53 protein-coding genes and 1 pseudogene (1 of these 54 only partly in view) are annotated in these 56,148 nt (G+C 63.6%); 26 read left to right on the forward strand and 28 right to left on the reverse strand.

Features of this window, described 5'->3' with window-relative positions:
- Positions 1 to 63: 63 nt before the first annotated feature.
- From OA56_RS09625 to OA56_RS09705, 17 genes are all read right to left on the reverse strand, one after another.
- Complete coding sequence (locus OA56_RS09625) at positions 64 to 1,761, reverse strand: RNA-binding domain-containing protein (RefSeq protein WP_461584970.1); 1,698 nt, start codon at positions 1,759 to 1,761, stop codon at positions 64 to 66.
- 51 nt (positions 1,762 to 1,812) lie between these two features.
- On the reverse strand, positions 1,813 to 3,360 hold the full coding sequence (locus OA56_RS09630; RefSeq protein WP_461584972.1) for a class I SAM-dependent DNA methyltransferase: 1,548 nt from the start codon (positions 3,358 to 3,360) through the stop codon (positions 1,813 to 1,815).
- Positions 3,361 to 3,393: 33 nt separating this feature from the next.
- Complete coding sequence (gene msrA / locus OA56_RS09635; protein WP_461584974.1) at positions 3,394 to 4,323, reverse strand: peptide-methionine (S)-S-oxide reductase MsrA; 930 nt, start codon at positions 4,321 to 4,323, stop codon at positions 3,394 to 3,396.
- Positions 4,320 to 5,717, reverse strand: coding sequence for an amino acid permease (locus OA56_RS09640; RefSeq protein ID WP_461584977.1), 1,398 nt, complete (start codon positions 5,715 to 5,717; stop codon positions 4,320 to 4,322). Before OA56_RS09640 ends, msrA begins: the two co-directional genes overlap by 4 nt.
- A gap of 92 nt (positions 5,718 to 5,809) precedes the next feature.
- Positions 5,810 to 6,229 (reverse strand): SufE family protein, encoded by a 420-nt coding sequence (locus tag OA56_RS09645; RefSeq protein ID WP_461584979.1) that lies wholly within the window; start codon positions 6,227 to 6,229, stop codon positions 5,810 to 5,812.
- A complete protein-coding gene (gene sufT, locus OA56_RS09650; protein ID WP_461584982.1) occupies positions 6,226 to 6,756 on the reverse strand; it encodes a putative Fe-S cluster assembly protein SufT in 531 nt (176 codons plus the stop codon). Before sufT ends, OA56_RS09645 begins: the two co-directional genes overlap by 4 nt.
- On the reverse strand, positions 6,753 to 8,033 hold the full coding sequence (locus tag OA56_RS09655) for an aminotransferase class V-fold PLP-dependent enzyme (RefSeq protein ID WP_461584984.1): 1,281 nt from the start codon (positions 8,031 to 8,033) through the stop codon (positions 6,753 to 6,755). Before OA56_RS09655 ends, sufT begins: the two co-directional genes overlap by 4 nt.
- Positions 7,990 to 9,198 carry a SufD family Fe-S cluster assembly protein gene (locus OA56_RS09660; RefSeq protein ID WP_461584987.1) on the reverse strand — a complete coding sequence of 403 codons (1,209 nt, stop codon included), beginning with the start codon at positions 9,196 to 9,198 and terminating at the stop codon, positions 7,990 to 7,992. Before OA56_RS09660 ends, OA56_RS09655 begins: the two co-directional genes overlap by 44 nt.
- Entirely contained in the window at positions 9,195 to 9,947 is a 753-nt protein-coding gene (gene sufC, locus OA56_RS09665; protein ID WP_055422983.1) for a Fe-S cluster assembly ATPase SufC, read from the reverse strand. The genes OA56_RS09660 and sufC overlap by 4 nt, the downstream gene beginning before the upstream one ends.
- Positions 9,947 to 11,374 carry a Fe-S cluster assembly protein SufB gene (sufB, locus tag OA56_RS09670; RefSeq protein WP_055422929.1) on the reverse strand — a complete coding sequence of 476 codons (1,428 nt, stop codon included), beginning with the start codon at positions 11,372 to 11,374 and terminating at the stop codon, positions 9,947 to 9,949. The genes sufC and sufB overlap by 1 nt, the downstream gene beginning before the upstream one ends.
- Positions 11,375 to 11,463: 89 nt before the next feature.
- Positions 11,464 to 11,736, reverse strand: a complete 273-nt coding sequence (gene minE, locus OA56_RS09675; RefSeq protein ID WP_055422928.1) for a cell division topological specificity factor MinE — start codon at positions 11,734 to 11,736, stop codon at positions 11,464 to 11,466.
- A complete protein-coding gene (minD, locus tag OA56_RS09680) occupies positions 11,736 to 12,548 on the reverse strand; it encodes a septum site-determining protein MinD (RefSeq protein ID WP_055422927.1) in 813 nt (270 codons plus the stop codon). The genes minE and minD overlap by 1 nt, the downstream gene beginning before the upstream one ends.
- Before the next feature lie 12 nt (positions 12,549 to 12,560).
- Entirely contained in the window at positions 12,561 to 13,316 is a 756-nt protein-coding gene (gene minC / locus OA56_RS09685) for a septum site-determining protein MinC (protein WP_055422926.1), read from the reverse strand.
- A 20-nt stretch (positions 13,317 to 13,336) separates the two neighbouring features.
- The gene (hslO, locus tag OA56_RS09690) at positions 13,337 to 14,212 is read right to left on the reverse strand and encodes an Hsp33 family molecular chaperone HslO (RefSeq protein ID WP_461584989.1); all 876 of its coding nucleotides are present in this window, start codon (positions 14,210 to 14,212) and stop codon (positions 13,337 to 13,339) included.
- Positions 14,213 to 14,221: 9 nt separating this feature from the next.
- Complete coding sequence (locus tag OA56_RS09695; RefSeq protein ID WP_461584991.1) at positions 14,222 to 16,540, reverse strand: Tex family protein; 2,319 nt, start codon at positions 16,538 to 16,540, stop codon at positions 14,222 to 14,224.
- 53 nt (positions 16,541 to 16,593) lie between these two features.
- Entirely contained in the window at positions 16,594 to 17,448 is an 855-nt protein-coding gene (locus OA56_RS09700) for a D-hexose-6-phosphate mutarotase (protein ID WP_055422923.1), read from the reverse strand.
- 2 nt (positions 17,449 to 17,450) lie between these two features.
- On the reverse strand, positions 17,451 to 20,144 hold the full coding sequence (locus tag OA56_RS09705; RefSeq protein ID WP_461584993.1) for a bifunctional acetate--CoA ligase family protein/GNAT family N-acetyltransferase: 2,694 nt from the start codon (positions 20,142 to 20,144) through the stop codon (positions 17,451 to 17,453).
- Between the two features lie 127 nt (positions 20,145 to 20,271).
- Here OA56_RS09705 and OA56_RS09710 point away from each other — a divergent pair, with 127 nt between their 5' ends.
- A complete protein-coding gene (locus OA56_RS09710) occupies positions 20,272 to 21,729 on the forward strand; it encodes an NAD-dependent succinate-semialdehyde dehydrogenase (RefSeq protein WP_461584995.1) in 1,458 nt (485 codons plus the stop codon).
- 7 nt (positions 21,730 to 21,736) lie between these two features.
- Here the strand turns inward: OA56_RS09710 and OA56_RS09715 are convergent, their stop codons facing one another.
- The 8 genes from OA56_RS09715 to gluQRS all read right to left on the reverse strand — a co-directional run bounded on the left by OA56_RS09715 (position 21,737) and on the right by gluQRS (position 32,216).
- On the reverse strand, positions 21,737 to 22,657 hold the full coding sequence (locus OA56_RS09715) for a DMT family transporter (RefSeq protein ID WP_141055371.1): 921 nt from the start codon (positions 22,655 to 22,657) through the stop codon (positions 21,737 to 21,739).
- The gene (locus tag OA56_RS09720; protein ID WP_141055374.1) at positions 22,654 to 23,364 is read right to left on the reverse strand and encodes an ABC transporter ATP-binding protein; all 711 of its coding nucleotides are present in this window, start codon (positions 23,362 to 23,364) and stop codon (positions 22,654 to 22,656) included. Before OA56_RS09720 ends, OA56_RS09715 begins: the two co-directional genes overlap by 4 nt.
- Positions 23,357 to 24,169, reverse strand: coding sequence for an ABC transporter ATP-binding protein (locus OA56_RS09725; RefSeq protein ID WP_461584997.1), 813 nt, complete (start codon positions 24,167 to 24,169; stop codon positions 23,357 to 23,359). The genes OA56_RS09720 and OA56_RS09725 overlap by 8 nt, the downstream gene beginning before the upstream one ends.
- On the reverse strand, positions 24,166 to 25,452 hold the full coding sequence (livM, locus tag OA56_RS09730) for a high-affinity branched-chain amino acid ABC transporter permease LivM (protein WP_461584998.1): 1,287 nt from the start codon (positions 25,450 to 25,452) through the stop codon (positions 24,166 to 24,168). The genes OA56_RS09725 and livM overlap by 4 nt, the downstream gene beginning before the upstream one ends.
- Complete coding sequence (locus OA56_RS09735; protein ID WP_055422916.1) at positions 25,452 to 26,366, reverse strand: ABC transporter permease subunit; 915 nt, start codon at positions 26,364 to 26,366, stop codon at positions 25,452 to 25,454. Before OA56_RS09735 ends, livM begins: the two co-directional genes overlap by 1 nt.
- A gap of 30 nt (positions 26,367 to 26,396) precedes the next feature.
- Positions 26,397 to 27,488: a branched-chain amino acid ABC transporter substrate-binding protein gene (locus OA56_RS09740; RefSeq protein WP_461585001.1), complete on the reverse strand. Its 1,092-nt coding sequence runs from the start codon at positions 27,486 to 27,488 to the stop codon at positions 26,397 to 26,399.
- Between the two features lie 99 nt (positions 27,489 to 27,587).
- Positions 27,588 to 31,226, reverse strand: a complete 3,639-nt coding sequence (putA, locus tag OA56_RS09745; RefSeq protein WP_461585003.1) for a bifunctional proline dehydrogenase/L-glutamate gamma-semialdehyde dehydrogenase PutA — start codon at positions 31,224 to 31,226, stop codon at positions 27,588 to 27,590.
- A 30-nt stretch (positions 31,227 to 31,256) separates the two neighbouring features.
- Positions 31,257 to 32,216, reverse strand: coding sequence for a tRNA glutamyl-Q(34) synthetase GluQRS (gluQRS, locus tag OA56_RS09750; protein ID WP_198288972.1), 960 nt, complete (start codon positions 32,214 to 32,216; stop codon positions 31,257 to 31,259).
- A 38-nt stretch (positions 32,217 to 32,254) separates the two neighbouring features.
- Here gluQRS and OA56_RS09755 point away from each other — a divergent pair, with 38 nt between their 5' ends.
- Entirely contained in the window at positions 32,255 to 33,190 is a 936-nt protein-coding gene (locus tag OA56_RS09755) for an alpha/beta fold hydrolase (RefSeq protein ID WP_461585006.1), read from the forward strand.
- Positions 33,191 to 33,203: 13 nt separating this feature from the next.
- On the opposite strand, the gene OA56_RS09760 is transcribed toward OA56_RS09755, so the two are convergent.
- Positions 33,204 to 33,785: an RT0821/Lpp0805 family surface protein gene (locus OA56_RS09760; protein ID WP_055422913.1), complete on the reverse strand. Its 582-nt coding sequence runs from the start codon at positions 33,783 to 33,785 to the stop codon at positions 33,204 to 33,206.
- A gap of 64 nt (positions 33,786 to 33,849) precedes the next feature.
- Positions 33,850 to 35,505: pseudogene (locus OA56_RS09765) on the reverse strand (sigma 54-interacting transcriptional regulator).
- A 328-nt stretch (positions 35,506 to 35,833) separates the two neighbouring features.
- On the opposite strand from OA56_RS09765, the gene OA56_RS09770 reads away from it, so the two are divergent.
- The 6 genes from OA56_RS09770 (at position 35,834) to OA56_RS09795 (ending at position 40,491) form a co-directional block, all read left to right on the forward strand.
- Entirely contained in the window at positions 35,834 to 36,091 is a 258-nt protein-coding gene (locus tag OA56_RS09770; protein WP_055422911.1) for a phenol hydroxylase subunit, read from the forward strand.
- A 33-nt stretch (positions 36,092 to 36,124) separates the two neighbouring features.
- Positions 36,125 to 37,120, forward strand: coding sequence for an aromatic/alkene monooxygenase hydroxylase subunit beta (locus OA56_RS09775; protein ID WP_461585009.1), 996 nt, complete (start codon positions 36,125 to 36,127; stop codon positions 37,118 to 37,120).
- 12 nt (positions 37,121 to 37,132) lie between these two features.
- Positions 37,133 to 37,402 carry an MmoB/DmpM family protein gene (locus tag OA56_RS09780; protein ID WP_461585010.1) on the forward strand — a complete coding sequence of 90 codons (270 nt, stop codon included), beginning with the start codon at positions 37,133 to 37,135 and terminating at the stop codon, positions 37,400 to 37,402.
- 21 nt (positions 37,403 to 37,423) lie between these two features.
- Positions 37,424 to 38,977: an aromatic/alkene/methane monooxygenase hydroxylase/oxygenase subunit alpha gene (locus OA56_RS09785; protein ID WP_461585012.1), complete on the forward strand. Its 1,554-nt coding sequence runs from the start codon at positions 37,424 to 37,426 to the stop codon at positions 38,975 to 38,977.
- A gap of 70 nt (positions 38,978 to 39,047) precedes the next feature.
- A complete protein-coding gene (locus OA56_RS09790) occupies positions 39,048 to 39,407 on the forward strand; it encodes a phenol hydroxylase subunit P4 (RefSeq protein ID WP_461585013.1) in 360 nt (119 codons plus the stop codon).
- A 28-nt stretch (positions 39,408 to 39,435) separates the two neighbouring features.
- Positions 39,436 to 40,491, forward strand: a complete 1,056-nt coding sequence (locus tag OA56_RS09795; RefSeq protein ID WP_461585014.1) for a 2Fe-2S iron-sulfur cluster-binding protein — start codon at positions 39,436 to 39,438, stop codon at positions 40,489 to 40,491.
- A 25-nt stretch (positions 40,492 to 40,516) separates the two neighbouring features.
- On the opposite strand, the gene OA56_RS09800 is transcribed toward OA56_RS09795, so the two are convergent.
- Entirely contained in the window at positions 40,517 to 41,218 is a 702-nt protein-coding gene (locus tag OA56_RS09800) for an FCD domain-containing protein (protein ID WP_141055412.1), read from the reverse strand.
- 121 nt (positions 41,219 to 41,339) lie between these two features.
- Between OA56_RS09800 and OA56_RS09805 the strand changes: the two genes are divergently transcribed.
- From OA56_RS09805 to OA56_RS09890, 18 genes are all read left to right on the forward strand, one after another.
- The gene (locus OA56_RS09805; protein WP_055422904.1) at positions 41,340 to 41,774 is read left to right on the forward strand and encodes a GlcG/HbpS family heme-binding protein; all 435 of its coding nucleotides are present in this window, start codon (positions 41,340 to 41,342) and stop codon (positions 41,772 to 41,774) included.
- Between the two features lie 42 nt (positions 41,775 to 41,816).
- Positions 41,817 to 42,248, forward strand: a complete 432-nt coding sequence (locus OA56_RS09810; RefSeq protein WP_461585052.1) for a 2Fe-2S iron-sulfur cluster-binding protein — start codon at positions 41,817 to 41,819, stop codon at positions 42,246 to 42,248.
- The gene (locus OA56_RS09815; protein WP_461585018.1) at positions 42,236 to 43,180 is read left to right on the forward strand and encodes a catechol 2,3-dioxygenase; all 945 of its coding nucleotides are present in this window, start codon (positions 42,236 to 42,238) and stop codon (positions 43,178 to 43,180) included. Before OA56_RS09810 ends, OA56_RS09815 begins: the two co-directional genes overlap by 13 nt.
- 68 nt (positions 43,181 to 43,248) lie before the next feature.
- Complete coding sequence (locus OA56_RS09820) at positions 43,249 to 44,703, forward strand: 2-hydroxymuconic semialdehyde dehydrogenase (RefSeq protein WP_141056712.1); 1,455 nt, start codon at positions 43,249 to 43,251, stop codon at positions 44,701 to 44,703.
- A gap of 13 nt (positions 44,704 to 44,716) precedes the next feature.
- The gene (locus OA56_RS09825; protein WP_141056713.1) at positions 44,717 to 45,580 is read left to right on the forward strand and encodes an alpha/beta fold hydrolase; all 864 of its coding nucleotides are present in this window, start codon (positions 44,717 to 44,719) and stop codon (positions 45,578 to 45,580) included.
- A complete protein-coding gene (gene dmpE, locus OA56_RS09830; RefSeq protein ID WP_461585054.1) occupies positions 45,580 to 46,362 on the forward strand; it encodes a 2-oxopent-4-enoate hydratase in 783 nt (260 codons plus the stop codon). Before OA56_RS09825 ends, dmpE begins: the two co-directional genes overlap by 1 nt.
- A gap of 21 nt (positions 46,363 to 46,383) precedes the next feature.
- Positions 46,384 to 47,310, forward strand: a complete 927-nt coding sequence (locus OA56_RS09835) for an acetaldehyde dehydrogenase (acetylating) (RefSeq protein ID WP_461585023.1) — start codon at positions 46,384 to 46,386, stop codon at positions 47,308 to 47,310.
- A gap of 12 nt (positions 47,311 to 47,322) precedes the next feature.
- On the forward strand, positions 47,323 to 48,354 hold the full coding sequence (gene dmpG / locus OA56_RS09840; protein ID WP_461585025.1) for a 4-hydroxy-2-oxovalerate aldolase: 1,032 nt from the start codon (positions 47,323 to 47,325) through the stop codon (positions 48,352 to 48,354).
- Entirely contained in the window at positions 48,351 to 49,139 is a 789-nt protein-coding gene (gene dmpH / locus OA56_RS09845; RefSeq protein WP_461585028.1) for a 2-oxo-3-hexenedioate decarboxylase, read from the forward strand. The genes dmpG and dmpH overlap by 4 nt, the downstream gene beginning before the upstream one ends.
- Before the next feature lie 12 nt (positions 49,140 to 49,151).
- Positions 49,152 to 49,343 (forward strand): 4-oxalocrotonate tautomerase, encoded by a 192-nt coding sequence (locus tag OA56_RS09850; RefSeq protein ID WP_461585029.1) that lies wholly within the window; start codon positions 49,152 to 49,154, stop codon positions 49,341 to 49,343.
- Between the two features lie 125 nt (positions 49,344 to 49,468).
- Positions 49,469 to 50,578 carry an amidase gene (locus OA56_RS09855; RefSeq protein ID WP_461585031.1) on the forward strand — a complete coding sequence of 370 codons (1,110 nt, stop codon included), beginning with the start codon at positions 49,469 to 49,471 and terminating at the stop codon, positions 50,576 to 50,578.
- A gap of 24 nt (positions 50,579 to 50,602) precedes the next feature.
- Positions 50,603 to 51,769, forward strand: coding sequence for an acyl-CoA dehydrogenase family protein (locus OA56_RS09860; protein ID WP_461585032.1), 1,167 nt, complete (start codon positions 50,603 to 50,605; stop codon positions 51,767 to 51,769).
- Between the two features lie 15 nt (positions 51,770 to 51,784).
- Entirely contained in the window at positions 51,785 to 52,144 is a 360-nt protein-coding gene (locus OA56_RS09865) for an IacB protein (protein WP_461585034.1), read from the forward strand.
- A 17-nt stretch (positions 52,145 to 52,161) separates the two neighbouring features.
- The gene (locus OA56_RS09870) at positions 52,162 to 52,692 is read left to right on the forward strand and encodes a nuclear transport factor 2 family protein (RefSeq protein ID WP_461585036.1); all 531 of its coding nucleotides are present in this window, start codon (positions 52,162 to 52,164) and stop codon (positions 52,690 to 52,692) included.
- A gap of 51 nt (positions 52,693 to 52,743) precedes the next feature.
- Positions 52,744 to 54,027: an aromatic ring-hydroxylating oxygenase subunit alpha gene (locus tag OA56_RS09875; protein ID WP_461585056.1), complete on the forward strand. Its 1,284-nt coding sequence runs from the start codon at positions 52,744 to 52,746 to the stop codon at positions 54,025 to 54,027.
- Positions 54,028 to 54,090: 63 nt separating this feature from the next.
- On the forward strand, positions 54,091 to 54,567 hold the full coding sequence (locus OA56_RS09880) for an aromatic-ring-hydroxylating dioxygenase subunit beta (protein ID WP_461585038.1): 477 nt from the start codon (positions 54,091 to 54,093) through the stop codon (positions 54,565 to 54,567).
- A gap of 10 nt (positions 54,568 to 54,577) precedes the next feature.
- Positions 54,578 to 55,318: an SDR family NAD(P)-dependent oxidoreductase gene (locus OA56_RS09885; protein ID WP_461585040.1), complete on the forward strand. Its 741-nt coding sequence runs from the start codon at positions 54,578 to 54,580 to the stop codon at positions 55,316 to 55,318.
- 29 nt (positions 55,319 to 55,347) lie between these two features.
- Positions 55,348 to 56,148, forward strand: partial view of a PDR/VanB family oxidoreductase gene (locus tag OA56_RS09890; protein WP_461585042.1) — the 5' portion only. Its footprint extends 159 nt past the window's final position; the window shows 801 of its 960 coding nt (coding positions 1-801); it begins with the start codon at positions 55,348 to 55,350; its stop codon lies off the right edge, out of view.

Raw genomic sequence — 56,148 nt, forward strand, 5'->3', positions numbered from 1 at the left:
AAAACCGGAACTTTTCATAAAAGTGCCACGTAATCGTCCGGGACCTGACACTTATGAGCGCGCTCATATCTTTTGTCCCCGCTCATACCAGGCGCCCTTGCGCGCACCATGGCGCACCAGGCGGCCCTCGTCCACGAGCCGGGACAGCAGCCGTGTGGCCTGGTAGGGGCCGATGCGGCATAGCTCCGCGACTTCCCGGCGTGTGATCCGCCCGTGTTTTTCCACGTATTGCAACACCATTTGCTCCTGCTGCAACGGCTCGAATCCGCGCTGCCGGACGTAGCCCGCTTTGTCGCCCAGCAGCCTATAGACGGCGGCGGCCAGATGCCAGGTGCGACCTTTCTTCTGTCCGCGCTCTTCGACGAGGCCCGTTTCCACCAGAGTGTGCAAGGTGGAGCGGGTTTGCGCTTCGGATTTCTGCAGCAGGTGTGCGGCATCACCGGTCGTGAGGCTGCGCTCCTGCCACAAGGCGTTGAGGATCAGCAGCTCGTCCAAACCCAAGACACGTCCGCTTTGACCTTCCGTGACGAGCAGACGCACGAAATCGAGATTGGCCTCGCCGCCGGGGATGACGAGGGTGACCCCCGTTGCATCGCTGCGTGCGTAAGACGGCGCCGGGCGACCGTTGCGCAACTGCTCGTAGAAGATGGTATCGATGCCGCGCGCGGTGCGTTCGACGATGCCGGCGCGCTTGAATGCATCGGCGAGCAGAGGGTTCCTTGGGCGAGGGGCGGTGACGAGCAGGTTGTCGAGGCGCACGCCTTCGGGAAAGCCGCCGGGATTGCTGATTTCGATCCGGTCCGGGTGCCATTGGAAATGCACCGCCCCCAGACGCAGATAGTCGCGGTGGATGAGGGCGTTGGCTACCGCCTCGCGCAGGGCACGCTCGGGGTAATCCGGCACGCCTACGCGCAGCAGGCCGACCATCAGCTCCTGCTCGCGGTTGCGGGCGCGGATGCGAGCCTCGATTTCCTCCATGATCCTCAGCAGCGGCCAGCGGAAGAAGTCGTTGACCTCCACGTCGAGTCCGCGCAGCACCTGAAAAGCCGCTTCGTGGGCGGGCACAAAACGGCGCAGGGCGTCTTCCTTGCCAAAGAGCAGCAGAGCGGCCAGGCGCACGCCGCGCACGCTGCCGTTGGCTTCGACCACGCCGAGTGCCTTGGCAAGGTCCAGATCCGGAAGGTCGAGCAGGCTTTCGTCACTGCGGCCGCGCCGCTCACGTACGCTGCGGCGGAAGCGCTCGAACTCCAACGGGTCGAGGTCCTGCCAACGGGCTTCAGCGATAATCTGCGCCGAGGGATCCAGCAACCCTCGACCGGCTTGCAGGGACTGCACGTCATGGGCATCCATCGGCATGCAGGCGGGTTTCCCGTCACCGCCTGTTGTTCGGCGTAAAAAGACGCCGTCCGCGCTGGCTATGGGGTGCTGCTGCGGTGGAATTTCAATCACGAGTACAAAGCGGCCATCGAGTTCGACCGACTCAACCCGCACCGCTACCGAAGGGCGGGTCTGGTTGGCGATCAGGGCAGCCAGCTTGTTTCGGTCGGTGGTGTCGCCGTGTCGCGGGCGTGCACCGGTGATACGTCCATCGTCTTCGACGCCAATCAACAGATATCCCGGTTCATGTCCGCTGCGATTGGCCAGGCACACGACGGCTTTCACGAGGTCGCGATCGTTGAGCGGTGTCCGTTCCTCGCCCTTGAACTCGACCGCGAGGGTTTCGCCTGCGGCGATCATCTGCAAGAGCTCATCGGCTGTCATATCGCGCTCCACTTGGGGGGCACACAAAGGCAGCTATGTTCAACGCAGCGTTCAAAACCCCAGCTCCCGCAGATTCGCTTCGATCGCTGCATCCAGCCGCGCTGCTTCTTCGCGCTGGGCGCGCCATTGCGCCGACAGCCGTGCCATCTTCTCGGCGAAAGGTTCGCCGTCGTCCTTCTGTGCCGCCGCGCCGACGTAGCGGCCGGGGGTGAGGACGTGGCCGTGCTTGCGGATGTCGTCGAGCGTGGCGGATTTGCAGAAGCCCGGCACGTCCTGATATGCGCCCGCTTCTTTTTCGCCGCGCCAGGCGTGGTAGGTGCGAGCGATCTTCTGGATTTCTTCGTCGGTGAGCTCGCGCCGGGTGCGGTCGACCAACACGCCCATGCTGCGTGCGTCGATGAAGAGCACTTGTCCGCGCCGGTCGCGCAATCCTTTACCGGGGTTCTTGTTGCGGGCGAGGAACCACAGGCAGGCGGGAATCTGGGTGGAGTAGAAAAGCTGTCCAGGGAGCGCCACCATGCAGTCCACCACGTCGGCTTCGATCATGGCGCGGCGGATCTCGCCTTCGCCGGACTGGTTGGAACTCATCGAGCCGTTGGCGAGCACCACGCCCGCCACGCCGTTGGGGGCGAGGTGCCAGTGAATGTGCTGCAACCAGGCGAAGTTGGCGTTGCCCACGGGCGGGGCGCCGAACGTCCAGCGCACGTCCTCGCGCAGGCGCTCGCCGCCCCAGTCGGAGACGTTGAAAGGCGGGTTGGCGAGGATGTAGTCGAAGCGCAGATCGGGGAATTCGTCCTTGTGGAAACTTCCCTCGTTGTTCCAGCGGATGTCGGCGTCGATGCCGCGTACGGCGAGGTTCATCTTGGCAAGGCGCCAGGTGGTGTAGTTGCTCTCCTGGCCGTAGATGGCGATGTCGCCGATGCGCCCGCCGTGCTCGGCCACGAACTTTTCCGACTGCACGAACATGCCGCCCGAGCCGCAGCAGGGGTCATAGACGCGTCCGCGGTAGGGTTCGAGCATCTCCACCAGCACGCGCACCACCGAGCGGGGCGTGTAGAACTCGCCGCCGCGCTTGCCTTCGGCACCGGCGAACTGGCCGAGGAAGTATTCGTACACGCGGCCGAGCACGTCCTTGGCCCGGTTGGCTTCTTCGCCCAGGCCGATGTTGGAGAGCAGGTCGATGAGCTCGCCGAGCATCACCTTGTTGAGCGCCGGGCGGGCGTAGTCCTTGGGCAGCACGCCTTTGAGGGACTCGTTGTCCTTCTCGATGGCGCGCATGGCTTCGTCGATGAGGCTGCCGATTTCCGGGCGCTTGGCGTTGGCCTGCAGATGCGACCAACGCGCTGGCGGGGGCACCCAGAAGATGTTGTCGGCCAGATACTCGTCGCGGTCTTCGGCGGCCAGCGGGTCGTCGGCGAGGAGCGCCCGATGTTTGGCTTCGAACGCGTCCGAGATGTACTTGAGGAAAATGAGCCCCAGCACGACGTGCTTGTAGTCGCTGGGTTCCATGTTGCCGCGCAGCTTGTCGGCGGCCTTGAAGAGTTCAGCCTCGAATCCGAGGTTCGCGCCGTTGTCCGGGGGTGTGCGTTTTTTGGCCATGGCGTGCTCTGGGCGTTTTGCCGCGAGGGGCGATCAAGGATGCGTGTCGGGAATGAATCGCAGGACTTCGCCGTTGATGCAGTAGCGCAGGCCGGTGGGCGCAGGGCCGTCGTCGAAGACGTGCCCCAGGTGGATGCCCGTGCTGGCGCTGCGCACTTCGGTACGGATCATGCCGTGCGAGCGGTCTTCGTGTAGCGTCACCGCGCCGGGGAGGGCTTCATGGAAGCTCGGCCAGCCGCAGGGGCTGTCGAACTTCGCCTCCGAGCGGAAAAGCGGTGCGTTGCTCAGGCGATCGACATAGACGCCAGGGCGCCGCTCGTCGAGGTGGGGGCCGGTGAAGGGGCGTTCCGTGCCTTGCTCGCAGGCGATCCAGCGCGCGAGCGGCGGCAGGTGGCGCTCGGCGAGCGTGCGCCAAAAGGAATGCGGCATGCGCACGCCCGTGCCTCCCAGGCCGCAGTACCCGTTCGGGTGCTTCAGCAGGTAGTGCTGATGGTATTCCTCGGCCGGCGTGTAGGAAACGAGCGGGGCGATTTCGGTGACGATCGGCCCGTAGCCGGCGGCCGAGAGCGCCCGTTGATAGGCGTCGCGCGTGGCGAGCGCCGCTTCTCTTTGTTCCGGCGTGGTGGTGTAGATCGCGCTGCGGTAGTTGCTGCCGAAGTCGTTTCCTTGTCGGTCGAGCTGGGTGGGATCGTGGTTTTCCCAAAACCAGGCGAGCACGGCTTCCGTGAGCACGAGTTCGGGGTCGTAGACGACCTTGACGACTTCGGCGTGATTACGCCCGTTGACCGATCCCAGGCGGAGAAGACGCTCGAAGTCGAGCACTTCGTCGTAAGTGGGATCGGGAAAGCTGCCGCCTGCGTAGCCCACTTCGGTTTCCAGCACGCCTGGCAGCGCGGCCATGCGCTTTTGCGCGCCCCAGAAACATCCCATGCCGAGGACGAGGGTTTCTCGCCGATCACTCATACAGCCTCCTTGGTCCGCACTTGCAGCCGCAGCCGGTAGCAGAGCCACATGAACCCCACCCAGATGGGCAGGGCGATGACGGAAGCGCGCGTGCCGGGGTTGTCGAGCATCAGAAAGAGCAGGAAGGCGACGAAGGCGAGGCAGAGGTAGTTGGCGAGCGGGCTCCAGAAGGCCTTGAAAGCAGGGGTGACGTGGCGCTGCTGCAGGACGCGGCGGAATTTGAGGTGGGTGAGGCTGATCATGGTCCAGTTGATCACCAGGGCGGCCACCACCAGCGACATCAAGAGTTCCAGGGCGCTTTGCGGCAGGAGGTAATTGACCGCCACGCAGAAGAAGGTGATGAGCGCGGAGATGCCCACCGCCAGGACCGGTACGCCGTAGCGATTGATCTTCATGAGGGCTCGGGGGGCGTCGCCTTGTTCGGCCAGGCCGTAGAGCATGCGGCTGTTGCAATAGACGCCGCTGTTGTAGACCGACAGGGCTGCCGTGAGCACGACGAGGTTGAGCAGGTGTGCCGCCGTGTCGCTGCCGATGAGCGAGAAGATGCGCACGAAGGGGCTGGCACTGTAGGGGTCGCCGGCGGCGCTGAGCGAGGCCACCAGCTGGTCCCACGGATAGAGGGAGAGCAGCACGGCGATCGCGCCGATGTAGAAGATGAGGATGCGGTAGACCACCTGATTGATGGCCTTGGGGATGACGCGGCGCGGGTCGGAGGCTTCGGCAGCGGTGATGCCGACGAGTTCGAGGCCGCCAAAGGAGAACATGATGATCGGCAGGGTAACCACCAGGCTGCCGAAGCCGTGGGGGAAGAATCCGCCGTGGCGCCAGAGGTTGGTGACGCTCGCCTGCTCGCCGCCCCGGCCGCTCATGAGCAGGTAGAGGCCGAGCACGATCATGCCGACGATGGCGGCCACCTTGATGATGGAGAACCAGAATTCGGCTTCGCCAAAAGCGCGCACGTTGGCGAGGTTGATCAGGTTGATGAGGAGGAAGAACGCCAGAACGGTGATCCAGGTGGGGATCTCCGGCCACCAGAACTGGACGTATTTGCCGATCGCCGTCAGCTCGGCCATGCCGACGAGCACGTAGAGCACCCAGTAGTTCCAGCCGGAGAGAAAGCCGGCGAAGCGGCCCCAGTAGGTGTGGGCGAAGTGGCTAAAGGAGCCGGCCACGGGTTCTTCGACGATCATCTCGCCGAGCTGGCGCATGATGAGGAAGGCGATGAGGCCACCGATGGCATAGCCGAGCAGCATCGACGGTCCGGCCGTGGCGAGCACACCGGCCGAGCCGAGGAAGAGCCCGGTGCCGATGGCGCCGCCCAGGGCGATGAGCTGGATGTGACGGTTTTTTAGGCCGCGGCGCAGCGGGGCCTCGTGGAGGGTGGAATCGGTCATGGTCGACTTTCAGGATCGTGGCAATGGGCGCAATCTTACACGCGTCTTGGGACGGCGCGCCGATCGGTCGAGTTCCTGGAGTCTAGGGGGGATCAGCGGTTTGCGTCGGCGATCGCAGCGCGGGCGCATTCGCGGATCCGCTCGATCATCGCCCGTAGTCCGTTGCCACGCGTGGGGGATAGGTGAGCGAGCAAGCCCAGACGCTCGAAAAGCGCGAGGGTGTCGAGTTCCAAGGCTTCCCGCGGCGTTTTGCCCTCGTAGGTGGCGAGTACGATGGCGGCGAGCCCCCGTACGATGAGCGCGTCGCTGTCGATCGCCAGGCGCAAGCGGCCGTTTTCGAGACGGCAGACGAGCCAGACGAGGCTTTGGCAGCCGCGCACGAGGTTGGCGTCGGTACGCTCGGATTCCGGGAAAGGGGGCAGCGAGCGCCCCAGCTCGATGAGGTAGTCGTAGCGGCCGTCCCAGTCGTCGAAGAGGGCGAAATTCTCCTCGATCTCGGCGAGCGTCGTCATAGCAGCCCCAGTTCGAGCCGTGCGGTTTCGGAGAGCCGATCGGAGGTCCAGGGAGGGTCGAAGACGACGTTGACCGTTGCCTCTTTTACCTCGGGAATTTGCTCTACGCGTTGTTTGACTTCCTCGCTGAGTACGGGGCCGAGCGAGCAGCCGGGGGCGGTGAGGGTCATGTCGATCTCGACCCGGGCGCCATCTTCGTTCTCTTCAATGTCGAGGCGGTAGATGAGGCCCAGGTCGACGATGTTGACCGGAATTTCAGGATCGTAGATCTGGCGCAGCACTTCGAGGATGCGCTCGCGCAGGTCGCCTTCGGTGGGAATCGGCGAGGGGGCGTAAGGGTCGAGCCCGAAGGCGTCGGCATCTTCGCCGGCCACGCGCACGAGGCGCCCGTCGTAGAGCACGGTGAGGCTGGTGCCCAGCGTCTGCGTCAGGCGCACTTCGCTGCCTTGGGGGATGGTGACGGGTTCCCCCGAGGGGACGACGATACCGTAGACGTCGCGCCGGGCGGTGACCGTTTGGGCGTTCATGGGGCAGGGGCTCCCAGACGTTCGAGGGCGCGGGAGAGCGCCGACAGGGTTTGGTCGATGTCTGCTTCGTTGTTGTAGAAGGCGATCGAGGCGCGCACGGTGCCGGGCAGTCCGTAGCGGGCGATCAGCGGCATGGTGCAGTGGTGCCCGACGCGCACCGCGATGCCTTGCGTGTCGAGCAGGGTCCCGAGGTCGGCCGGGTGGGTGCCGGCGACGTGGAAGGAGGCGATGGGGGCCTTCTCTTCCGGCGGAAGGTCGGCGAGGAGCCTCAGCCCGTCGATCGCCACCAGGCCGTCCCTCAGCCTGCGGTAGAGGTGGGCTTCCCAGGCGGCCAGTTGTGCCCGATCGAATTGGCGTAGGTAGTCGATCGCGGCACCCAAGGCGATGGCTTCGGCGATGGGCGGGGTGCCGGCCTCGAACTTGTAGGGAAGTTCGTTGGGTTCGAAGCCGTGCTCGTCGACCCAGGCGATCATCTCGCCGCCGCCTTGCCATGGGGGCATGGCTTCGAGCACTTCCTGACGCCCCCAGAGCACCCCGATGCCGGTGGGACCGAGCATTTTGTGGCCGGAGAAGGCGTAGAAATCGCAACCCAGCGCTTGCACGTCCACGGGAAAATGCCCCACCGCCTGAGCGCCGTCGATGAGCACGGTCGCCCCCACGGCCTTGGCTTCGGCGATGAGCTCGGCCACGGGATTGATGGTGCCCAGGGTATTCGAGACGTGGGCGAGCGCCACCAGTCGGGGTCGCCGCTCGAGCAACTGGCGGTAGCGTTCCCGGTCGAGCGTTCCGTCGTCCCGTACCGGCACGAGGGCGAGTTCGGCGCCGGTGCGCCGGGCGAGCATCTGCCAGGGGACGAGGTTGGCGTGGTGCTCCATCTGGGTGGCGACGAGGAGATCTCCCGCCTTGACGAAGGCATTGCCCCAGGCTTGGGCCACGAGGTTGATCGCTTCCGTGGTGCCGCGCGTCCAGAGGACTTCTTTTTCGCTCGCGGCGTGGATCCAGCGGGCGACGGTGGTGCGGGCGGTCTCGAAACAGTCGGTGGCTTCCGTGCTCAAGGCGTGCGCGCCGCGGTGCACGTTGGCGTTGCGGTTCTCGTAAAACTCGGTGAGCGCCTCGATTACCTGCCGTGGCTTCTGGGCGGTGGCGGCGTTGTCGAGGTAGATGAGGGGCTTGCCGTAGACCCGTCGGTGCAGGATGGGAAAGTCTTCGCGCCAGCGCTCGACGGTGGCCGCCTCAGGCAGCGGCGTCGTCAGGGAGGGGGAGACGGGATTGGACATGGCGGAGGACCTCTGCAAGGGTGAAACGCTGCAGGACCGGAGCGAGGAAAGCGTCGATGAGCAGTTGCCGCGCTTCGACTTCGGGAATTCCCCGGCTGCGCAGGTAGAAGAGCGCTTCGTCGTCGAGCCGGCCAAGCGTGGCGCCGTGGCCGCAGGCGACGTCGTCGGCGTAGATCTCGAGCTCGGGTTTGACGTCGGCGGCGGCGCCGTCGGCCAGGAGCAGGTGATCGAGCCGCATGGCGGCATCGGTGCGCTGGCCGGCGGGTTCGATGAGGATGCGGCCGATCACGGCGGAGTGCGCTTCTGCCGGCACCAGACCGCGCCAGCGCACGTCGGTGGCGGCGCCGGGGGCGGCGTGGCGGATGCGCAGGGCAACGTCGGTGGAGCCTGGAGGCGCCCCGTAGGTGATGCCGGACAGCCGCAGGGCAGAGGATTCGCCCAGCGTGACGTCCCATTCGAGGCGCTGATAGCTGCGGGCGGAGGCGAAGGCCTGCACGTCGAGGCGGGCACGCGCGCCGAGTTCGGCGCGGACGCGGTGCAGCAGGGCTTCGCCCTCGTCGGCCGTGAAGACGCCGTGGGTGAGTTCGGCGTCCTCGCCGAGCCAGAGCGTCACGGCGCCGTTTTTCGTGGAGGGGCCGAAGGAGGCGAAGGTCTCCACGATCGCGCCGTGCGCGCCTGCAGCGACTTCGACGAGCAGGAGGGGCTGGGCCCATCCGGCGCCGTGGCGGTAGCGGATCTGCAGGGGAGCGTCGGCCGTTTCCTCGAGTTCGAGGAGCAGCACCGCATCGGCCTCGACCAGGTTGCGTACCGAGAAGTAATCCTCGCCCGGCTCCAACCGCTCGCGCCAGCGTGCGCGGGTGGCTTCGTCCAGCTCGGACCAGGGGCGCAGGCGCCAGGCGCGGGTGTGCGCGGCCACGGGCCGACCCTGGTCGAAGTATATCCATTCGCCGGCGAGCGGCTCGGGCGAGGGGAAGGGGAAGTCGAGGCCGCGGCCGGCGCGCTCGGGGGCGAAACAGGCGGAAAGCCGCGAGTAGCGCCAGAATTCGTTCTTGCGCGAGGGGGGTGTGAGCGAGGCGAGCCGCTCGGCGAGCTGCTCGTGCCAGGCGCGCGTTGCTGCGTCTTCCGCCCAGCCGCAGCGGTGGCAGACGGCGAGTGCGGTATTCATGCGACCGACCCCTCGAGCACGGCGGCATAGCCGCCCGCTTCGATCTGGTGGGCGAGCTCGGCTGCGCCCGAACGGGCGATGCGTCCGCCGTGCAGCACGTGCACCCGGTCGGGGCGGACGTATTCGAGGATGCGGGGATAATGGGTGATGATGAGGAAGGCGCGATCGGGGCGGCGCAGGCGATTGACGCCGGCGGCCACGAGCTTGAGCGCGTCCACGTCCAGGCCCGAATCGGGTTCGTCGAGAATGACGAAGCGCGGTTCGAGCAGCAGCATCTGCAGGATTTCGTTGCGTTTTTTCTCGCCGCCGGAGAAGCCTTCATTGACGCCGCGCTTGAGGAAGTCAGCCGGTAAGCCCAGCACTTGCGCCGCTTCGCGCGCGGCGCGCAGCAGGGCGGCGCTGTCGAGTGGCGCTTCGCCCCGGGCCTTGCGCAGGCAGTCGAGCGCGGTGCGCAGGAATTGCAGGTTGCTCACGCCGGGGATTTCCACCGGATGCTGGAAGGAGAGAAAAAGCCCCGCCTGGGCACGCGCTTCCGGCTCCATCGTGAGCAGGTCTTGGTCATCGAGGAGCGCTTTGCCTTCCAGGACTTCGTAGCCTTCGCGGCCGGCCAGGACGTTGGCGAGCGTGCTCTTGCCCGCGCCGTTGGGGCCCATGAGGGCATGGACTTCGCCTGCGGCGATGTCCAGATCGAGCCCGTCGAGGATGCGCCGACCTTCGACGGCGACGGTGAGGTTGCGTATCGTGAGCATCATCCGACCGATCCTTCTAGACTGACTTCGAGGAGTTTGCCGGCCTCGACGGCGAATTCGAGCGGCAGTTTCTGGAACACGTCCTTGCAGAACCCCCCCACGATGAGGGCGACGGCGCGCTCGGGGTCGATGCCGCGCTGGCGGCAATAAAAGAGCTGTTCTTCGCTCACGCGCGAGGTGCTGGCTTCGTGTTCCACGATGGCGCGCGGATTGCGGCTCTCGATGTAGGGGAAGGTGTGCGCGCCGCAGTGCGGGCCGATGAGCAGCGAATCGCACTGGGTGTAGTTGCGCGCCCCGCTCGCGCCGGGGTTGATGCGCACCAGCCCCCGGTAGGCGTTCTGGCTGTGGCCGGCGGCGATGCCCTTGGAGACGATGGTGCTGCGGGTGTTGCGCCCCAGGTGGATCATCTTGGTGCCGGTGTCGGCCTGCTGCCGGCCGCGCGTGAGCGCCACCGAGTAGAATTCGCCCACGCTGTCGTCACCCTTGAGGATCACGCTGGGATATTTCCAGGTGATGGCCGAGCCGGTCTCGACCTGGGTCCAGGAGATCTTGGCGCCGCGCCCGGCGCACAGCCCTCGCTTGGTGACGAAGTTGTAGACGCCGCCGCGCCCTTCTTCGTCGCCGGGGTACCAGTTCTGCACCGTGCTGTAGCGAATCTCGGCCCCTTCGAGGGCGATGAGTTCGACCACCGCGGCGTGCAGCTGGTGCTCGTCGCGCATGGGGGCGGTGCAGCCCTCGAGGTAGGAGACGTAGCTGCCTTCGTCGGCGATGATGAGCGTGCGCTCGAACTGCCCGGTGCGGGCGGTGTTGATGCGGAAGTAGGTGGAGAGTTCGAGCGGACAGCGCACGCCCTTGGGGATATAGACGAAGGAGCCGTCGCTGAAGACGGCGGAATTGAGCGCGGCGAAGAAGTTGTCTCCCGGCGGCACGACGCTGCCGAGATACTTCTGCACGAGTTCGGGATATTTTTGCACCGCCTCCGAGATGGGGCAGAAGATGACCCCGGCTTCGGAGAGCTTGTCCTTGAAGGTGGTGAGCACCGAGACCGAATCGAAGACAGCGTCGACCGCCACTCCGGCGAGCGCGGCGCGCTCGTGCACCGGCACGCCGAGCTTTTCATAGGTCTCGAGGAGCTTGGGATCGATCTCGGTCTCGCTGCGGCGCTTGGGCGCAGCGTAGTAGATGAGCCCTTGATAGTCGATGGGCTCGTAGCGCACGTGGGCCCAGTGCGGCTCCTTCATCGTCTGCCAGCGACGGAATGCGTCGAGCCGCCATTGGCGCAGGAATTCGGGCTCGTTCTTCTTGGCCGAGATATATTCGATCACTTTTTCATCGAGGCCGGGCGGTAGCGTCTCGGTCTCGATGTCGGTGACGAAGCCGGCCTCGTAGGCTTGGCTGAGGGCGGTGTCGAGTTCGGTGGTGGACATGCGGCTCACTCCCCCGGAAGTCCGTGGATTTGTTGACCATTATACTAGGTTTTTGCAGGGAGAGCGCCTATGCTCTCCCTAGCCTGGCTCTATTGGGGGAGGGGAGGAGAGGTTTCGTTGAGGACGATGTTGACTTCGAGGATCTCGAGGTTGTCTTGCCGCTCGAGCTGGACCTTGATGTCTTCGGGGGCGATCTTCACGTACTTCGAGATGACGTCGAGCAGTTCTTTTTGCAAAGCGGGAAGGAAGTCGGGCGAGGACTTGCCGTCGACGTGCTCGCGCGCGATGATGAGCTGCAGGCGTTCCTTGGCGATCGCCGCGGTCTTTTTCTTTTCCCCGAAGAGGCGCGTGAGCAGCGACATCAGGTGCTCCCGAAGAGGCGTTTGATGAGGCTGGGTTTCTCGTAGGAGACGAAACGCAGCGGTTTGTCCTCGCCGAGAAAACGGGCGACGACGTCGGCGTAGGCTTCGGCCACGTCCGTGCCTTTGAGGTGGATGGCCGGAACCCCCTGGTTGGAGGCGTGCAGCACGGCGTCGGATTCGGGGATGACGCCGATGAGGGGCACGCGCAGGAGTTCTTGGATGTCCTTGTAGGAGAGCATCTCGCCTTCTTCGACGCGCTTGGCGCTGTAGCGCGTGACCAGCAGATGCTCCTTGACCGGTTCGCGCCCTTCGATCGCGCGACGGGACTTGGATTGCAGGATGCCGAGGATGCGGTCGGAGTCGCGCACCGAGGAGACTTCGGGGTTGGTGACGACGATGGCTTCGTCGGCAAAGAGCAGCGCCATGAGGGCGCCGCGCTCGATCCCGGCGGGCGAATCGCACACGACGTAGTCGAAGCCCATCGCTTCGAGCTCGCGCATCACCTTTTCCACGCCTTCTTCGGTGAGGGCTTCCTTGTCCTTGGTCTGGGAGGCGGGCAGGATGTGCAGGGTGTCGACGTGCTTGTCTTTGATGAGCGCCTGGGTGAGCTTGGCCTCGCCCTGGAGGACGTTGACGAAATCGTAGACGACGCGGCGTTCGCAGCCCATGATGAGGTCGAGGTTGCGCAGGCCGACGTCGAAGTCGACGACGGCGGTCTTGAAGCCGCGAAGCGCCAGGCCCGAGGCGAAAGCGGCGCTGGTGGTGGTCTTGCCCACCCCTCCTTTGCCGGAAGTGACGACGACGATGCGCACGTGGTAAGCCTCTCAAATGGTTTCGATGGGTTCGATGAGCAGGTGGCTTTGCCCTTGAATGACTTGCAATTTTACCTGCACGGGGCGGTTTGCGATAGAGGCGGGAAGACCGTTTTCGAACGTCTGGTACACCCCGGCGATGGAAACGAGCTCGGGGCCGAAGTGGGTGGCGACGATGCGGGCTTCCAGGTTGCCGCCGGCTCCGGCGAGCACCCGTCCGCGCAGGGGGCCCCAGCAGTGGATGCTGCCGGCGGCGATGATCTCGGCGCCGGGGTTGGAACCGGCCATGAGCACCACGTCGCCTTCCGGAGCGTAGATCTGCTGGCCGGCGCGCACCGGGCGATCGATGAATTTGGTGGAGGCGGCGCGCGCCGTACCGGTCTGCGGGGAGGCGGGAGCTTGCGCCGAGGTTGGGGCGGCAGGCGGGGGCTCGGTTGGCCGGGCGGCCTCGAGCCGCAGCGCGGCCTCGTCGAGGTTGGCCAAATGCAGGCGCTTCAAGGCGGCATCGAACGATTCGGGCACCCCGCGCACGCCGATGGGTTGCAGCCCGAGGCGGCGGAAGAAGGCCACGAGGCCGCTCCAGTCGACCTGTTCGGGCCAGTCGCGCACTTCCGAGAAGTCGAGCACGGCGGGTTCGCCGCCGAAGTAGCTTTCCGTGCCGGCGAAACGTTTGTGCAGCACGTCGGCGAGCCGTGCGGGACTCACGAGCGGCGAGCGCACGACGATGCCCTCGAAGCGCCCGCTCTCGAATCGTACTTCTTCACTCATGATCGAAATGGCCTTTGCGGTCAGTGGCGGGTGGCGGGTGCGCTGCCGTCGTCCTCGGTGAAGATGCGGGGAAGATCGTCGCGGCTGAACCGGTATTCGAGGCCGCCGAGCTCGTCGCGCACGACGATCTCTCCGTCGCGCGCGAGTTGCGCTTCGATCTCGTCCCGGCCGAGGAGCCGCAGCATCTGGATGACGGCGGCTTCGTTGGGCTTGACCTCGTGGGTGATGCCGAGCGCCGTGAAGAGGCGCACCGTCTCTTCGGGGAAGAGGCGGGAGAGGAGCTCGGGGGCGTCGAGCGCGAGCAGTTCGGGCTCGGTGACGGTATCGGCAAGGCGGGTGAGGCGGTTCCAGCCGTCGGGGTCTTTTTCGTCGGCGGAAGGGAGCTTTTGCAGCAGGAGCCCTGCGGCGGCGTGCGCGTCGGCGGCAAGCCACAGGCGTGCCGGCTGCTGCTCGGACTGGGCGAGGAAGGCTTCGAGCGTATCGCTCAGGGTTTGGCCACTCCAGGGAACGATGCTCACGTAGGGTTCCTTGGAGACGGGGAGGTCGAGCACCATCTGCAGCTGGGCTTCGCCCAGGAGCTCGCGCGCGCTGGCATCGGGCCGGGGTGCCCGCTCGCCCTCGTAGCGGGCGAAGGCGCGCAGGTTGCGTTCGGGGCTGAGGTCGACCACGAGCAGGCTCACGGGCCCTTCTCCCTGAGCCTGGAAGGTGACGCGGGTGGGATCCTTGAGCCGGGCGGCGATCATGGCGGCGAAAGCGGCGAGTTCGCCGAGCAGGCGCTGCACCGCGGGGGGATCGTTGCGGCGCGCGGCGATGCCTTGCCAGGATTGGACCAGGCGCACGTGGGCGCCGCGGATGTCGGCGTTGTCGATGAGGAAGGGCTGGACGGCGTCGTGCATGGGGGGACCTCAGCGCTCCAGGGCGCGGGCGAGCGCCTGGGCGAGTGCGCTCTCGGGGGCAGGGGATTCGCGCCGGCCGGGCTTGGTGGGTTTGGCCGCCTTGGCGGGGCGGCGTGCTTCCTTGGCGGCGGGTTCGGCGCGCGGCTGGGCCGTCGGGGCCGCTTCGGTACGTTCCTTTTTCAGCGACAGGGCGATGCGGCGCCGTTCGAGGTCGACTTCGAGCACGCGCACGCGCACGATCTGGCCCGGTTTGACGACTTCATGCGGATCGCGCACGAATCGGTCGGAGAGTTCGGAGACGTGGGCGAGGCCGTCCTGGTGGACACCGATGTCGATGAAGGCGCCGAAATTGGTGACGTTGGTGACCACGCCTTCGAGCCATTGGCCGGGGCGGAGGTCTTCGAGCGATTCGATCCCTTCGGCGAAGCGTGCGGTGCGAAATTCCGGCCGCGGGTCGCGCCCCGGCTTGACGAGCTCGGCGAGGATGTCGCGCACGGTGGGCAGCCCAAAGCGCTCGTCGGTGAATTCGGCCGGGTCGAGCGTTTCGATGAGGGCGCGCTGGCCGAGGACTTCGCGTACGTCCTTGCCGATGCGCTGGAGGATCCTGCGCACCACGGGGTAGGCTTCCGGGTGTACGGCCGAGGCGTCCAGCGGGTCGTCCCCTTCGGGGATGCGCAGGAACCCGGCGGCCTGCTCGAAGGTGCGCGGGCCGATGCGCGGGACTTCGCGCAGTTGCTCGCGCCGGCGAAAGCCGCCGTGGCGCTGGCGCCAGGCGACGATCTCTTCGGCGATGCTGCGGTTGAGCCCCGAGACGCGGGCGAGCAGCGCGGGGCTGGCGGTGTTGAGGTCGACGCCGACGGCGTTGACGCAATCCTCGACCACGGCGTCCAGCGTGCGCGACAGTTGCGTCGCGTCGAGGTCGTGCTGGTACTGGCCGATGCCGATCGACTTGGGATCGATCTTGACGAGTTCGGCGAGCGGATCCTGCAGGCGGCGGGCGATGGAGACGGCGCCGCGCAGGGAGACGTCGAGCTCGGGGAGTTCCTGCGCGGCGAGCTCGGAGGCGGAGTAGACCGAGGCGCCGGCTTCCGAGACGACCACTTTCTGCGCCCGCAGTTCGGGGTGGCGCGCGAGGCACTCGGCGACGAGGCGCTCGGTCTCGCGGCTGGCAGTGCCGTTGCCGATGGCGATGAGTTCGACGCCGTGCTGGGCGATGAGGGCGGCGAGCGCGGCGATGGTCGGCTCGTAGTGGCGTCGCGGCTCGAAGGGGTAGAGGGTGTCGGTGGCGATCACGCGGCCGGTGGCGTCGACCACGGCGACCTTGATGCCGGTGCGGATGCCCGGGTCGATGCCCATGGTCACGCGGGCGCCGGCCGGTGCGGCGAGCAGCAGCTCCTTGAGGTTGCGCCCGAAGACGCGGATTGCTTCCTCGCCGGCGCGCTCGCGCATGCGGTTGAGGGCATCGAGCTCGAGGTGGACCGAGAGCTTGGTCGCCCAGGCCCAGCGGGCGGTGTCGAGCCGCCAGCGGTCGGCGGGGCGCCCCTGGTCGGCCAGGCCGTAGCGGCGCGCCAGGACGGTGAGCGCCGGGTGGGGGCTGCCTTCTTCGTGCGGAACATCGACGCTGAGCCGCAGCACGCCTTCGTTGCGCCCGCGCAGCAGGGCGAGTGCCCGGTGCGAGGGGATGGCGGCGATCGGTTCGTGGTGGTCGAACCAGTCGCGGAACTTGGCGCCTTCCGATTCCTTGCCTTCGACGACGCGACTATGAACATGGGCCTCACGCTCGAAGAGGGCGCGCAGCTCGGCGAGCAGATCGGCGTCTTCGGCGTAGCGCTCGGCAAGGATCTGGCGCGCGCCTTCGAGCACGGCCTTGACGTCGGCAAAACCCGCCTCCGGGTTGAGGTAGGTGGCGGCGAGCGATTCCGGTTCGGCGAGCGGGTCGTTGGCGAGCGCGTCGGCGAGCGGCTCGAGCCCCGCCTCGCGGGCGATCATGGCTTTGGTGCGCCGCTTGGGGCGATAAGGGAGGTAGAGGTCTTCGAGCGCCTGTTTGGTGTCGGCGGCGCGCAGTTTTTCTTCGAGCTCGGCGCTGAGTTTGCCCTGTTCGGCGATGGAGGAAAGGATCGCTTCGCGGCGCGCTTCGAGCTCGCGCAGGTAGCCCAGGCGCTCTTCGAGCCGGCGCAATTGGGTGTCGTCGAGCCCGCCGGTGAGCTCTTTGCGGTAGCGGGCGATGAAGGGGACGGTGGCTCCGGCATCGAGCAGCGCCACGGCGGCCATCACCTGGCGCGGCGCGACGCCCAGTTCCTGGGCGATTCGGGTTTCGATCGTCGACATCGGCTATCGTCTTGGCGGGAAAAGGCGGATTGTGGCTGTCGGCGCGGCGGCGGTCAACGTTCGGGCAGCATGAGCGCCTGGCGTCCGGCCCATTCTTCGTCGGCTCGAAGCGACACGGGAACGCTCGCCTGCGCCGCTTCGATGCACACGAAATGGCGCCAGGCACCGGCAGGGAGGTCGGCTGGGCCGTGTTCGCCCGGGTTCCAGAGCACGGTCTCGCCGAAACCCGCCTGCGCGATCTCGGTGCGCAGGGTGGGCGTGGCAAGCGTGAGCACGCGCTCGCCGCCGCGATAGAGCCGATCGAGCGGCGGTTCCAGCCGTGTGACGTTTTCCGGCTCGGCGTGCCACCGGCTGGGATCGGCCGGATCAGTGTATTCGCTGCCCCCCAGCCCTTGCAGGGCGCTGCGCTCGATCTCGGGCACGGCAAGGTAGGTGTGCAGCGCCGCGGTGAATGCGAAAGGCGCAGTGCCGGTGTTGCGCACGGCGAGTTCCACGTCCAAGCGCCGCTCGGAGAGGAGCACGGTGACTTCGGCGAGGAAGTCGTGGGGGAAGGCGGTGCGCGCACCGGGTTCGAGTAGGGAAGGATCGAGCTGCAGGGTCACGAGCACGTAGTCTTCGCCCTGGCGCGTCTCGTCGATGCGCCAGGTGTGCGTGCGGGCGAAACCGTGGCGCGCTCCGGGGCCGAGGGTACCGAACTGGGGAAAGACGATGGGGATGCCGCCGCGAATGGGCTGTGCGCCGCCGAGGGCGGCGGATTCGCTGAGATAGAGGCGTTCCTGGCCGTCTTCGGGGATCCAGGAAAGCACCTGGGCACCAAACGGGGTGAGGGTGGCGCGGGCTTCGCCCAAATGGAGGGTGAGGGCCGGTAGTTCGCCGAGGCGGTGGGTATCGATGCGGGTGGCGGACATGTTCAGGAACCTTGCAGCGGCAGGATGCCTTTCTTGATGGTACGGTCTTCGGGATCGTCGGTGAGGGTAAAGCCGAGGCTTTGCACGAAGCGCAGCATGCGCTCGTTGTTGGCGAGGAAAATCCCGGTCATGTATTTCAGGCCGCGGGCGCGCGCCGTCTCGATGAGCACCTGCATGAGGCGGCGCGCCAGGCCCCGGCCTTGCCATTCGTCGTCGACGACGATGGCGAACTCGCAGGATTCGCCGTCCGGGTTGACGGCGTAGCGGGCTACGCCCAGCTCGATCTCCTTGCCGTCCTTGTCGGTGGTGACGGCGATGAAGGCCATCTCTCGATCATAGTCGATCTGTGTGAGCCGCGCGAGCATGGGCGGAGGCAGCTCGTTGAGGGTGGTCATGAAGCGGAAGTACTTGGTCTCGGGCGAGAGGCGGCGCACGAACTCGGCCTCGAGCTCGGCGTCTTCGGGGCGGATGGGGCGGATGGTGATCTCGGTGCCGTCGCCCAGGGTCCAGGTCTGGATGAGGTGGGAAGGGTAAGGGTGGATCGCCATGTGGTCGTAGCGATCCGCCGACGGGTTGACCGGCTGGATGGTGATCTTGGCATCCAGCGCGATGGCATCCTGGCTATCGACCACCAGCGGATTGATGCTGAGATAGTCGATCCAGGGAAGTTCGCACACCATCTCGGAGACGCGCAGCAGCACCTGTTCGAGCTTGTCGAAGGCGATGGCCGGCATGTTCCGGTATTCTTGCAGCATGGGGTGGACGCGGCTGTTGCGCACGAGATCCTGGGCGAGGAAGCCGTTCAAGGGCGGCAAGGCCACGCTCATGTCCTCTTCCATGCCCACGCGCTTGCCCCCTTCTCCGAAGAGGATCACCGGGCCGAAGACGGGGTCGCGGCGCACGCGGATGGCCAGTTCCCGTCCGTGGCGCTTGATGACCATGGGTTCGATGGCCACGCCGTTGATCACTGCATCGGGCACGTTCTTCTTGACTTCGGCGATGATCTCCTGATAGGCGGTGCGCACCGCGGCCAGGGAGCCGAGGTTCAGGCGCACGCCGCCCGAGTCGGCCTTGTCGATCACCGAGGGGGAATCGATCTTCATCGCCACGGGCAAGCCCAGCTCCTCGGCGAGCACCATGGCTTCGGTGACGCTGCGCGCGACCACCGTCTGGGCGATGGGGATGTGGAAGGCGGCGAGAATGGCCTTGGATTCCATTTCGTTGAGGCGATTGCGCCGCTCGGAGAGCGCCGTCTCGATGACGAGCTGGGCGTTTTCCACCCGCGGCGGTTCGTGGTGCGACAGGGGGGCCGGCGTCTGGGCGAGGAGCTTCTGGTTGCGGTAGTAGGAAGAGACGTGCGAGAAGAGCTCGACCGCGGGCTCGGGCGCCTCGAACGTGGGGATGCCGGCGGCGATGAATTTCTGCCGCGCCTCTTCGACGAGCTCCTGCCCCAGCCAGCAGGTGACGACGGGCTTTTCGGCGTGTTTTTCTTCCTCGATGATGGCTTCGGCCACGGCGGTGGGGTCGGTCATGGCCTGCGGCGTGAGGATGACGAGCACCCCGTCGACTTCGGGCGATTCGAGCACGATCTGGAAGGTCTTGCGGTAGCGCTCGGCGTCGGCATCGCCCAGGATGTCGAGGGGGTTGCCGTGCGACCAGGATTCGGGCAGGAAGGCGCTGAGCCGCCCGAGGGTGTCGTCGCTGAGTTCGGCCAGAGGGATTTTGAGGTCGGCCGCACGGTCGGCCGCCATCGCCCCTAGTCCGCCGCCGTTGGTGATGATGGCCAGCCGATTGCCGCGTGGGCGTAGGCGGGCGAAGAGCGCCGTGGCGGCGGCGTAGAGCTGGCTGATGTTGTAGATGCGGATGACGCCCGAGCGGCGCAGCGCGGCGTCGAACACGGCGTCGTTACCCGGCTGGTTACCGCTGTGCACGAGGATGGCGCGCATCACTTCCGGTCGACGCCCGGCCTTGAGCACCAGGACGGGTTTGACCCGGGCGGCGGCGCGCAGCGCGCTCATGAAGCGGCGCGCGTTGCGGATGCCCTCGATGTAGAGGATGATGGATTCGGTGCGGTGGTCGGTGGCAAGGAAGTCGAGCACGTCACCGAAGTCGATGTCGGCCGACACGCCCAGCGAGACGACGGCGGAAAAACCCACGCCGTTGGGCTTGGCCCAGTCGAGCACGGCGGCGCACAGCGCGCCCGATTGCGACACGAGCCCGATGGAGCCCTTGATGGCGGAGGCGTGGGCGAAGGTGGCGTTGAGCCCGATGCTGGGGCGCACGAGCCCGAGGCAGTTGGGCCCGAGCACGCGCATCTTGTAGCGCCGGGCGATCTCGATGATCTGGCGCTCGAGATAGCTGCCGCGTGGGCCGGATTCGGAGAAACCGGAGCTGAGCACGACGATGGCCTTGACTCCGGCGCGGCCGCAGGCCTCGACGATGCCGGGGGCCCGTTCGGGCCGGGTGCAGATGACCGCCAGGTCGAGCCGGTGCGGCACGTCTTCGACCGACTTGTAGCAGGGCAGGTCGAAGAGCGTTTCGTGGTTGGGGTTGATCAGGAAGAGCCGCCCATGGAAGCCGGCCTCCAGCATGTTGCGGGTGACGGTCTGCCCGAGCGAACCCGGGCGGTCGGAGGCGCCGATGATGCCGACGGAACGCGGTTCGAGCAGCGGCTGGAGATAATGGGTCTCTTTCATGACGTCGGGCCCCGAGCGATGAGGCCATAAGTTTATCGCACCCCAGCGCAGCGCGGGCATGGTGCGCGGCGCTCGGGGGTAGAATCGTCGGGCGGCTGTGCGCGCGATGAGAGGAAAGGAGCGAAGGATGTCGCTGGAGGCGGTGCGGGCAAAGGGTTTGCTGGTCGATCGGGCCTGGATCGGAGGGCAATGGTGCGAGGCCGATTCGGGAAGGCGCTTTCCCGTCTTCGATCCGGCAAGCGGCGAGCGCCTGGCCGAAGTGCCGGACATGGGAGAGGCCGAGACCCGGCGGGCGATCGCGGCGGCTGCGGCGGCGTTCGATTCCTGGCGCCGGAGCCTGCCTCAGGAGCGGGCGGTGGTGCTGTCGCGCTGGGCGGCTCTGATGCGCTCTTCGCTCGAGGAGCTCGCCACGCTGGTGATGCACGAGCAGGGGAAACCGCTCGCGCAGGCGCGCGGCGAAGTGGCGCACGCGGCGGCTTTCGTCGAGTGGTTCGCCGAAGAAGGGAAGCGCATCTACGGCGAGATCATGCCGACCAATCGGGCCGACCGGCGTTTCCTCGTGCTGCGTCAGCCGGTGGGCGTGTGCGCGGCGATCACGCCGTGGAATTTTCCTGCCTCGATGATCACGCGCAAGGTGGCGCCGGCGCTGGCGGTGGGCTGCACCGTGGTGGTGAAGCCGGCCGAGCAGACGCCGCTCACGGCCCTGGCGCTCGCGCGGCTCGCCGAGCAGGCGGGCATGCCGCCCGGGGTGCTCGATGTCGTCACCGGCGCCGATCCAGCGCCGATCGGCCTGGCGCTCACGTCCGATCCTCGCGTGCGCAAGATTTCTTTCACCGGCTCGACCGAGGTCGGGCGGCTGCTGATGGCGCAAAGCGCTGCCACGCTCAAGCGCCTGTCGCTGGAGCTGGGAGGGGACGCTCCCTTTCTCGTGTTCGACGACGCGGATGTGGAGGCCGCGGTGCAGGGGGCGATCGCCTCGAAATACCGCAATTCGGGGCAGACCTGCGTGTGCGCCAACCGCATCCTGGTGCAGGCGGGGATCTACGAAGCGTTCGTGCGCCGCTACGTCGAGGAGGTAGAGAAGCTCGCCGTCGGGCCGGGATGGCAGCCGGGGGTGACGGTGGGGCCGCTCATCGACGAGGCGGCGCTCGACAAGGTGGAGGCTTTGGTGGCCGACGCGCGCGAAAAAGGGGCGCGGCTCTTGTGCGGCGGTCGGCGCGCGCAGGGGCTTTTTTACACGCCGACGGCGCTCGAGGGGATCACGCCCGACATGCGCATCGCGCACGAGGAGATCTTCGGGCCGGTGGCGCCGCTCTACCGCTTCGAGACGGAGGAAGAAGGCATCGCCTTGGCGAACGCCAGCGACTACGGTCTGGCGGGGTATCTGTACGCGCGCGACGTGGGTCGCATCCTGCGCGTGGCCGAGGCGCTCGAAGTGGGCGTGGTCGGGGTCAATACCGGCTCGACCTCGAACGAGGCGGCGCCTTTCGGCGGCATCAAGCAGTCCGGCTTCGGGCGCGAGGGCTCGAAGTACGGCGTGGAGGAGTATCTGGAGTTGAAGTCGGTATGCCTGGCGGGGCTGTAGCCCCGTTTCACCCTTGCTGGGCGGCGAGCGCCCGGGCGGCGGTGCGCTGGTTCTCGCCCAGCGCCGCCAGGCCGATGCCCAGGAGCAGCAGCACGAAACCGAGCGCCTGCAGGCCGCCGAGCCGCTCGCCGAACACGAGCCAGGCGAGCAGGCTGCTGCCCACCGGCTCGCCCAGGGTGACGATGGCCACGAAAGCGGCCGAGACGTGGCGCAGCGACCAGTTGTAGGCCGTGTGCCCCACCACCTGCGGCAAGAGGGCGAGCAGCAGCAATGCCTGCCAGCCTGCAGAAGACCACCCCGAAAGCGGCGTGCCGCTGAGCAGGCAGGCGAGCATGAGGAGCGCCGCGGCGCTGGTGTAGACGCTGAAGACGTAGGCCGGTAGCGTGAGCCGAGCCCGCAGCCGGTGGCCCACAAGCAGATAGGCCGAGAAACACCAGGCGCCGGCGAGCGCGAGGAAGTTGCCCCAGAGGGAATCGGCGCCGCCCGTGTGCCGGTCGCTCCAGAAGATGGCTAGGCTGCCGGCGAGTGCGAGCGCCATGCCGGAAAGCAGCGTGCGGTTGAAGCGCTCGCGCAGGAAGAGGAAGCCGACGAGGGCGATCCAGATGGGGTTGGTGGTGACCAGCACCGTGCTCGAGGCGACCGAGGTGAGGGCGAGCGAGCGGATCCACAGCGCGAAGTGCAGGGCGAGGAAGGCGCCGGCGAGTAGCGCAAGCCCGAGCTGCCGCAGGGTCATGGCGCGCAGCGAGGCCCGGTCGAAGAGCAGGGCTGCGGGTGCCACGGCGAGCGCGGCGAAGGTGAGGCGCCATGCGGCCACGGCGAGCGACTCCACCCCCTCGCCCTGGGCGATGCGCGCGCAGATCGCCCCGGCGGCGATCGACAGCATTCCGCCCACGGCAACGAGATAGGCGAGTGCCCGGCGTTCTTTCATGAGACGGCGTCGAGGTAGGCGGCGCGCACCTGGGGGTCGGCGAGCAGTGCCGCGCCGCTGCCCTCGAGCACGATGCGCCCGTTTTGCAGGACGTAGCCGCGGTGCGCGATTTTCAACGCCTGCCGGGCATTTTGTTCTACCAGCAGGATGGTGAGTCCGTGTTCGCGGTTGAGCGCGACGATGGTGCGAAAAATGGTGCGGATGACGAGCGGCGCGAGCCCAAGGGAGGGTTCGTCGAGCAGCAGCAGGCGCGGTTCGCTCATCAGCGCCCGGCCGATGGCCAGCATTTGCTGTTCGCCCCCGGAAAGGGTACCGGCACGCTGGGTACGGCGCGTCTCGAGTACGGGAAAGAGCGAGAAGACCCGCTGCAGGTTTTCTTCGACGTGCGCTCCCTCGAGCGGCGTCGCGCCCAGCAGCAGATTCTCGTAGACGCTCATCTTGGCGAAGACGCGCCGCCCCTCGGGAACGAGCGCAATGCCGCGGCGCGCGATGCGGTGCGGCGGTAGCGCCGTGATGTCCTCGCCCTCGAGCAGGATGCGGCCGCTGCTCGCGCGCGGCGTGCCGAAGAGGGTCGTCATCAGGGTGGATTTGCCGGCGCCGTTCGCGCCGATGAGCGTGACGATCTCGCCGGCGCGCACCACCAGATCGACTTCCACGAGCGCCTGGATGGGGCCGTAGTGGGCGCTGACGCGCTGCAGTTCAAGCATCGGCGACCTCTTCGTCCTCTTCGCCCAGATAGGCGCGGATCACTTCGGGGTCGCGGCGCATTGCCTCGGGCGGCCCTTCGGCGATCTTGCGCCCGAAGTTCATCACCACCACGTGGTCGGACACGTTCATCACCACGCTCATGTCGTGCTCGATGAAGAGCAGCGTCAGGCCGTGTTCGTCGCGCAGCGCCGTGAGGAGTACGTTGAGCTCGGCCGATTCGCGCGGATTGAGTCCGGCGGCCGGTTCGTCCAGGCACAACAGGCGCGGGCGGGCGCACAGGGCGCGGGCGATTTCCACGCGGCGCTGGGTGCCGTAGGGCAAGGCACCCGCCGGTGTATCGGCAACGGCGGTGAGCCCCAGCTCGGCGAGCCAGCGCCGGGCGAATTCGAGCGCCTCGCGTTCGGCGCGCCGATAACCCGGCGTGTGCAGCAGGCCGGCCAGGGCGAAGCGCGACGCGCGTGCGAGCGCCTGATGCTGGGCCACGAGCAGATTTTCCAGCACCGTCATGCCGCCGAAGAGGCGGATGTTCTGGAACGTGCGCACGATGCGCGCCTCGCGGGCGATACGGTGACCCTTGAGGCGGGTGAGGTCGCGCTCGCTACCATCGTCCTCATGCAGCAGGATGCGACCGGCGCTGGGGCGATAGAAACCGGTGAGGCAGTTGAAGAGCGTGGTCTTGCCCGCGCCGTTGGGGCCGATGACGGCGGTGATCGCCCCCCGTGGCACCTGCAGCGAGAGTCCGTCGATGGCAGTGATGCCGCCGAAGCGCATCACGAGGCGATCCACCGTGAGGAGCGGTGTCATGGTGCGGCGCTCCGCTCGGGATTCAGCCGCACGGTGGGTTCGCGCCGCGCGAGCAGCCCCGTGGGTTTGACCGCCATGATGGTGACCATGGCCGCGCCGAAGACGAGCATGCGATAGTCGGCGAACTGGCGGCCCACTTCCGGCAGCACGACCAGCACCGCCGCGGCGAGCACCACGCCGAGCTGCGATCCCATGCCGCCCAGCACGACGATGGCCAGAATCGTGGCCGATTCGCTGAAAGTGAAACTTTCCGGCGAGATGAACCCCTGCCGGGCGGCGAAGAACACGCCGGCAAAGCCCGCGAGCATCGCCCCGGTGGCGAAGGCCGAGAGCTTGACGGTGGTGGTGTTGAGTCCCAGGGCCTTGCAGGCGATCTCGTCTTCGCGCAGCGCTTCCCATGCCCGCCCCGTAGGCAGCACGCGCAGGCGGCTGATGAGGGCGTGCGTGAGCAGCGCCAGCACCACGATGAGATAGTAGAGAAAAATGAAGCGGTGCATGGGCGAGAATTCCAGCCCAAAGAATTCATGGAAGGTTCGCCCCTCGGCGCTGCGCGCGAACGCCAAGCCGAAGAAACTCGGGCGGGGAATGCCGCCGATGCCGTTGGGTCCGCCGGAAAACGAGGTCCAATTGAGCAGCACGATGCGGATGATCTCGCCGAAGCCCAGGGTGACGATGGCGAGGTAGTCGCCGCGAAGCCGCAGCACCGGATAGCCGAGCAGGATGCCGAAGAGCGCCGCCAGGGCGCCCGCCGCCGGCAGCGCCTCCCAGAAGCTCCAGCCGAACTGGGTCGATAGCAGCGCATAGGTGTAGGCACCCACGGCGTAGAACGCGACGTAGCCCAGATCGAGCAGCCCGGCGAGACCCACCACCACGTTGAGCCCCCAGCCGAGCATCACGTAGATGCCCAGCGTCGTGGCCGTGTCGATCACATAGCGGTTGTCGGCGAAGAAGACCGGCAGCAGGAGCGCCGCCGCCAGCAGGCTCGTGCCGGCGGCACGGCGCAGCACGGCGTCCCCGCTCGAGAAGACGGCGCGCTTGCGGGCCGGTCTGCGGCTGCGCCAGGCATCGAGCGCCGCCCGCAGCACCAGCCGCCCGAAGAAGAGTGCCGCGAGCGTCGCCCCCCACGCCCCCCAGCGGGTGCGCACGGTGAGCGCACCTCCCTCTTCGACGGTGACGAGCCCGATGAAAGGCAAGGCGAGCAGCCCGCCGAGTACCGTGACGGCGAGCGCGTCGCGCAGGCGCAGGGCAAGCGGCGAAGACGCAGAGATCACGGCGGCGGTCATCACACTTTCTCCACGTCGGGTTTGCCCAGCAGCCCCGTGGGACGAAAGAGCAGCACCAGCACGAGGATGGAGAAGGTGGCTACGTCTTTGTACTCCGGCGAGAGGTAGGCCGACCAGAACGCCTCGACGAGGCCGATGAGGAGGCCGCCCAGCATGGCGCCGGGAATGGAGCCGATGCCGCCGAGCACTGCGGCGGTGAAGGCCTTGATGCCGGCGATGAAGCCGATAGAGAAGTCGATCACGCCGTACTGCAGCACCGCCATCATTCCCGCTACGGCCGCCAGCGCCGCACCGAGGATGAAGGTGAGCGAAATGGTGCGATCGACGTCGATGCCCAGCAAGGCGGCCATTTTGGGATCCTGCTCACAGGCGCGCTGCTGGCGGCCGAAGGAGGTGCGTGTGATCATCCAGGCAAACCCGGCCATGACGATCAGCGTGACGACGACCACGGTGAGCTGTGCCCAGCCGAAGGTGACGCGGAAGTCGTCGGCCGACCACAGCGTCACCCCTCCCTGCCACAGCGGCGGCACGGCCTTGATGCGCGCGCCCTGCGTGAGCTGGACGTAGTTCTGCAGGAAGATGGACATGCCGATGGCCGAAATCAGCGGAGCGAGGCGCGGCGCCCCGCGCAGCGGCCGGTAGCCGATGCGCTCGACCGCCCATCCGTAGAGGGCGGTGAAAGCGACCGACACGAAGAGCATGGCGAGCAGCACGAGCGGCGTCGGCCCGATCCCCAACGCGGTGCACAGCACGTAGGTGAGCACCGAGAGGAAGGCGCCGATCATGTAGATCTCGCCATGGGCGAAGTTGATCATGCCGATGATGCCATACACCATCGTGTAACCGATGGCGATGAGGCCGTACATCGCCCCCAGGGTCAGCCCGTTGATGAGCTGTTGCAGCGCGTAGCCCAAAAGCGTCTCTCCCTCGTGCGTCCGCCTACCTTACTCGGCGTAGTCGTAGCGCCCGCCGGTCCACTTGTAGATGGCGAAGGCCGGTTTCTTCAGGTCGCCTTTCTCGTCGAATTCGAGCGTGCCGATGGCCGTGTCGAATTTCCCTTTGCGCAGTACCGGCTCGAGCTTGGTGCGCTCGACCCCGCCGGCCTGCGTCACGGCCTGCTCGAAGAGCTGCAGGGCGGCGTAGGCATAGAGCACGTACCCCTCGGGTTCGATCTTGGCGGCGCGGAAGCGCTCGACGATGGGCGCGGCCTGCGGATTCTTGCGCGGATCGGGCGTGAAGGTGAAGTAGACGCGATCGGCGAGCTTGCCGGCGGCGGTGACGAGTTCGGAGTTGGTCATGGTATCTCCGCCCACGACGACGAGCGGCAGACCCACCTGATCGGCCTGACGCAGTAGCAGCGCGACCTCGGTGTGATAGCCGCCGTAGGCGAGCACGTCGATGCCGGCGTTCTTCAGCCGGGTGACGATGCCGGAATAGTCTTTCTCACCGGCGGTGATGGATTCACGCAACGCCGGCTCCTTGCCGGCGGCTTTCATCGCCTTGGCGATCTCGTCGGCGAGCCCCTTGCCGTAGGCGCTCTTGTCGTCGAGCACGGCGACTTTCTTGTCTTTGAACTTGCTGGCGATCCATTGCCCGATCACCGAGCCTTGCTGGTCATCTCGCCCCATGATGCGGAAGAGGTTCTTCAGGCCGCGTTCGGTTACCTGAGGGTTGGTCGACACGGTGGCCATGAGGATGTCGGCATCGTTGTAGATGTCGGAGGCCGGGATGGTGGAGCTGGAGCACCAGTGGCCATGCACGAACTGCACTTTCTTGTTCACGAGCGCATTGGCCACGGCCACGGCCTGTTTGGGATCGCAGGCATCGTCGCCGTATTCGAGCTTGATCTTCTGCCCCAGCACGCCGCCTTTGGCGTTGATGTCGGCGGCGGCCGCTTCCGCCCCTTTCTTGATCTGGTCGCCGGCGGAGGCGTATTGGCCGGTGAAGGGGCCGGCCACGCCCACCAGCCAGTCGGCATGGGCAAGGAGCGGTGCGGCAAGGCCGGCGGCGAGGACGAAGGTACGCAAGGGGGTCATGGAGGTCTCCTTTTTTCTCGGTGTGGCAAAGGACGGGGCGAGGACGCGGCGCATAGCATAGCGCGCGCCGCGGTGCTCGCCTATTGGGGTTTTCCCGCCTCAGTCCTCCAGCGTCATGAGGCTCGCGTTCCCGCCCACGGCGGCCGTGTTGATGCTGAGGCTGCGCTCATGGATCAGCCGCTCGGGGCGGTAGGGCGGAGTGAGCAGCGGCACGATCGGCCCGGGACGCTCGGCAAGCCGCCTGCGCCACAGGGCGGCGAGCGCGGCGTCGCCCTCGAAGAGCAGCAAATCGATGGGTTCGGCGAGCAGGTCTTCGCTCAGGCGGCAGCGGGCTTGCAGGGAAGCCGGCAGGTCGTGCCGGATGCGCTCGGTCTGCGGGTTTGCGGGCAGCACGAGCGGGGCGCCGTTGGCGAACGCCGTCACGATCTGGCCGGCGTAGCCCTCGGGCGTGGTGGCGAAGCCGCCGATGAGATGGCGCGGCAGGAAGCGCAGGCGATTCTCCTCTCCCGTTGGACCGGGCAAGAGCAATTCCTTGCCGACGAGCGAGCGTCCGCGCCAGGCTTCCAGCGTTTCGAGGAGCCGCTGCCTCGTTTCGGTGCCGAAGAGCGCTTCGCCACGGGCTTCCAGCCAGTCGCGCAGCGGGCCCAAGTCTGGAGGTTCGTGCAGGAGCCGGGCCTGGGGAAAGCGCGGCTCCGGGGCGCGCGCGAGCAGCCGCAGCAGGTAGAGCGGCCCGCCGGCCTTGGGGCCGGTGCCCGAGAGCCCCTCGCCGCCGAAAGGCTGCACGCCCACTGCGGCACCGATGATGGTGCGATTGACGTAGAGGTTGCCGACGTGGGCGCGCCGGGCGACGAATTCCACGGTGCCGTCGATGCGGCTGTGGATGCCCATCGTCAACCCATAGCCCGTGGCGGAGATCTCGTCGAGCAGGGCGTCGAGTGCTTCGGCGCGAAAGCGCTTCACGTGCAGGATGGGGCCGAAGCGCTCGCCGCCGATCGCTTCGATGCGGTCGATTTCGATCACCGTGGGGGCGACGAAGGTGCCGGCAGCGCAGGCGGACGGCGGCTCCAGCCTGTGCACGCGGTAGCCGGCGCGGGCCATGCGCTCGACGTGCGCTTCGAGCGCGGCGCGGGCTTCGTCGTCGATCACCGGCCCGACGTCGGTACGCAGGTCCCGCGGGTCGCCCAAGCGCAGCTCGCGCAGAGCCCCGAGCAGCATGGTCAGGGTCTTGTCGGCGATTTCTTCCTGCAGGCAGAGCACGCGCAGCGCCGAGCAGCGCTGCCCGGCCGAGTCGAAAGCGGAGGTGATCGCGTCGGCCACTACCTGCTCGGTGAGCGCGCTCGAGTCGACGATCATCGCATTGAGCCCGCCGGTCTCGGCGATCAGCGGCACTTCTTCCTCGCGTGCGGCGAGCGTGCGCTGGATGGCACGCGCCACGGCGGTGGAACCGGTAAACATCACGCCGCGGATGCGCGGGTCGGCCACCAGGCGCGCGCCCACCGTCTCGCCGCGCCCGGGCAGCAGCTGCAGCGCTTCGCCGGGGATGCCCGCTTCGTGCAGCAGCCGCACGGCCTCGAAGGCGGTGAGCGGCGTCTGCTCGGCGGGTTTGGCGAGCACGGCGTTGCCCGCCGCGAGCGCCGCGGCGATCTGGCCGACGAAGATCGACAAGGGGAAGTTCCAGGGGCTGATGCACACCACCGGGCCCAAGGGGCGCAGGTTCGGCTCTTCGTCGGCAAGGCTGCGGATCTCGGCGGCGTAGTAGCGGCAGAAGTCGACCGCCTCGCGGATTTCGCCCACGGCGTCGGCCCAGGTCTTGCCGGCTTCACGCACGATGAGCGCCAAGAGCGCGTCGGTGTGGGCTTCGAGCGTATCGGCCGCCGCCTCGAGTCGTCGGGCACGCTCCGGCGGGGGAGTCGCACCCCAGCGGGCCCGAACGGCGACCTCCAAGGCCGATTCGATCGTCGATTCGTCAGCCTCGATCGCCTCGCCGAGTATGTCTTCGGCATCGGCCGGATTGCGGCAGGGCAGCTCGAGGGCTCCTTGGCGCACGGTTCCCCCCACGAGCGGAGCGGCCGTGCGCCGGATCGTGTCCTCGGCGGCGATGCGGGCCGCGAGCCGGCGCTGGGTGGGGCGATCGGCGAGGTCCAGCCCCAGCGAATTGCGCCGCAGCGGCGCAAAGAGTTCGGGCGGCACGGGGATGTTGGGGTGCGGCGCGCCGCCGAGCGTCCGGGCGCGTGCCACCGGGTCGGCGAGCAGCGTTTCCAGCGGCACGTCGGCGGCGATGCGGTTGACGAAACTGGTGTTGGCGCCGTTTTCCAGCAGGCGGCGCACGAGATAGGGCAGCAGCGTCTCGTGGCTGCCCACTGGGGCGTAGATGCGCACCTGGCGGTGACGCTCGGGGTGGCCGACGATCGATTCGTAGAGCGGTTCACCCATGCCGTGCAGGCATTGGAATTCGTAATCGCCGGGCTGCCAGCGCTCGCCGGCCAGATGGAAGATCGCCGCGAGCGTGTGTGCGTTGTGCGTGGCGAATTGGGGGTAGACCACGTCGCGCGCGGCGAGCAGCCGCTTCGCGCAGGCGAGATAGGAAACGTCGGTATAGACCTTGCGCGTATAGACGGGGTAACCGGTGAGCCCATCGACCTGGGCGCGCTTGACCTCGCTGTCCCAGTAGGCCCCCTTGACGAGACGAATCATCAGCCGGCGCTCGCGTGCCCGAGCCCGAGCCACCAGCCAGTCGATGACGAAAGGGGCGCGTTTCTGGTATGCCTGCACGACGAATCCGAGCCCGTCCCAGCCGGCGAGCTCGGGGTCGGCGAGCGCCGCATCGAGCAGGTCGAGCGAGAGCTCGAGCCGGTCGGCTTCCTCGGCGTCGATGTTGAGGCCGATGTCGTAGCGCTTGGCGAGCCGGCACAGCTGCAGCAGGCGCGGCAGCAGCTCGGCGAGCACGCGGTCGGGCTGGGACCAGTGATAGCGCGGATGCAGGGCGCTCAGTTTCACCGAGATGCCGTTGCCGTCGATCACGCCGCGCCCGGCGTCGCGCCGGCCGATGGCGTGGCTGGCGTGCTCGTAATCGGCCAGATAACGCGCGGCGTCTTCGGCCGTCATTGCCGCTTCGCCCAGCATGTCGAAGGAGTAACGGAACCCTTTCTGCTCGAGCGGCCGCACGCGATCGAGCGCTTCCTTGATCGTGCGGCCGGTGACGAAGGTTTCACCCAGCAGGCGCATGGCCACGTCCAGCCCCTTGCGCACCAGCGGCTCGCCGCCGCGCGCGAGCAGGCGCGTGAGGGCGGAGGAAAGCGCCTTTTCTTCGGCAAGGGAAACGAGCTTGCCGGTGACGACCAAGCCCCAGGCGGCGGCATTGACGAAGATCGAGCGGCTGCGGCCCAGATGCTCGCGCCATTGGCCGCGCGCGAGCTTGTCGCGGATGAGGGCATCGCGCGTGGCGGCGTCCGGGATACGCAGCAGCGCCTCGGCCAGGCACATGAGCGCCACGCCTTCGCGGCTCGAGAGGCTGAATTCGGCCATCAGTGCGGCCACCCCGCCCTGCTTGCGCTGACGCTCGCGCAGGGCCTGGGCGAGTTCGGCAGCCAAACCTTCGATGTGCGGCAAGAGATCAGGCGGCCAAGCGGCCTCTTCGACACGGGTCGGTACACAATCTGGTTCCGGCGGCCGGGTGGCGAGCGCGATGAGGTCGCGCCGGGGGTCCGCAGGCGCTGCGGAGGCGGGAGTGAAGCTCATGGCGTCTCCCAAGAGAGGGGGGTGCGCCGATTATAAACCGTCCGGATGGAGGCATTGACGGAGCGCCGGAACCTCGTCGATCTTCCAGTGCGCCACCGCCCAGGCAAGGAGCTCCGCGGGCGGCGCGCCGCGCAGTTCCGCTGGGGGCGTATGGCCGAGAAAATCGAGCGCCTGGGCAAGGCGCACGCTCGCTTCGGCGGCTTCCAGTGGCCGGGCGCGCGTCTGCTTCGAGAGCTTGTCGCCGCGCGCGTCGACGGCCACCGGCAGGTGCGCATAGCGCGGCACCGGCAGGCCAAGGGCGCGATGCAGGGCGATCTGGCGCGCCGTGGAGCCGAGCAGGTCGGCGCCGCGCACCACGTCGGTGACGCCGCCGAGCGCATCGTCGATCACCACCGCGAGCTGATAGGCGAAGACGCCGTCGGCGCGCTTGACGACGAAGTCGCCCACCTCGCGCGGCAGATCCTCGACGACGCGCCCCTGGATGCGATCATCGAACACCACGCAGCCTTCGGCGCGGAAACGCCAGGCCCGCGCCGTTCTGCCCGGCGGCAGCCCCTCGCGGCAGGTACCGGGGTAGAGCGTGCTGCCATCGATCGCCCGCGGCGCCTCGGCGAGGTCTCTGCGGCTGCAGCCGCAGGGGTAGAGCCACCCCCTGTCGCGCAGCGTCGCAAAGGCGGCTTCATAATGGATGAGGTTCCGGCTCTGGTAGGCGACTTCGCCGTCCCAGGAAAAACCGTAGGCTTCGAGCGTGCGCAGGATGTCGGCATCCATGCCGGGAATGGCACGCGCCGCGTCGAGATCGTCGATGCGCACGAGCCAGCGCCCGCCGCGCGATCTCGCGTCGCAATGGCTGGCGAGCGCCGCCAGCAGCGAGCCGAAGTGCAGCCGGCCGGTAGGGGAGGGGGCGAAGCGGCCGACGACGGGGGAGGGCGGAGCGGCACGGGGCGGATGTTTCATCGTCGCTTGCGGCATGGCGGGGAAAGATGGCATGCTCGATCCTACTACGAGACGTGTGCAAGGAGAGGGGGATGGAGGAACGGCCCGTGCAGGGAAAGGACGGTGCGGCGTATCGGCTCCGGGAAGTGCCCCGCTGCCGGCGGCTGCCGCTGCGGGGTCTGGAAGAATCGTGCGTGCGCGAATGGGGGCCGGAAGGCGGGCTGCCCGTGTTCCTGCTGCACGGCTGGATGGACAGCGGTGCCACCTGGCAGTTCGTCGTCGATGTCCTCTTGGAGCAGGCGCCATCCTGCCGTCTGATCGCCCCGGACTGGCGCGGCTTCGGCGACAGCGCCTGGTGTGCCCACGGCTACTGGTTTCCCGACTATCTGGCAGACCTGGAGGCGCTGCTCGAAGCGCTCGCGCCAGGGAAAGAAGTCGTGCTGGTCGGGCACAGCATGGGCGGCAACGTCGCCGGGCTCTATGCCGGCATCCGCCCGGAGCGCGTGCGCGCGCTCGCCCTGCTCGAGGGATTTGGCCTGCCGGAACATCGTCCCGAAGAAGCGCCGCGGCGCTACCGCGCCTGGCTCGAGCAGCTCTCGGCTCCGCCGGCCTTGAAAGCGCCCGACTCGATCGAGGAATTCGCGCTACGCTTGTGTCAGCGGCATCCGAACCTGCCGCTGGAGCGGGCGCGCTTCGTGGCCGACTCCTGGCTGCGGCTAGCCCCCGACGGGCGGCTCGCCTTCCGCGCCGATCCGCGGCATAAGATCCTCAATCCCATTCTCTATCGTCTGGAGGAAGCCAAAGCCTGCTGGCGCGCCATCACCGCGCCTTGCCTGTGGCTGTGGGGCGAGGAATCGGAAATCCCCCGTCAGCTCGCTGCCGACTGGGAGGCGCGCAAGGCGTGTTTCCGTCGCTGGGAGGGTAGGACGATCGCCAAGACAGGGCACATGATGCACCACGAGCAGCCCGAGGCGGTCGCGCAGGCACTGGGGGAATTCATCGCCCGGACGGTGCGGATTCCGGGCTGACGTCCTTGGTGGCTCAGTCGATCACTTCCCAGCGACCTTCACCCACGGCGCATGCCTTGCCGCGAACTTTTTCCTTGCGTCCGTCGCGGGTGATCACCGCCTCGTAGTGTCGGCACTTGCGCCCGTTGCGGACGAATTCGTCGAGCGGGGTGACGGCGTAGGCCACGCCGTAAGGAGCGCGCCAGCTCACGGTCTGCCCCCGTTTACCCAGTTCCAGCGTGTGGCCGAAGCACGCCCGATCCTCTTCGTCCATGTCCCGCCCCAATTCGGCGCCGAGTACCGCCCCGAGCACGCTGCCGAGGATGATCGCCGCCGCGCGCCCGCTGCCGTCGCCGATCTGGCTCCCCACGACGGCGCCGGCCATGCCGCCCAGGGCCGCACCGAGCGCCTCGCGGTTGCAGCGTCCGGCATAGATGCCGAAATCATTGCCCCATTTTTTTCCCGAATACCCCAGATAGAGCGGGTCGTGCTGCTTGCGCCAGCCGTGGGCCGGGGCCCAAGAAGGAGGATCGGCAAGCACGGGGGCTGGCAGTGCAGAGGAGAGGAGGGTGGCTGCGGCGGCAATCAGGATGCCACGTGAAAAAGGACGTTCCATCGAAAGACTCCAGGATGTCATGCCGAACGATGCAAGATTATCTCGTGTCGTCGGTCGTGGCGCATCATTTTTTCAGACGGTAACTCAATTGCGGCCGCGTCAGCCCGAGCAGACGCGCTGCCGCCGAGAGATTGCCGCCGGCGCGTTCCACTGCGCGGTGCAAGAGCATGCGCTCGAAGGATTCGAGGGGAACGCCTCGTTCGATCAACGCGTCGGCGAGATCGGTGTGGGTCTCCCTGCTCTTTTCCTCCAGTCCGCCGCTCGTTCCAAGCACGTGGGCGCGCGTCTCCTCGCTTCCGTTGCCGACGAAAAGATGCTCGACCTCGATGGTGCCGTGGTTGGGTGCGAGAATCACGCCCCGTTCGATCACGTTCTCCAACTCGCGCACGTTGCCCGGCCAGTGGTATGCCTTGAGCGCCAGCATGGCCTTGTCGCTGATGCCGGTGATCTTCTTGCCGTGCAGGCTCTGGAAGCGCGCGATCATCGCCTCCACGAGCAGCGGGATGTCGGAGATGCGCTCTCGCAGCGGCGGGATGTGGATGGGGTAGACGTTGAGCCGGTAGAAGAGGTCGCGGCGAAAGCGCCCTGCCTCGACGGCCTGGTGCAAATCGACGTTGGTGGCCGCGACCAGTCGAACGTCGATCTTGCGCACCTGCTCGCCCCCGAGGCGTTCGATCTCGCCTTCTTGCAGCACCCGCAGGAGTTTTGCCTGGGCCGCGGGCGAGAGCTCTCCAACCTCGTCGAGAAAGAGGGTGCCACCGTTGGCGCGCTCGAATTTGCCGGCACGCGGGGCATGGGCACCGGTGAAGGCGCCGCGCTCGACGCCGAAGAGCTCGGATTCGATCAGCTCTTCAGGAATGGCCGCGCAGTTGACGGCCACGAAAGGCCCGTTTTTCCGCGGGCTGAGCTCGTGCAGCGTGCGCGCGAAGCGTTCCTTGCCAACGCCGGTTTCGCCCAGCAGCAAGACGGTGACTTGTGTCCCGGCGGCGCGCTCGAGCAAATCGTAGGTGCGTAGAAAAGCGGCAGAGGCACCGATGAGCTTGGGGACCCGGCGCGGTTCGACCAGCCGCTCGCGCATGCTCTCGATCTCTTCGCGCAATTCCAGCAGGCGCCCGACGATGGGATCTTCCTGAAAGAAACCGATCAGCTCCGGCGCGTCGCTCCATTCTTCGGCCGGCTTGCCGACGATATGGCAGCGCTCCTGTCCCATCGCCGCACAAGTGGTCTCCCGAAAGACGATGAAGCGATTCATGAAGGCCGAGGTATAGCCTGAAGCATAACCGATCATCATCCATCAGGCCGGCTCATCGCTCGTGCCGATTCCCTGCAGATGTGCCTGCGCTTCCCACGAGTGCTCCCAGGCGAATTCGCCGTGAAACGTTCCGGCTTCGAGCTCGATCGTGAGGGGGATGACACGGGCGCTGCCCTCGAGCATGTGCAGCTGGGGGCCGACGACGAAGGCGTCGCGCAGCGTGCCCTGCGGTCGGGTTTTCTTCGCCAGCTCGGCGTCGCGCATCCCGGAGACGAACCCCATGCGGGTGAGCAGCCGCCTCGCCTGCACCTTCCCGACCGAGGCGACCAATTCCTTGCGCAAGGCCGCAAGCGCTCCGACGTGCAGGAGCAGCATGCGATGTTCGCCGAGCCAGATCAAACCCTCTTCGGGAAGAAAACGCAGCAGGCTGCGCAGATCGGAGCCTTCCGGATACTGGATCGTCGCCATTTCCTCTCCTCGGTGGTTCGGCGTCTGGGCGCCGTGGTGTGCAGGATGTCCGATGGGGATGATGGTACCCGCGGACCTGTCCGCAGCGTCTGTCGTTGCGTTGAGGATGGTTGTTATGATTAAGTCATAAAAAGGGTGTTTGTCGTGTTGCAATGCAATAAATTTGTTGTATCAAATGATCAATGCGCTTTGGCGAATTTTATCAAAAGATCAGCCTGTACCGGAAAAATCTCGAGAAATATCGGTGTTTACGAGAGATTATTTTTTGGCACTGAAATTGCTACAAGGGAGACGCAGGACGAACCTAGGGCAGAAGCGGAGAAAAGGCATGAAACCTGCAGCAGAAGCATTCGACGTCGGGCGCAAGTTCGTGCGCGTGCTGGAGCGGCGTCCCGACGGGCTGGTGGCCTTCGAGTTCGCCATCGGTGAGCCGGATCTGTGCGTCGACATGCTGCTGCCCGCCGAGGCGTTCGCGCGTTTCTGTGAGGAGCAGCAAGTGATCCATCTGGAGGGAGCGGCACGTGAAGACGGGCTTTCCGACTGGGATTGGAGCATGCGCACGGCGGCACAGCAACGGTTTCGCTGAGCATCATTCATTCGAAAGAGGAGGAGAGGATCCATGCAAATTGATCTGCGAACGGTGACGATCAAGCCACTGCGCCATACGTTCGACCACATCGCGCGCTATCTCGGCACCGACAAACCGGTGTCGCGCTACCTCGAAGGCAGCATCGGCATCCAGCCGAAGGACATTTTCCACTACCGCCCAACCTGGGAGCCGGAGCGGGAGATCTTCGATGAGGGACGCACGAAGATCCGTATGAAGGATTGGGATGCGCTCAAGGATCCGCGCCAGTTCTATTACGGTGCCTATACCAGTGCCCGGGCCCGGCAGCAGGATACGGCCGAGGCCAATTTCGACTTCGTCGAATCGCGCGGCTTGGTCGAGGCGCTACCCGAGGAGGTGCGGCAAGCCGCCATCGCGCTGCTCGTGCCCCTGCGCCACCTCGCTTGGGGAGCGAACATGAACAACGCCGCCGTTTGTGCCTACGCCTATGGCGGAATGGCGGCGCAGGCAGCCATCTACCAGTCGATGGACCAGCTCGGCATCGCGCAGTACCTTACGCGCATCGGGTTGCTCTTGGGAGACGTGGAGGCGCTGTCGGCGGGCAAGCAAGCTTGGATGAACGATCCGGCCTGGCAGCCGCTGCGTCGCTACGTCGAGGACAGTTTCGTCGTCAAGGATCCTTTCGAGCTGCACACGGTGCAAAACCTCGTGCTCGACGGGCTGCTCTACCCCCTGGTCTATGACACGATCGTCGATCAGGTCTTTGCCGCGCGCGGCGGGGCGGCGATCGCCATGCTCTCCCAGTTCATGACCCAGTGGTCGGCGGAGACGCGCAAGTGGGTCGATGCGACGCTGAAGGCGATCGTGACGGAATCGGCGGAGAACCGCAGCATCGTGCAGGATTGGGTCGATGCTTGGCTTCCCCGGGCGAAGGAGGCCTTGTTGCCGGTGGCGGCGATCGCCGTGTCCGAGCAAGCGCCGGCGCTGCTCGATGAGGTGATGGAGGGGTTTGCCCAGCGCCTGGCCAAGATCGGCCTGTCGGCCTGAGGGAGGAAAAAGATGTCGACCGTATTCATCGCCTTTCAGACGAACGAAGAGACCCGCCCGATCATCGAGGCCATCGTCGAGGACAACCCCCACGCGCGCGTCAATGAAGCGCCGGCCATGGTGAAGATCGATGCCGATGGGCGGCTCGTCGTCAAACGCAGCTCGATCGAGGAGCGCCTCGGGCGCGAGTTCGATCTGCAGGAGCTGCACGTCAACCTCATCTCGCTCTCTGGCAACATCGAAGAGGACGAAGATGAATTCGTGCTGGTTTGGAAAAACTGACACCGGGAAGGAGCAAGGGACATGGATATGCAAGTGGCGAAAAAGAAGCTCGGACTGAAGGAGAAGTACCAGGTCATGACGCGGGATCTCGACTGGACCCCGACCTACCAGAAGATGGAGGACATCTACCCTTACGTACACTATGAGGGGATCAAGATCCACGACTGGGACCGCTGGGAGGACCCTTTCCGCCTGACGATGGACGCCTACTGGAAGTACCAGGCGGAAAAGGAGAAAAAGCTCTACGCCATCATCGACGCCTATGCGCAGAACAATGGGCATCTCAACGTCACCGACGCGCGCTACATCAACACCGTCAAGCTCTTCCTCACCGGGGTCAGCCCTCTGGAATACATGGCACACCGCGGGTTTGCCCACGTCGGGCGGGCTTTTCCGGGGCCGGGGCCGCGCGTCGCCTGTCTGATGCAGTCGCTCGACGAGATGCGCCACTTCCAGACCCAGGTCCACGCCATCTCCAACTACAACAAGTATTACAACGGATTCCACGATTTCCGGCAGTGGCACGATCGGGTCTGGTACCTCTCGGTGCCGAAATCCTTCTTCGATGACGCGATCACCGCGGGGCCGTTCGAATTCATGGTCGCCATTGGGTTTTCCTTCGAATACGTGCTCACCAATTTGCTGTTCGTGCCTTTCGTCTCGGGTGCGGCCTATAACGGCGACATGGGAACGATGGCCTATGGCTTCTCGGCCCAATCCGACGAGGCGCGGCACATGACGTTGGGGCTGGAGGTGATCAAATTCATCCTCGAGCAGGACCCGGACAACCTTCCGATCGTGCAGCGCTGGATCGACAAATGGACCTGGCGCGGCTATCGGGTACTGACGCTCGTGGCGATGATGATGGACTACATGCTGCCCAAGCGCACCATGAGCTGGAAGGAAGCCTGGGAAATCTACTTCGAGGAGAACGGCGGGGCGCTCTTCCGGGATCTCTCCCGCTACGGCATCCGTATGCCCAAGTGCGCGGAGACGATCGCACTCGAAAAGGATCATCTCTCGCACCAGGCCTGGTGCACTTTCTACAACTACACCGCGGCCACGGCGTTCCATACCTGGATACCGACCGAAGACGAGATGCAGTGGCTCTCGGCAAAATATCCCGAGAGCTTCGACAAATACTACCGCCCGCGCTGGGATTTCTGGCGCGAGCAGGCGGCCAAGGGGAACCGTTTCTACAACACCACCTTGCCGATGCTGTGCCAGACCTGCCAGATCCCCATGCTCTTCACCGAGCCGGGCGATCCGACCAAGATCTGCTATCGCGAAACCGATTACGAAGGTATGAAGTACCACTTCTGCTCGGATCACTGCAAGGAGATCTTCGAGCACGAACCGGAGAAATACGTTCAGGCCTGGCTCCCGGTGCACCAGATCTATCAGGGCAATTGTTTCCCCGAAGGAACCGATCCCACGGCCGAAGGATTCGATCCGCTCAAAGCAGTATTGCAGTGGTACAACATCGTCCACGGTCGTGACAATCTCGACTTCGAAGGTTCGGAAGATCAGAGGAATTTCGCCGCCTGGCGTGCCCAGGCCACGCGAAACGTTTGAATAAGATCATTCTTTTGACATGAGACGACGGTACCAAAGTAACCGTCGTCCTTTAGGGAAGGAGACTGACATGGCCGTTGCTGCCATTCGTGAATATTCGTTCGCACCGCTCGACCTCGAGGAGAAATTCCACGGAAACCGCCTCCTCTACGTGGGTTGGGACGATCACCTGATGTTCTGCGCCCCGTTCGCTTTTCCTCTGCCGCCGACGATGCCCTTCCGCGATCTGGTAGAGAAGGTGCTGCCGCCTGCCTACAGCTACCACCCCGATTTCGCCCGCATCGATTGGGCGGCGGTGCAGTGGTTCAAATCCGGCCAGCCGTGGCAGCCGCAATGGGACGAGAGCCTGGAGCAGAATGGGTTGCGCCACAAGGACGTGATCCGTTTCCGTACGCCGGGTCTGACCGGCCTGCAGGGCTCGTGCAGTTGAGCGCGACTCGAATCACCGGGAGGAAGGGATGATCCATCAGCTGACGATCGAGCCGCTCGGTCAAACGATCGAGGTCGAGGAGGGACAGACCATCCTCGATGCGGCGCTGCGTGCCGGCATCTGGCTACCGCATGCCTGTTGCCATGGTCTGTGCGCCACCTGCAAGGTGCAGGTGCTCGAAGGGGAAGTCGATCATGGCGAGGCATCCAACTTCGCCCTGATGGATTTCGAGCGGGAAGAAGGAAAAACGCTTGCCTGCTGTGCCCGGCTGGAAAGCGACGTGGTGATCGAAGCGGAGATCGATGAGGAACCCGATGCCGAGATCATTCCGGTGCGCGATTATGCCGGCACCGTCAGCCGGCTCGTCGAGCTTACGCCAACCATCAAGGGCGTCTTCATCATGCTCGACGAGCCGCTGCACTTCCAGGCGGGGCAGTACATCAACCTCGAGATCGACGGTGGACGGCTCACTCGGGCGTTTTCGCTGGCCAATCCGCCTTCGCGAGCAACGGAGGTGGAACTCAACGTTCGCTTGGTGCCCGGAGGAGAAGGGACGACCTGGATCCACACGCAGCTTGCCGAAGGCGACCGTATCCGGCTCTCCGGCCCCTACGGTCGCTTCTTCGTGCGCAAGTCCGCTCCGGGCGACCTCATCTTCATGGCGGGTGGGTCGGGGCTGTCGAGCCCCCGTTCCATGATCCTTGATCTGCTGGAAAAGGGAGATCGGCGCAACATGACGCTCATCTACGGGCAGCGCCGCCGCGACGAGCTCTACTATCACGAGGAGTTTCTCGAATTGGCCCGTCGGCACTCCAATTTCCGCTATGTGCCGGCACTCTCCGAGGAACCGACCGAGTCTGCATGGGAGGGGTTCCGCGGCTTCGTGCATGAGGCGGCCAAAGCGGCTTTCGGTGGCGATTTCCGCGGCCACAAGGCATATCTGTGCGGGCCGCCGAAGATGATCGAGGCGTGCATCGCCACTCTGATGCAGGGAAGGTTATATGAGAGAGACATTTATACGGAGAAGTTCATCTCGGCGGCCGACGCGCAACAGGTGCGCAGCCCCTTGTTCCGCACCCTGTGAGGGAGAAGCGCCGATGGTGGTGCGTTCAGGGGCGCAGGGTGAAGAAGTCGCGCGGCATGTGCCGGACGGCTTCGAGCGTGCGCAGGATGTGCTCGCGCAGCACCGCTGCGGCCGCATCGGCGTCTCGCCGCAAGGCCGCTTCGAACAGGGCTTGATGTTCCGCATGGACGTCGCGCGGGATGGGGCGACGGAACACGCTCAGGCGCCGGTAGCGCTCCGACTGGCGATAGAGGATGGCCTGGAAATGAAGCAGCCAGCGCGAGGGGCAAGCCTGGATCAGACTCTCGTGGAAGAGGCGGTTGCGCAGCTCCCATTCCGCCACCACTGCGTGATCCTGATCCAGGCGATCCTCGGCGCGGCTCAGCAGATGAAAGGCCGAGACGAGCTTCGCTTCCCATTCCTCGCCGCCAGCCTGGATCGACTGGCGCAGCGCCTCGGTCTCGAGCAGGACCCGCGTGCGGGTGATGTCCTCGAAGTCGGTCAAGGACATCGGCGCGACGCGAAACCCCCGCTGCCCTTGCACCAGCACGAGGGCATCGGAGACCAGGCGCAGCAGGGCTTCGCGCAAGGTGCCCGCGCCTACGCCGTAGCGGTCCTTGAGATGTTCGACGCGCAGCTTCTCGCCCGGAGCGAGGATGCCCTCGACGATGTCGTCGCGCAGGCGCTGATAGGCCGCTTCGACGAGGGTGGTCGGTTCTGGGGGAGACGGTATGGTTCGGTCGTTCATGGGAATGAAGGAAAAAGTCGAGTCGCATTATAGCCGACTCGAGGGTGCAAGAGCGCTTGTAAATCTCGAGATTTTGTGGTGTAATCAAAAAAACGATATGACTCGATAAAAAGGAGGGGAGATGGAGCTGGAGGTTCCGACCACGACTCTGAGCTGGGAAGCGGGACACGCGGCCGTTGCGGCCGCGGTAGCGCACGCGCAGCGGCTCGGGGTGCGCATCAACGTGGCCGTGTGCGACGCGTCTGGCCTGCTCGTCGCCTTCCTGCGCATGCCGCTTTCCTTCCCCCAATCGATCGAACTCGCCATCGACAAGGCGCGTACGGCGGCGGGCTTCGGCTTTCCGACTTCGGCCTGGATGGCCGTATGCGGCGAGGACGAAGCGATGAAACTCGGGTTTTCCTCGCGAGCAGGGTTGATCGTGTTCGGTGGCGGGGTGCCGATCCGCCGTGGCGAGCGCGTCGTCGGCGGCGTCGGCGTCTCTGGTGCCTCCGCAGCCCAGGACGAGGAATGCGCCCGCGCTGCTTTGTCTGCTTTGGGTCTGTCGGAAGGCTCGTGAGGGGATGCATCCCAGCATAAAGCGGAGGAGAAGATGGAGACGATGGAGAGGGTAGATCCCCCCCAGAGACTGGCCCCGCCCCTGAGGGTCGAGGCGAGCGGCGAGCGAGGGGAGCATGAAGTGCTGCTGGTGCAGACCGGCGAAGTCTACACCTGTAGAGAACGCGAGACGCTGCTCGAGGGAATGTGCCGCTTGGGGCGTAGGGGAATCCCCGTCGGTTGCCTCGGCGGCGGATGTGGCATCTGCAAGGTCCGGGTGGTACGGGGCGAGGTCGTTCGGATCGGGCCGATCAGTAGGGCTCATATCAGCGAGGAGGAGGAAGGGCAAGGATACACCCTGGCGTGTCGTGCCGCTGCGAAGGGTTCAGTCACGCTGGAGGTGGTCGGCAAAATGCAGAAAGCTTTTTTCCGCGGTTTCACCGTACAGCAGGATATTTCACGCACGAAAGAAGGAGGAGCGTCATGGGAGTCTTGAGGATGGGACATGCCAGCCTGCGCGTCATGGATATCGACGCGGCAGTGCGGCATTATGAAGACGTGCTCGGTTTGAAAACCACGATGCGCGACAAGAATGGCAACGTCTACTTGAAGTGCTGGGACGAATGGGACAAATATTCCCTGATCTTGACCCCCTCGGATCGGGCGGGTCTGAATCACGTCGCCTATAAGGTCGAAAAAGAAGAGGACCTCGACGTCCTGCAAAAACGCATCGAGGATTATGGCATCTCCACCGAGATGCTGCCCGAAGGCAGCCTTCCGTCGACCGGGCGCATGCTGAAATTCCTGCTGCCCAGCGGCCACGAGATGCGTCTGTACGCGACGAAGGAATACGTCGGCACCGAGGTCGGCACCGTCAATCCCGACCCTTGGCCCGACGGGCTCAAAGGAGCGGGGGTGCACTGGCTCGATCATTGCCTCCTGATGTGCGAGCTCAATCCGGAGAAGGGCATCAACCATGTGGCCGACAACACCAAGTTCATGCAAGAGGTGCTCGACTTCTTCCTCGTCGAGCAAATCGTCGTCGGACCGGAAGGTTCGGTGAAGGCGGCCACTTGGCTCGCGCGCACGTCTACGCCGCACGACATCGCTTTCGTCGGCGGGCCGCGGATGGGGTTGCATCACATCGCTTTCTTCCTCGACTCCTGGGAGGACTTGCTGAAGGCAGCCGACGTGATGGGCAAACACCGCACCAAGATCGATGCCGGGCCGACGCGCCACGGCGTGACGCGCGGCGCCACGATCTACTTTTTCGACCCCAGCGGCAACCGCAACGAGACTTTTGCCGGACTCGGCTATCTCGCCCAACCGGATCGTCCGGTCACGACTTGGACCGAGGACAGGCTCTGGAGCGGCATTTTCTACCATACTGGTGAAGCGATGCCGTCCTTCACGGACGTCTATACCTGATGAGGGCGCGGCCGGGCCCGTCGGTCCGGCTGCTTTTTCACGTTCCCCTGCTCGACACAAGGATGATCATGAAAGAAATCCGCAACTTCATCGACGGCGCTTTTGTGGCTACCGGCAAGACCTTCGAGAAGCGTTCCCCCGTCGATGGGCAGGTGATCGCCTTGGTGCATGAGGCTGGCCAGGCCGAAGTCGACGCTGCGGTGCAGGCGGCGCGCGCGGCGCTCAAGGGTCCTTGGGGCAAGCTGACGGTGGCCGAGCGCGCCGAGCTGCTCTACGCCGTGGCCGACGGCATCAATCGGCGTTTCGACGAATTCCTCGCGGCCGAATGTGCCGATACCGGCAAACCGATGAGCTTGGCGCGCCACATCGACATTCCGCGCGGTGCGGCCAACTTCAAGGTCTTCGCCGACGTCGTCAAGAACGTGCCGACGGAATTCTTCGAAACGCCGACGCCCGACGGCAAGGGCGCCCTCAACTATGCGGTGCGGCGCCCCATCGGCGTGGTCGGCGTGATCTGCCCATGGAACCTGCCGCTCTTGCTCATGACCTGGAAGGTCGGTCCGGCGCTTGCCTGCGGCAATACGGTGGTTGTCAAACCCTCCGAAGAAACGCCGCAGACGGCCACGCTGCTGGGCGAAGTGATGAACGAAGTCGGCGTGCCGAAAGGGGTATATAACGTCGTGCACGGCTTCGGTCCGCAATCGGCCGGTGAGTACGTCACCACGCACCCAGGGGTGAACGCCATCACCTTTACCGGCGAGACGCGCACGGGCGAAGTCATCATGAAGGCTGCGGCCCACGGGGCGCGTCCCGTCTCACTCGAGATGGGCGGCAAGAATCCGGGGATCATTTTCGCCGACTGCGACTTCGAAGCGGCGCTCGAAGGGACGATGCGTTCGGTGTTTGCCAACTGCGGCCAGGTGTGCCTCGGAACCGAGCGTCTCTATGTCGAACGTCCCATTTTCGAGCGCTTCGTCGAGGCGCTCAAAAAAAGCGCCGAGAATCTGAAACTGGGACGCCCAGAGGATCCCGAGACCAACCTCGGGCCGCTCATCTCCCACGAGCATCGCCGCAAGGTGCTCTCGTACTACGAAAAAGCCAAGGCGCTGGGGGCGACCGTCGTCACTGGCGGCGGCATTCCCGACATGCCGCCGGAGCTTGCCGGCGGTTCCTGGATCCAGCCCACGATCTGGACCGGGCTGGGCGACGATTCTCCCATCGCGCGGGAGGAAATTTTCGGCCCCTGCACCCTGATCCAGCCGTTCGACGATGAGGACGAAGTGATCGCTCGGGCGAACGACACCGACTATGGCTTGGCCTGTTCGATCTGGACCAAAGACCTCTCGCGGGCACACCGCGTCGCCGGACAGATCGAGGCCGGACTCGTGTGGGTGAATTCCTGGTTCCTGCGCGATCTGCGCACGCCTTTCGGTGGCATGAAGCAATCCGGCATCGGTCGCGAGGGGGGCGTGCATTCCCTCGAGTTCTACACCGAGCTCAAGAATATTTGCGTCAAACTGTGAAGGCGAGGGCACGATGAGCGAAAACAACCCCGAAATCGGCCGCAGTATCGTCGCCGCCGGTATTCGTACCAATTACCACGACATGGGGAGCGGATTTCCCGTGCTGCTCATCCATGGCTCCGGGCCTGGCGTATCGGCCTGGGCCAACTGGCGGCTGGTGATGCCCAAGCTGGCGGAAAAGTCCCGGGTGATCGCACCCGACATGGTGGGGTTCGGCTTTACCGAGCGCCCGCAAGGCTATACCTATTCGCTGGACAATTGGGTGCAGCATGCCTTGGGGCTACTCGATGCACTCGGCCTCGAGCAAGTCGACCTGGTAGGCAATTCCTTTGGCGGAGCGCTGTCGCTTGCGCTCACCATTCGCCATCCCCAACGCGTCCGCCGGCTCGTGCTGATGGGTAGCGCCGGCGTTCATTTCGAGATCACTCCGGGTCTGGATGCCGTGTGGGGCTATACGCCCAGCTTCGAGAACATGCGCAAGATCATGGATCTTTTCGCCTGGGATCGGAATCTGGTCAATGACGAACTGGCCGAGCTGCGCTATCGTGCCAGCATTCGTCCCGGGTTTCAGGAAAGCTTCGCCGCCATGTTCCCGGCGCCGCGCCAGCGCTGGGTCGATGCGCTCGCCAGCCCCGAAGAAGCGATCCGCGCCATCCCGCACGAGACCTTGGTCATTCACGGCCGCGAAGACCGCATCATTCCGCTCGAGACTTCGCTCAAACTGTCGCAGTTGATTTCACGGGCGCAACTGCACGTCTTTGGCCGTTGCGGACACTGGACGCAGATCGAGCACGCCGACCGTTTTGCCCGGCTGGTGAGCGATTTCTTCGCCGAGGCGAGCGCCGACGAACCCCATCCCCTGGAAGGAACGGCATGATGGAAGATCCCCTGTTGCAGCGACTGGGCGAGGAGCTCTACGAGGCGTGGAAAGGCTGCCGCGTGGTCGAGCCGCTCAGCCAGCGTCACCCGGAGCTGACGATCGAAGAGGCCTACCGCATCCAGCAGCATTTCATCGGGCAACGGCTCGCCGCTGGCGAGCGCGTGGTCGGCAAGAAAATCGGCGTCACGTCCAAGGCCGTCATGAACATGTTGGGCGTGTATCAACCGGATTTCGGCTACTTGCTCGACGGCATGGTCTACAACGAGGGCGAGGCGATTCCCGCCGACACCCTCATCCAACCCAAGGCCGAGGGTGAGATCGCCTTCCTGCTCAAGCGCGACCTGCGTGGCCCCGGAGTGACTGCGGCCGACGTGCTCGCGGCCACCGAGGCGGTAATGGCCTGTTTCGAGATCGTCGACTCCCGCATCCGCGACTGGAAGATCAAGATTCAGGACACCGTGGCCGACAATGCCTCCTGTGGTGTCTTTGTGCTCGGCGATCGATTGGTCGATCCCCGTCGCGTCGATCTCTCCACCTGCGGCATGGTGCTGGAGAAGAACGGCGAGATCGTCGCCACGGGCGCCGGGGCAGCCGCACTCGGCGCGCCGGCCAATGCCGTGGCCTGGCTCGCCAATACGCTCGGCCAGTTGGGCGTGTCCCTCCAGGCCGGTGAAATCATCCTATCGGGCTCGCTCGCTGCCATGGTGCCAGTGCGCGCGGGCGACAACCTCAGCGTGACGATCGGCGGCATCGGCCGCTGCTCGGTCCGTTTCACCTGATACCAAGAGAAGAGGGAACCCATGAAGAAGAAGATCCGCTGCGCCGTGATCGGCTCCGGCAACATCGGCACTGATCTGCTCTACAAACTCAAACGCAGCAGCGTGCTCGAACCCGTATGGATGGTCGGCATCGACCCGGCTTCCGAAGGGCTCGCGCGTGCCCGCGAGATGGGGCTCAAGACCACCGCCGAGGGCGTCGACGGCTTGCTCCCCCATGTGGAAGAAGACGGGATCCGCATCGCCTTCGACGCGACCAGCGCCTACGTGCACCCGGAAAACAGCCGCAAGCTCAACGCGCTCGGCGTGTTGATGATCGACCTCACCCCGGCGGCGATCGGCCCCTACTGCGTACCCCCGGTCAACCTCAAGGAACACGTCGGCAAGGGTGAGATGAACGTCAACATGGTCACCTGCGGCGGTCAGGCGACCATCCCCATGGTGTATGCCGTCTCTCGTGTGCAACCGGTCGCCTACGGCGAAATCGTCGCCACCGTGGCGAGCAAGTCCGCCGGTCCGGGCACGCGCAAGAACATCGACGAATTCACCCGCACCACCGCCGGGGCGGTGGAGAAAGTGGGCGGCGCCAAGAAAGGCAAGGCCATCATCATCCTCAACCCCGCCGAACCGCCGCTCATCATGCGCGACACGGTGCATTGCCTCACCGAGACTGAACCCGAGCGCGAGCTCATCACCGCCTCGATCCACGACATGATCAAGGAAGTGCAGAAGTACGTTCCCGGCTACCGCCTGGTCAATGGCCCCGTCTTCGACGGCAACCGCGTCTCCGTCTATCTCGAAGTCGAAGGGCTGGGCGATTATCTGCCCAAATACGCCGGCAACCTCGACATCATGACCGCGGCCGCGGCGCGCACCGCCGAGATGTTCGCCGAAGAAATCCTGGCCGGCAAACTGCGCCTGGAACCCAATCGCGCCGTAGCGCTCGTCTGATAGGAGACAACGATGGATCTTCGCGGCAAGAAAATCACCGTTCATGACATGACCCTGCGCGACGGGATGCACCCCAAGCGCCATCAGATCACGCTCGAGCAGATGGTGGCGATCGCCAAGGGGCTCGACGAAGCGGGCGTGCCCCTCATCGAAATCTCCCACGGCGACGGGCTGGGCGGCGCTTCGGTCAATTACGGTTTTCCGGCGCACAGCGACGAAGAGTATCTCGCCGCCGTCATCCCCCAGCTCAAGCGCGCCAAAGTCTCGGCCCTGCTGCTGCCGGGCATCGGCACCGTCGATCACCTGAAAATGGCCTACGAACTCGGGGTGAATACCATCCGAGTGGCAACGCACTGCACCGAAGCCGACGTCTCCGAACAGCACATCGGCATGGCGCGCAAACTCGGTATGGACACCGTGGGCTTTCTCATGATGGCCCACATGAACACGCCCGAAGGTCTGGTGCAGCAAGCCAAGCTCATGGAGAGCTACGGCGCCAACTGCATCTACATCACCGATTCGGCCGGGCATCTGCTACCCGACGGCGTCAAGGCGCGCGTGGGCGCGGTGCGCGAGGCGCTCAAGCCCGAAACTGAGCTCGGCTTCCATGCCCACAACAATCTCGGCATGGCGATCGCCAATTCGCTCGCCGCGATCGAAGTGGGTGCCGTGCGCATCGATGGTTCGGCTGCCGGGCTGGGCGCGGGCGCAGGCAACACGCCCACCGAAGTGCTGGTGGCCGTGTGCGATCTCATGGGCATCGAGACGGGCATCGACGTCTTCAAGATCCAGGACGTGGCCGAAGACCTCGTCGTTCCCATCATGGACTTCCCCATCCGCATCGATCGCGACGCCCTCACCCTGGGCTACGCCGGCGTCTACGGCTCTTTCCTGCTCTTTGCCAAACGTGCCGAGCAGAAATACGGCATCCCGGCGCGCGAGCTCCTGGTCGAACTGGGGCGTCGCGGTATGGTGGGGGGGCAGGAAGACATGATCGAAGATACGGCGCTCAGCATGGCCAAGGCGCAGGAGAAGGCAGCATGAAATTGTCCCAGGAAGTGATCGAACGCCTGGCGGAGCACCTCGAGCGCTGCGAGCTCGAGGCGCGCGACACGACAAAGATCACCGACGAGCATCCCGACATGGATTGGGAAGACGCCTACGCTATCCAAGAGGCGATCAAGCAGCGCAAGCTCGGTCGTGGAGCACGGGTGGTCGGTTTCAAGGCGGGGCTCACCTCCCATGCCAAGATGCGGCAGATGGGCGTCTCCACCCCGTGTTTCGGGTTCCTTGTCGACGACTATGCCGTTCCCGAAGGGGGAGAGATCGACACTTCCGCGCTCATCCATCCCAAGGTCGAGCCGGAGATCGCGTTTGTGACCAAGGCGCCCCTCAAGGGGCCAGGATGCCACATCGGTGCGGTGCTCGCCGCCACCGATTTCGTGATTCCCGCCATCGAAGTGATCGACAGCCGCTACCGAGATTTCAAATTCGACCTGAAGAGCGTGATTGCCGACAACTGCTCGAGTAGCCGTTTCGTCGTGGGAGGGCGCATCGCGCCACCTCAGGAGCTCGATTTGCGCACGATCGGAGTAGTGCTAGAGAAAAACGGTGAGCCAGTAGCCTTCGGCGCCGGTGCCGCCGTGCTGGGACATCCGGCAAGTGCTATCGCCATGCTTGCCAACGAGCTGGGACGGCGTGGTGAGGAGATCCCGGCCGGCAGCCTCATCCTCTCGGGCGGAATCACGGAAGCCGTGAGCGTGCAAAAAGGCGATGCGATCTCGCTGCGCGTGCAGCACCTGGGATCGGTCGGGGTTCGTTTTCGTTGACAAGGAGAAATCATGCCGTTCGTGCATATCTACATTCTCGAAGGTCGTACCGAAGAGCAGAAGAAGGCGGCAATCGCCAAGGTGACCGAGGCGCTGGTTGAATCGCTCGGTTCGCCCAAGGAGAACATCCGCGTGATGATCCAGGAAGTGCCGAAGTCGCAATGGGGTATCGGCGGCGTGACGGCCAAGGATGTAGGACGTTAAAGATAAATTAAGGTTTAAATATTCATGACTGTATGTAATTTATTCAACACAATATGATAAATAAATATAATGTACCGGACAGCTAAGCCGCTATACCCAATCAATCTCTTTCGAGAAAGACGACCATGAACGTTTTTGTAACTATGCTTGGTATTGGTGGTAATGGCCCTCTGGTTGGAATTAAGGACACTATGGATGTGGCAGGTGTTCCAACCCGGGCTGGCAGCCGTGCTCTTGATAATGCTCCGGCAGCATCAGCCAACGCTGAGGTGGTTGACCGCTTGCTTGCTGCTGGTTATTACTTAGTGGGCAAGACAAACCTACACGAACTTGCCTTTGGCACTACGGGCATTAATTGTTGGACTGGTACCCCACTCAATCCAAAATATCCTGATCGCGTGCCAGGAGGTTCGTCTAGTGGCTCAGCTGTAGCTGTTGCCAACGGTAGCGTGGATGTTGCGCTAGGTACCGACACTGGAGGTTCAATTCGTATTCCAGCGGCGTGTTGCGGTGTTTTCGGTCTAAAGCCAACGTTTGGACGAATCAGCCGACGTGGCGTGATGCCAGCTGTTACAAGTCTTGATTGTGTCGGACCTTTCGCTCGAGACATGGAAACACTAATTGACGTGATGTGCGTGCTTGATCCAACCTTTTCTCCTCCGCCTGACACGATTGACGTACGAATTGGGATTATTGAGACATCGGCTGCTCCTTGGATACGAAAATCCGTAGAAAATGCGGTAAAAAATAGTGGATTTTCGTATGATAATACACGTTTAGAATTAATGAATGAAGCGTATAATGCAGCCATTCATGTTATTAACGCAGAAACTTGGTCTGCATACGGCGCCTTACTGGCTACCGGGCTATTAGGGGAGGATGTAGCCCGCAGGTTACAATCTGCCTCGTTCACCACTCGAGACGATATTGTGGCTGCTAATGTCGTGCGTGCCCGCTTTACTGAAAAAGTAGATGAACTCCTGCAAGATTTTACGATTTTGGCCTTGCCGACCATGGTTGATGCCCCGCCAAGTCTTAAAGATTCATCTGATACCAGTAGGCTTATTACTATGACTTCGTTAGTTCGCCCATTCAATCTTTCTGGTCATCCGGCTATAACTATTCCCTTACCTAATTCTGACGAATGTCCAGTGAGTTTGCAACTGGTAGCAGCCAAACATGACGATGAACGCCTTTGTTCAGTGGCTAGGCACATCGCGCGTCAATTTAACTAATGCTTAATCAGATTGGAGATAACGATGCTAGCTAAAATTTCAAAAGAGCAAGAAGGTTTGGAAACGGAGATGAATAATGTCAAATTTAATTCCCTTCTCTGTGATATCCGTAGGCGACGTAAAGAGTTCGAGGCGCAGAGATTCATCTCTCAGGATATCATACAGCGATTCAAGGAAATTGGTGTATATCGGGCGTTGGTAGCAAGGCGTTTCGGCGGTGATGAGAAATCACCAGCTGAGTTTTGCCAGCTTATTGAGCGTATCGCCCAGGCAGACGGATCTGCTGGTTGGGTGGCAAGCTTCGGAATCGGCGGAATTTATCTGTCTGCATTGCCACTGACGACATTGGAGAAAATCTACGCCAATGGACCTGATGTGGTGTTTGCAGGTGGCATTTTTCCTCCACAGCCTGCTGAGGTAGTTGACGGCGGTTTCAAAGTCAACGGTCGTTGGAGTTGGGTTAGCGGTTGTATGGGTGCCGAGTTGATCGGTGCTGGTATCTTGCCTAGAAGTGGTGAGAATACCAGTCTGCCGCGTATGGCGGTAATGCCTCGCGAGAAGGTGACAATTGAACAGAATTGGGAGGTGATGGGCTTGCTCGGTACAGGTAGTCATGATATTGTAATAAAAGATGTAATCGTTCCTGAAGAGTGGACTTTTATTCGTGGTGGGACCTCGTCCCTTGAGACTCCGCTTTATCGTTACCCAGCACTCTCGTTTGCTGCTCAGGTGCTCACCGTGGTGGGCTTGGGGATTGCCCGTGCAGCTATTGATGAAGTACTTAATATGGCCTCTGGCCGTGTCTCCGTGACTGGGGCACCCAATCTAGGTGAGCGTGTCTATGCTCAGCTAGAGATCGCTAAAATCGAAGCAGAGTTGCGTTCCGCTCGTGCGTGGTTTTACGAGGCTATTGACGATGTTTGGCAGATATTGCTTAAGGGGAATAAACCAAGCGATCATATGGTGAGCATGTTGCGTTTGTCTACTACCCACGCTTCGCGCGTGAGCGCAGATGTAACGCGTCGCGCCCAGCTGGTTTCCGGTGGTTCTGGTGTCTATGAATCCTGCCCGTTGGCTCAGCAGGTGCGTGACGTACAAATGATCACTCAGCATGCTTTCATGGGTGATATAACCTACCAAAACGCTGGAGCTATGTTATTTGGCTATAAGCCACTACCTGGTTACCTTTGAAATAAGGAGAAGATGATGAGTGAGAAATCTATACTGCGTGTATTATTTTGTATAGGAGTGAACCAGAACTTCATGGATGCCGCTGATAAAGAAATGAGAGATGTCTGGGATGCCTTCGTTGCGATGATGCAGGGTATTTCTCGTCTCCCTGGTGTGCGGGTGTTAGGTGTATTAGACGACGATAGAATTATGGTTGGTCCGTCAAGTACTTTCCCGTGGACAACCTATATCCTTGCTGACGTGCCGGACTACGATACTGTGATCGCCGCTTGCAATCTGCTCCGTATCACACCGGTAGGCGATGGAACACACAAGTTGTGGAAGTACATGCGCGTTGAGGCCCGCATTGGCCGAGAGCTGGTGATTCCTAACTGAGTCAGGATTAAATCATTATGTCATTTTCTACCTTGCCATCTAACCAACAAATCGAAGTTCGCCTCGCACGTTTTGAGGCCGAACATGCAGTGCGCGCTTGTATGCACCGCTACATGGTGCTGTGCGACACACTGAACGCCGCTAGTCCACTGGACGAACTGTCCAAACTATTTACTCGCAATGCAATATGGGAGGGGATTGGTGAAAAATACCGGGTCAGCTTCGGGCGTATGGAGGGGCGTAAGGCGATTCGGGAGATGTTCGCAAAGTACATGACAGAACCTCCTCATTTTTTAATCAATGTTCATTTCCTAACCTCTGAATTTATCAATGTTACGGGAATGCGCACAGCTACCGGTAGCTGGGTGATGTTGCAGGCATCCACCTTCGCCACTGGTGGTTCACACCTTAACGCTGCCCGTCTTAGGGTAAATTTTCAGCGTAGCAAGTCGGGTATTTGGCGGATTGCATATTTTTGTACTGAGAACCTTTTCAGTCGACCAGTGGATGCATGGAACAAGGACGATCTCCTGCCTGTGCCAAAATGATCTCTACCTATTTTTTGTAAACGATAGACCAATCCAGAGGAGAAAACCATGATGAGCAAGTACAATGCTGTTGACCAAATGAACCAAGTTCATACCTTCGCTGATCTGGTACAGCCAGACAGAGTGCACACTTCCCTCTATACTGATCCTGCCATCTTTGAGGCAGAGATGGACAAGATTTTCTCCAGTACATGGGTATGGGTTGCTCATGCGAGTGAACTGCCTGATGTAGGTAGTTACAAGAACACCTATATAGGTCGTCAGCCAGTGATTGTGGTGCGCGACCGCAAGCAGAAAGTGCATGTGCTTCTCAACCGTTGCCGCCACCGTGCAGCTACGGTGTGTGAAGGGAGGAAGGGAAAGGCTAACAGTTTCGTGTGTCCTTATCATGGTTGGAGTTACTCGCTTGATGGCGATCTACGTGGCATACCGTTCCCTGAGAGCTATGGAAACCATATCGAGAAGGATAAGCTGGGTCTTGTGAGTCTGCGAGTTGAAGAATACGCAGGAATGATTTTTGCCTCATTCAAAAATGATATTGAACCGCTAGTGGATTATCTAGGCCCGGCTAAAAAATGGATGGATCTTTTTATGAAACAGGGAGGAGGTTATCCTATCAAAGTGGCTGATGCTCATCGCTTCCGTTTTTTGGGAAACTGGAAGATCCAGCTTGAGAACACTACAGATGCATATCATTTCCCTCTTATTCATAAATCTTTTCTGTCATCAGTGGACCAGCAGACTGCAAGGATGCTCGACTTCGTTAATGGTCCTGGTTACGTGGAAGATTTGGGTAATGGTCATAGCGTAATGGTAATGATTCCTGAGTTGATAGACCTCGAAGAAAACCTTGACGCACCTATTCCTGATCGTTTCACTGAGCTTGCCCAGCAACTTCGCAATGAGGGTTATAGTGATGTTGAGGTCCGTCGCATTGTACGTGCTGTAGGTGGTTGTGGCTTTAACCTAAACATCTTCCCCAATATTGCCTGTTCTATGGCATTTTTCCGCGTGTTGCAGCCGATTTCAGTGAACGAGACTGAGATACACCACATGGCCCTAACGATGGATGGTGGTCCGGCAATTGCTAACCAAGCTCGCTTGCGTCTGCATGAGCATTTTCAGGGTCCAATGGGATTTGGTACTCCTGACGACGCTGAGGCATGGGAACGAGTCCAGAAAGGTGCCCAAGCGGGCAAGGATCTATGGATTATGCTAAATCGTGGTCTCGCAGGCGAAAAACTGACGGCTAGCGGCCGTGTGAGTGACGTGAGTGCTGAAACAGGAATGCGTGCTGCTTATCAGCAGTGGAAAAAACTGATGACTTCCAGTTAATTGATATTTTCTCTATTTTTATCTTGATTTTTATCTAGATTTTTATCTAGGAGGAAAATTATTATGGATAACATACTCATTAATCAAATTAGCGCTTTTCTCTGGCAGGAAGCCGATATGCTAGATCATTCTGAATATGATTCATGGCTTAATTTGTGGACGTCTGATGGTCTATACATTGTGCCGATCGATCCCGGGGAAAAAGATTTCTCCAATACACTAAATTACGCCTATGACAACGCGGAGATGCGCTCCAAGCGTGTGGCAAGGTTACTGAGTGGCGAGTCAGTCAGCACAACACCGCCACCACGTACTATCCGCTCAGTGTCGCGCTTCCGTATTCTTGCTGAGGATGGGGGAATAGTTACCGTACGCTGTGCCCAGGATCTTCATGAATTCCGGAGAGACGTACAGAAGCACTACATTTCCGACGTTACTTTTGAGCTTGTACATAATTCTACTAGTTTCCTTATTCGACGTAAGATTATCCGTCTTCTTAACTCAACTGATGCGCTTCAGTGCATTGGTTTTATTTTGTAAAGGGGGGATTATGTCCCAAGTCGCACTGGTTACAGGTGCCGCCAGCGGTCTTGGCTACATCATTGCTAATAAGTTGCATACAGCTGGTTACGCCGTTGCGGTTACTGACCATAAGGCTAAATTGGCTACCGATGCGGTTGCTCGCCTTGGTGGCGGTGATCGACTATTGCCAATTGAATTAAACGTAAAGCATAAAGAGGACTTCGAACGTGCTCTTGGCTTTATTATAGGACGGTGGGGTGGGTTACAAGTTGTGGTGAATAATGCGGCGATAACGCCTACCACTTCGGCCATGATGATTACCCCCGACGAATTCGACGAAGTCATCGCAGTCAATCTGCGAGGTACCTTTTTCGGCTGTCAGGTGTTTGGTTCTTATATGGCGAAAGTCGGTTATGGGCGAATTATTAATATGGCATCTTTAGCTGGACAGAATGGTGGTACTACAGCAGGTGCCCATTACGCTGCATCAAAGGGAGCAATCATCACGCTTACTAAAATTTTCGCGCGAGAGCTAGCTTCCGCCAATGTTACAGTAAACGCCATAGCTCCAGGTCCGTTAGATCTTCCGTCGGTACGCGCTGCTATGTCACCAACTAATCTTGAGAAACTCATAAATAATATGATTCCAGTGAAGCGTTTAGGAAATCCTGAGTTTGTCGCGGATCTAATCGTCTCCATCGCCTCCCCTTCCGCTGATTTTACAACTGGAGCGACTTGGGACGTGAATGGTGGCATTTTCATGCGTTGAGTCTACGCCCACCACCTAGAGAGTATGCAATGTACGAAGAAACTTTTCAGGTCATCGTCAGACGACGCCAGGAACAAGGTAAAGATATTATTGTGGTAGATTTAGCTCGACCCGACGGTGGCGAATTGCCACCGTTCGAGGCAGGAGCCCATGTAGATCTTTACCTAAACAATGGGTTAGTTCGGCAGTACTCCCTCGCTAGTCGTCCCAGTGATCGCCACGTTTACCGCCTTGGTATCTTACGAGATCCTGCCTCGCGTGGCGGTTCTATTGCCGCGCACGCTTGTCTTATCGAAGGTGCCATTGTGCGCATCGGAACTCCGCGCAACAACTTTCCTTTGGTATCGAATGCCAAACGAAGTGTGTTAGTTGGTGGTGGGATAGGTATCACTCCTTTGATCGCCATGGCTTGGTCGTTACATGATACGGCTGCCAACTTTGAGCTCCATTACTGTAGTCGCAGTCGTAGTGCCTGTGCGTTTCTTGATGAGCTTGCTGCCAGCCCCTTCGCAGCTCGTGTGCATTTACATTTTGACGATGAACCGTCAAATCAGCAACTTAATCTTGCTACCGTGTTGGCTGGGGCTGATGTTGACACCCACATCTACACGTGTGGTCCGAAGGGGTTCATGGACTGGGTAATTGGTGAAGCTCGTCGTCTAGGTATCCCTGATAGAAACATTCATAAGGAGTATTTTCAGGCAGACACCAATACAGATGGTGCTGCCTTTGACGTTATTGCCAAGAAGAGTGGAAAGAAAGTACGAGTGGCCGAAGGGCAGAGTATTGTCGATGCGCTTGCCACTGTGGGGATCAAGGTAAACGTATCT

The organism is Tepidiphilus sp. HLB4, from assembly GCF_054823945.1.

Bases quoted from the DNA above. Each gene is read 5' to 3' on its own strand.
- OA56_RS09880 (WP_461585038.1), top strand. From the start codon at position 54,091: ATGGATAACATACTCATTAATCAAATTAGCGCTTTTCTCTGGCAGGAA.
- OA56_RS09860 (WP_461585032.1), top strand. From the start codon at position 50,603: ATGCTAGCTAAAATTTCAAAAGAGCAAGAAGGTTTGGAAACGGAGATG.
- OA56_RS09790 (WP_461585013.1), top strand. From the start codon at position 39,048: ATGGCCGTTGCTGCCATTCGTGAATATTCGTTCGCACCGCTCGACCTC.
- msrA (WP_461584974.1), bottom strand. From the start codon at position 4,323: ATGAGTGATCGGCGAGAAACCCTCGTCCTCGGCATGGGATGTTTCTGG.
- OA56_RS09815 (WP_461585018.1), top strand. From the start codon at position 42,236: ATGGGAGTCTTGAGGATGGGACATGCCAGCCTGCGCGTCATGGATATC.
- livM (WP_461584998.1), bottom strand. From the start codon at position 25,452: ATGACCGCCGCCGTGATCTCTGCGTCTTCGCCGCTTGCCCTGCGCCTG.
- OA56_RS09885 (WP_461585040.1), top strand. From the start codon at position 54,578: ATGTCCCAAGTCGCACTGGTTACAGGTGCCGCCAGCGGTCTTGGCTAC.
- OA56_RS09820 (WP_141056712.1), top strand. From the start codon at position 43,249: ATGAAAGAAATCCGCAACTTCATCGACGGCGCTTTTGTGGCTACCGGC.
- OA56_RS09710 (WP_461584995.1), top strand. From the start codon at position 20,272: ATGTCGCTGGAGGCGGTGCGGGCAAAGGGTTTGCTGGTCGATCGGGCC.
- OA56_RS09700 (WP_055422923.1), bottom strand. From the start codon at position 17,448: ATGTCCGCCACCCGCATCGATACCCACCGCCTCGGCGAACTACCGGCC.
- OA56_RS09785 (WP_461585012.1), top strand. From the start codon at position 37,424: ATGGATATGCAAGTGGCGAAAAAGAAGCTCGGACTGAAGGAGAAGTAC.
- OA56_RS09695 (WP_461584991.1), bottom strand. From the start codon at position 16,540: ATGTCGACGATCGAAACCCGAATCGCCCAGGAACTGGGCGTCGCGCCG.
- hslO (WP_461584989.1), bottom strand. From the start codon at position 14,212: ATGCACGACGCCGTCCAGCCCTTCCTCATCGACAACGCCGACATCCGC.
- sufC (WP_055422983.1), bottom strand. From the start codon at position 9,947: ATGCTCACGATACGCAACCTCACCGTCGCCGTCGAAGGTCGGCGCATC.
- OA56_RS09835 (WP_461585023.1), top strand. From the start codon at position 46,384: ATGAAGAAGAAGATCCGCTGCGCCGTGATCGGCTCCGGCAACATCGGC.
- OA56_RS09825 (WP_141056713.1), top strand. From the start codon at position 44,717: ATGAGCGAAAACAACCCCGAAATCGGCCGCAGTATCGTCGCCGCCGGT.
- OA56_RS09770 (WP_055422911.1), top strand. From the start codon at position 35,834: ATGAAACCTGCAGCAGAAGCATTCGACGTCGGGCGCAAGTTCGTGCGC.
- OA56_RS09870 (WP_461585036.1), top strand. From the start codon at position 52,162: ATGTCATTTTCTACCTTGCCATCTAACCAACAAATCGAAGTTCGCCTC.
- OA56_RS09865 (WP_461585034.1), top strand. From the start codon at position 51,785: ATGAGTGAGAAATCTATACTGCGTGTATTATTTTGTATAGGAGTGAAC.
- putA (WP_461585003.1), bottom strand. From the start codon at position 31,226: ATGAGCTTCACTCCCGCCTCCGCAGCGCCTGCGGACCCCCGGCGCGAC.
- OA56_RS09780 (WP_461585010.1), top strand. From the start codon at position 37,133: ATGTCGACCGTATTCATCGCCTTTCAGACGAACGAAGAGACCCGCCCG.
- OA56_RS09720 (WP_141055374.1), bottom strand. From the start codon at position 23,364: ATGCTTGAACTGCAGCGCGTCAGCGCCCACTACGGCCCCATCCAGGCG.
- OA56_RS09655 (WP_461584984.1), bottom strand. From the start codon at position 8,033: ATGTCCAATCCCGTCTCCCCCTCCCTGACGACGCCGCTGCCTGAGGCG.
- OA56_RS09775 (WP_461585009.1), top strand. From the start codon at position 36,125: ATGCAAATTGATCTGCGAACGGTGACGATCAAGCCACTGCGCCATACG.
- OA56_RS09875 (WP_461585056.1), top strand. From the start codon at position 52,744: ATGAGCAAGTACAATGCTGTTGACCAAATGAACCAAGTTCATACCTTC.
- OA56_RS09640 (WP_461584977.1), bottom strand. From the start codon at position 5,717: ATGACCGATTCCACCCTCCACGAGGCCCCGCTGCGCCGCGGCCTAAAA.
- dmpE (WP_461585054.1), top strand. From the start codon at position 45,580: ATGGAAGATCCCCTGTTGCAGCGACTGGGCGAGGAGCTCTACGAGGCG.
- OA56_RS09850 (WP_461585029.1), top strand. From the start codon at position 49,152: ATGCCGTTCGTGCATATCTACATTCTCGAAGGTCGTACCGAAGAGCAG.
- dmpH (WP_461585028.1), top strand. From the start codon at position 48,351: ATGAAATTGTCCCAGGAAGTGATCGAACGCCTGGCGGAGCACCTCGAG.
- OA56_RS09725 (WP_461584997.1), bottom strand. From the start codon at position 24,169: ATGACACCGCTCCTCACGGTGGATCGCCTCGTGATGCGCTTCGGCGGC.
- OA56_RS09755 (WP_461585006.1), top strand. From the start codon at position 32,255: ATGGAGGAACGGCCCGTGCAGGGAAAGGACGGTGCGGCGTATCGGCTC.
- OA56_RS09645 (WP_461584979.1), bottom strand. From the start codon at position 6,229: ATGACGACGCTCGCCGAGATCGAGGAGAATTTCGCCCTCTTCGACGAC.
- minC (WP_055422926.1), bottom strand. From the start codon at position 13,316: ATGAGTGAAGAAGTACGATTCGAGAGCGGGCGCTTCGAGGGCATCGTC.
- dmpG (WP_461585025.1), top strand. From the start codon at position 47,323: ATGGATCTTCGCGGCAAGAAAATCACCGTTCATGACATGACCCTGCGC.
- OA56_RS09660 (WP_461584987.1), bottom strand. From the start codon at position 9,198: ATGAATACCGCACTCGCCGTCTGCCACCGCTGCGGCTGGGCGGAAGAC.
- minE (WP_055422928.1), bottom strand. From the start codon at position 11,736: ATGTCGCTGCTCACGCGCCTCTTCGGGGAAAAGAAAAAGACCGCGGCG.
- OA56_RS09805 (WP_055422904.1), top strand. From the start codon at position 41,340: ATGGAGCTGGAGGTTCCGACCACGACTCTGAGCTGGGAAGCGGGACAC.
- OA56_RS09855 (WP_461585031.1), top strand. From the start codon at position 49,469: ATGAACGTTTTTGTAACTATGCTTGGTATTGGTGGTAATGGCCCTCTG.
- gluQRS (WP_198288972.1), bottom strand. From the start codon at position 32,216: ATGCCATCTTTCCCCGCCATGCCGCAAGCGACGATGAAACATCCGCCC.
- OA56_RS09625 (WP_461584970.1), bottom strand. From the start codon at position 1,761: ATGACAGCCGATGAGCTCTTGCAGATGATCGCCGCAGGCGAAACCCTC.
- OA56_RS09715 (WP_141055371.1), bottom strand. From the start codon at position 22,657: ATGAAAGAACGCCGGGCACTCGCCTATCTCGTTGCCGTGGGCGGAATG.
- sufB (WP_055422929.1), bottom strand. From the start codon at position 11,374: ATGTCCACCACCGAACTCGACACCGCCCTCAGCCAAGCCTACGAGGCC.
- OA56_RS09705 (WP_461584993.1), bottom strand. From the start codon at position 20,144: ATGAAAGAGACCCATTATCTCCAGCCGCTGCTCGAACCGCGTTCCGTC.
- OA56_RS09800 (WP_141055412.1), bottom strand. From the start codon at position 41,218: ATGAACGACCGAACCATACCGTCTCCCCCAGAACCGACCACCCTCGTC.
- sufT (WP_461584982.1), bottom strand. From the start codon at position 6,756: ATGAACGCCCAAACGGTCACCGCCCGGCGCGACGTCTACGGTATCGTC.
- OA56_RS09740 (WP_461585001.1), bottom strand. From the start codon at position 27,488: ATGACCCCCTTGCGTACCTTCGTCCTCGCCGCCGGCCTTGCCGCACCG.
- OA56_RS09760 (WP_055422913.1), bottom strand. From the start codon at position 33,785: ATGGAACGTCCTTTTTCACGTGGCATCCTGATTGCCGCCGCAGCCACC.
- OA56_RS09630 (WP_461584972.1), bottom strand. From the start codon at position 3,360: ATGGCCAAAAAACGCACACCCCCGGACAACGGCGCGAACCTCGGATTC.
- OA56_RS09810 (WP_461585052.1), top strand. From the start codon at position 41,817: ATGGAGAGGGTAGATCCCCCCCAGAGACTGGCCCCGCCCCTGAGGGTC.
- OA56_RS09795 (WP_461585014.1), top strand. From the start codon at position 39,436: ATGATCCATCAGCTGACGATCGAGCCGCTCGGTCAAACGATCGAGGTC.